The 41,022-nt window shown below is 70.0% G+C and carries 34 protein-coding genes, 1 tRNA gene and 2 pseudogenes (1 of these 37 cut by a window edge); 16 read left to right on the top strand and 21 right to left on the bottom strand.

Annotated features, from left to right (window positions below):
- A pseudogene (locus tag N790_RS16320) lies at positions 1 to 238 on the top strand (hypothetical protein); the annotation flags it as partial.
- Between the two features lie 45 nt (positions 239 to 283).
- Here the strand turns inward: N790_RS16320 and N790_RS05625 are convergent.
- Positions 284 to 934, bottom strand: a complete 651-nt coding sequence (locus N790_RS05625) for a response regulator (protein WP_043801809.1) — start codon at positions 932 to 934, stop codon at positions 284 to 286.
- A 320-nt stretch (positions 935 to 1,254) separates the two neighbouring features.
- On the opposite strand from N790_RS05625, the gene N790_RS05620 reads away from it, so the two are divergent.
- Positions 1,255 to 2,163 (top strand): CPBP family intramembrane glutamic endopeptidase, encoded by a 909-nt coding sequence (locus N790_RS05620; protein WP_043801806.1) that lies wholly within the window; start codon positions 1,255 to 1,257, stop codon positions 2,161 to 2,163.
- A 9-nt stretch (positions 2,164 to 2,172) separates the two neighbouring features.
- Here the strand turns inward: N790_RS05620 and N790_RS05615 are convergent, their stop codons facing one another.
- From N790_RS05615 to serS, 5 genes are all read right to left on the bottom strand, one after another.
- Positions 2,173 to 2,907, bottom strand: coding sequence for a sulfite exporter TauE/SafE family protein (locus N790_RS05615; RefSeq protein WP_043801805.1), 735 nt, complete (start codon positions 2,905 to 2,907; stop codon positions 2,173 to 2,175).
- Positions 2,908 to 2,912: 5 nt separating this feature from the next.
- Complete coding sequence (locus N790_RS05610) at positions 2,913 to 3,878, bottom strand: phytanoyl-CoA dioxygenase family protein (RefSeq protein ID WP_169742142.1); 966 nt, start codon at positions 3,876 to 3,878, stop codon at positions 2,913 to 2,915.
- A gap of 117 nt (positions 3,879 to 3,995) precedes the next feature.
- A tRNA-Ser gene (locus tag N790_RS05605) sits at positions 3,996 to 4,085 on the bottom strand.
- 19 nt (positions 4,086 to 4,104) lie between these two features.
- Positions 4,105 to 5,067: a LysR family transcriptional regulator gene (locus tag N790_RS05600; protein WP_052385715.1), complete on the bottom strand. Its 963-nt coding sequence runs from the start codon at positions 5,065 to 5,067 to the stop codon at positions 4,105 to 4,107.
- Entirely contained in the window at positions 5,064 to 6,344 is a 1,281-nt protein-coding gene (gene serS, locus N790_RS05595; protein WP_043801800.1) for a serine--tRNA ligase, read from the bottom strand. The genes N790_RS05600 and serS overlap by 4 nt, the downstream gene beginning before the upstream one ends.
- Before the next feature lie 156 nt (positions 6,345 to 6,500).
- Here serS and N790_RS05590 point away from each other — a divergent pair, with 156 nt between their 5' ends.
- Positions 6,501 to 7,223 carry an rRNA pseudouridine synthase gene (locus N790_RS05590; protein WP_043801797.1) on the top strand — a complete coding sequence of 241 codons (723 nt, stop codon included), beginning with the start codon at positions 6,501 to 6,503 and terminating at the stop codon, positions 7,221 to 7,223.
- Positions 7,224 to 7,230: 7 nt separating this feature from the next.
- Here the strand turns inward: N790_RS05590 and N790_RS05585 are convergent, their stop codons facing one another.
- A complete protein-coding gene (locus tag N790_RS05585; RefSeq protein WP_043801796.1) occupies positions 7,231 to 7,620 on the bottom strand; it encodes a CrcB family protein in 390 nt (129 codons plus the stop codon).
- Between the two features lie 119 nt (positions 7,621 to 7,739).
- On the opposite strand from N790_RS05585, the gene N790_RS05580 reads away from it, so the two are divergent.
- The gene (locus N790_RS05580; protein ID WP_043801793.1) at positions 7,740 to 9,494 is read left to right on the top strand and encodes a M14 family metallopeptidase; all 1,755 of its coding nucleotides are present in this window, start codon (positions 7,740 to 7,742) and stop codon (positions 9,492 to 9,494) included.
- Between the two features lies 1 nt (position 9,495).
- Here N790_RS05580 and N790_RS05575 read toward each other — a convergent pair whose 3' ends face one another.
- From N790_RS05575 to N790_RS05565, 3 genes are all read right to left on the bottom strand, one after another.
- Positions 9,496 to 10,764, bottom strand: coding sequence for a replication-associated recombination protein A (locus tag N790_RS05575; RefSeq protein WP_156969952.1), 1,269 nt, complete (start codon positions 10,762 to 10,764; stop codon positions 9,496 to 9,498).
- Between the two features lie 94 nt (positions 10,765 to 10,858).
- Positions 10,859 to 11,506 (bottom strand): outer membrane lipoprotein periplasmic chaperone LolA, encoded by a 648-nt coding sequence (gene lolA / locus N790_RS05570; RefSeq protein ID WP_052385714.1) that lies wholly within the window; start codon positions 11,504 to 11,506, stop codon positions 10,859 to 10,861.
- A 68-nt stretch (positions 11,507 to 11,574) separates the two neighbouring features.
- Positions 11,575 to 13,860, bottom strand: a complete 2,286-nt coding sequence (locus tag N790_RS05565) for a DNA translocase FtsK (RefSeq protein ID WP_084062682.1) — start codon at positions 13,858 to 13,860, stop codon at positions 11,575 to 11,577.
- A 223-nt stretch (positions 13,861 to 14,083) separates the two neighbouring features.
- On the opposite strand from N790_RS05565, the gene trxB reads away from it, so the two are divergent.
- From trxB to N790_RS05540, 5 genes are all read left to right on the top strand, one after another.
- The gene (trxB, locus tag N790_RS05560; RefSeq protein WP_043801789.1) at positions 14,084 to 15,034 is read left to right on the top strand and encodes a thioredoxin-disulfide reductase; all 951 of its coding nucleotides are present in this window, start codon (positions 14,084 to 14,086) and stop codon (positions 15,032 to 15,034) included.
- A gap of 13 nt (positions 15,035 to 15,047) precedes the next feature.
- On the top strand, positions 15,048 to 16,190 hold the full coding sequence (locus N790_RS05555) for a GNAT family N-acetyltransferase (RefSeq protein ID WP_043801787.1): 1,143 nt from the start codon (positions 15,048 to 15,050) through the stop codon (positions 16,188 to 16,190).
- Complete coding sequence (aat, locus tag N790_RS05550) at positions 16,159 to 16,905, top strand: leucyl/phenylalanyl-tRNA--protein transferase (protein ID WP_043801785.1); 747 nt, start codon at positions 16,159 to 16,161, stop codon at positions 16,903 to 16,905. Before N790_RS05555 ends, aat begins: the two co-directional genes overlap by 32 nt.
- 80 nt (positions 16,906 to 16,985) lie before the next feature.
- Positions 16,986 to 17,204, top strand: coding sequence for a translation initiation factor IF-1 (infA, locus tag N790_RS05545; RefSeq protein WP_034211033.1), 219 nt, complete (start codon positions 16,986 to 16,988; stop codon positions 17,202 to 17,204).
- A 133-nt stretch (positions 17,205 to 17,337) separates the two neighbouring features.
- A complete protein-coding gene (locus tag N790_RS05540; RefSeq protein ID WP_156969950.1) occupies positions 17,338 to 18,165 on the top strand; it encodes a hypothetical protein in 828 nt (275 codons plus the stop codon).
- A gap of 52 nt (positions 18,166 to 18,217) precedes the next feature.
- Here N790_RS05540 and clpA read toward each other — a convergent pair whose 3' ends face one another.
- Together clpA and clpS are read right to left on the bottom strand one after the other, a co-directional pair.
- A complete protein-coding gene (gene clpA, locus N790_RS05535; RefSeq protein WP_043801781.1) occupies positions 18,218 to 20,494 on the bottom strand; it encodes an ATP-dependent Clp protease ATP-binding subunit ClpA in 2,277 nt (758 codons plus the stop codon).
- Between the two features lie 38 nt (positions 20,495 to 20,532).
- On the bottom strand, positions 20,533 to 20,859 hold the full coding sequence (clpS, locus tag N790_RS05530) for an ATP-dependent Clp protease adapter ClpS (RefSeq protein WP_043801780.1): 327 nt from the start codon (positions 20,857 to 20,859) through the stop codon (positions 20,533 to 20,535).
- 121 nt (positions 20,860 to 20,980) lie between these two features.
- On the opposite strand from clpS, the gene N790_RS15935 reads away from it, so the two are divergent.
- The 5 genes and pseudogenes from N790_RS15935 to acnA form a co-directional block, all read left to right on the top strand.
- A complete protein-coding gene (locus N790_RS15935; protein WP_052385712.1) occupies positions 20,981 to 21,448 on the top strand; it encodes a hypothetical protein in 468 nt (155 codons plus the stop codon).
- On the top strand, positions 21,445 to 21,909 hold the full coding sequence (locus N790_RS15930) for an NUDIX hydrolase (protein ID WP_043801779.1): 465 nt from the start codon (positions 21,445 to 21,447) through the stop codon (positions 21,907 to 21,909). Before N790_RS15935 ends, N790_RS15930 begins: the two co-directional genes overlap by 4 nt.
- Positions 21,906 to 23,021, top strand: a complete 1,116-nt coding sequence (gene mnmA, locus N790_RS05515; RefSeq protein WP_043801777.1) for a tRNA 2-thiouridine(34) synthase MnmA — start codon at positions 21,906 to 21,908, stop codon at positions 23,019 to 23,021. Before N790_RS15930 ends, mnmA begins: the two co-directional genes overlap by 4 nt.
- Entirely contained in the window at positions 23,021 to 23,632 is a 612-nt protein-coding gene (gene hflD / locus N790_RS05510; protein ID WP_043801776.1) for a high frequency lysogenization protein HflD, read from the top strand. Before mnmA ends, hflD begins: the two co-directional genes overlap by 1 nt.
- Positions 23,633 to 23,753: 121 nt before the next feature.
- Positions 23,754 to 26,429, top strand: a pseudogene (gene acnA, locus N790_RS05505) (aconitate hydratase AcnA); the annotation flags it as partial.
- Positions 26,430 to 26,580: 151 nt separating this feature from the next.
- Here acnA and N790_RS05500 read toward each other — a convergent pair.
- Positions 26,581 to 26,985 carry a nuclear transport factor 2 family protein gene (locus N790_RS05500; protein WP_043801772.1) on the bottom strand — a complete coding sequence of 135 codons (405 nt, stop codon included), beginning with the start codon at positions 26,983 to 26,985 and terminating at the stop codon, positions 26,581 to 26,583.
- A gap of 148 nt (positions 26,986 to 27,133) precedes the next feature.
- On the opposite strand from N790_RS05500, the gene N790_RS05495 reads away from it, so the two are divergent.
- Together N790_RS05495 and N790_RS05490 are read left to right on the top strand one after the other, a co-directional pair.
- Positions 27,134 to 28,813 carry a long-chain fatty acid--CoA ligase gene (locus N790_RS05495; RefSeq protein ID WP_043801771.1) on the top strand — a complete coding sequence of 560 codons (1,680 nt, stop codon included), beginning with the start codon at positions 27,134 to 27,136 and terminating at the stop codon, positions 28,811 to 28,813.
- A 172-nt stretch (positions 28,814 to 28,985) separates the two neighbouring features.
- Positions 28,986 to 29,906 (top strand): crotonase/enoyl-CoA hydratase family protein, encoded by a 921-nt coding sequence (locus tag N790_RS05490; RefSeq protein ID WP_043801832.1) that lies wholly within the window; start codon positions 28,986 to 28,988, stop codon positions 29,904 to 29,906.
- An 18-nt stretch (positions 29,907 to 29,924) separates the two neighbouring features.
- Here the strand turns inward: N790_RS05490 and N790_RS05485 are convergent, their stop codons facing one another.
- The 8 genes from N790_RS05485 to carB form a co-directional block, all read right to left on the bottom strand.
- A complete protein-coding gene (locus N790_RS05485) occupies positions 29,925 to 32,099 on the bottom strand; it encodes an ATP-binding protein (RefSeq protein WP_043801769.1) in 2,175 nt (724 codons plus the stop codon).
- A gap of 22 nt (positions 32,100 to 32,121) precedes the next feature.
- A complete protein-coding gene (locus N790_RS05480) occupies positions 32,122 to 33,171 on the bottom strand; it encodes an HD domain-containing phosphohydrolase (RefSeq protein WP_043801830.1) in 1,050 nt (349 codons plus the stop codon).
- A gap of 121 nt (positions 33,172 to 33,292) precedes the next feature.
- Positions 33,293 to 34,810 (bottom strand): lysine--tRNA ligase, encoded by a 1,518-nt coding sequence (gene lysS / locus N790_RS05475; protein WP_043801767.1) that lies wholly within the window; start codon positions 34,808 to 34,810, stop codon positions 33,293 to 33,295.
- Between the two features lie 35 nt (positions 34,811 to 34,845).
- Positions 34,846 to 35,968 (bottom strand): peptide chain release factor 2 gene (gene prfB / locus N790_RS05470; RefSeq protein ID WP_156969949.1). Its coding sequence is split into 2 segments (ribosomal slippage): positions 34,846 to 35,895 and positions 35,897 to 35,968, totalling 1,122 coding nucleotides; the frame shifts between segments, so codons are not numbered across the junction.
- Between the two features lie 53 nt (positions 35,969 to 36,021).
- Complete coding sequence (gene recJ, locus N790_RS05465; RefSeq protein WP_043801828.1) at positions 36,022 to 37,752, bottom strand: single-stranded-DNA-specific exonuclease RecJ; 1,731 nt, start codon at positions 37,750 to 37,752, stop codon at positions 36,022 to 36,024.
- On the bottom strand, positions 37,749 to 38,660 hold the full coding sequence (locus tag N790_RS05460; RefSeq protein ID WP_043801764.1) for a hypothetical protein: 912 nt from the start codon (positions 38,658 to 38,660) through the stop codon (positions 37,749 to 37,751). The genes recJ and N790_RS05460 overlap by 4 nt, the downstream gene beginning before the upstream one ends.
- A gap of 10 nt (positions 38,661 to 38,670) precedes the next feature.
- Entirely contained in the window at positions 38,671 to 39,147 is a 477-nt protein-coding gene (gene greA / locus N790_RS05455; RefSeq protein WP_043801762.1) for a transcription elongation factor GreA, read from the bottom strand.
- Positions 39,144 to 41,022, bottom strand: partial view of a carbamoyl-phosphate synthase large subunit gene (gene carB, locus N790_RS05450; RefSeq protein WP_043801761.1) — the 3' portion only. The gene runs 1,364 nt beyond the window's last position; only the last 1,879 of its 3,243 coding nucleotides appear in the window; its start codon lies beyond the right edge, outside the window; its stop codon occupies positions 39,144 to 39,146. Before carB ends, greA begins: the two co-directional genes overlap by 4 nt.

Here is a 41,022-nt window from a genome sequence, read left to right as displayed (position 1 = left end):
CACCGTTGCGCCCGTCGCGAGCGCGCCGGTGCAGCAGAGCCTGATCCCGGCCGAGCCGGAACCGCAGGCGCCGGCCGCGCCGGTGAACCCGTTCATCCGCACCCAGCCGGCCGTGTTCGACGCCCCGCCGTCGCAGGCCGAAGTGCGCGCCGCGGAGGCCGCCGAGCCGACGCCGGCCGCCCCGGACTGGACGCTGGCCGAACCCGGCCAGCCGCCCCAGCCCGGCAAGCAGGACTGAGTCGAAAGAAAGGCGCCGAAAGGCGCCTTTCTTTTTGCGCCGCGTTCAGGCGCCCAGTGCGGACGCCGGATCGGAAATGCCGTGCTGCCCGGCCAGGCGCGCCAGCGAAATGGCGTCGCGGATGCCGAGCTTCTCGAACAGCCGGTATTTGTGCGTGGCCACCGTCTTGCCGCTCAGGCTGAGCCGGCGGCCGATCTCTTCCATGCGCAGGCCCTGGCACAGCAGCCGCGCCACCTGCATCTCGCGCGGCGACAGCGTGTCGAAGGGCGAGCCCTTGCCGCCGAAGCCTTCCAGCGCCATGCGCTGCGCCACCTGCGTGGCCAGGTAGCGGCGGCCACGGAACACGTCGCGCACCGCGCGCACCAGTTCCTGCGGATCGCAGCCCTTGCCCAGGTAGGCGAAGGCGCCGGCTTCGATCAGGCGCCGCGGCATCGGCCCGTCTTCCTGGATGGAGACGATGATGACCTTGGTGTCGGGCTCGGAGCGCACCAGGCGCTCGGTCACGTCCAGCCCGCTGATGCCGGGAAGGTGCAGGTCGCACAGCACCACGTCGGGGCGCAGCTTGCGGATGAGCGGCAGGCCTTCTTCGCCGGTGGCGGCTTCGCCGACGATCTCCACCTCGCCACTCTTCTCGAGGATGAGCCGGTAGCCGGTGCGCACGAGCGCGTGGTCGTCAAGGATGAAAACTCTGATCACATGCGGTCCCTCCCCAGGGTTCCGCCCTAACCTAGGCGAAGGAAACGGCCGCATCAATGGCAAGTTGCCGCGCATGCACTAGGTGATTTCCTACGCTGCGGCAGCATGGCAAACGCCGTTATCCGGACCGTACAGAACCGGGCGGCTTCGCCCTGGCCCCTGCCCGCGCGCCGACAATTCCTTACGCCGTCGCGCGACGCCTGCCGCTGGCCGGCCGGCCAGGCGCACAACCAGACTCACCGCCAACGTACCCGGGGACACCCGCCATCCGCCTGCACGCCCGTCTCGGACTGACCGCGCTTTCGCTGCTGCTGCCACTCGTGCTCGCCGTGGTGGTGCTGGCCTGTTTCCATGTGCTCACGGCCTTGGGCGACCATGACCGCGTGCTGCTGTGGGTGGAAGGCACGCCGGCGCAATTGCAATCGCTGCGCGAGCGCGTGTTGCACCACGAGGTCTTCGCCCACGGTGAAACCGTCGCCGGTGGCTACGCCCGCCACCGCCCGGACGACTGCACACCCGGCAGCACCGCCATCAGCTTCTCGCGCCTGCGCAGGTTCGAACTGGCGGCCGCCCGGAGCACGCTCGACGCCCTCGCACGCGAGGCCGGCGCACAGGCCTGCCGCGCCCACGCCCTGGTCTACAACGACCTGCCCAATCCACTCGACGCCGCGCAGTGGGCCGACTCGCTGGTGTCGTTGTTGCTGGTCCTGTTCATCCCCACCGGCAGCGTGCTGGTGGTGTACTGGGCGGCCAGCCAGCAGCATGGCCTGCCCTCCCTGTGGCGCAGCCCGGCTCCAACCGGCCGCGCACTGGCCACCGGCGCAGCAGGCGCAATCGCGGCGTTCGCGGCATTGCAGCTGGTCGCCGCTGCCACGCGTGCGTTTGCGCCGTGGCTGGGGCCCGAGGTGGGCAGCTGGCAACCGGACGCGCTGTCGCTGCCGGTGTTCCTGCTCGCCGGGTTCTACGCGCCCTTCCTCACCGAACTCTCGTTCCGTGCCTGGCTGCTGCCGATCGCGTCGCGGGCCGTTGGCAGCGTGCCGGCCGCGCTCGTTTCCGCGCTGGCGGGCACGGCCCTGCCCTGGTCCGACGGGCCTGGCGATGCGCTGGCCAGCCTGGCCTTCGGCCTGGTGATGGCGGTGGTGTTCCTGCGTACCCGCTCGCTGCCCGCCTGCGTGCTGGCGCACGGCGGCTGCGCGGTGCTATCGCTGCTGGCCGGAAAGGGCGTCTGAGCGCGGCGGTCAGGCGAACAGCAGCTTCCCGCCTGCGATCACCAGCACCACCGCCAGCACGCGCTTGATCGCCCCCTGCGGCAGCCGGTGGCTGCCCAGGTGCGCACCGACGAAACCACCCACCAGCACCGCGCCCACCAGCGGCAGGATGAAACCGGGCAGGTGCTGGGTGGCGCTGACGTTGCCGGCCAGGCCCGCCATCGAATTGACCAGGATGAAGGGCGCCGACACGCCGGCCGCCGTGCCCGAGCGCGCCCAGCCCTTGAGGATCAGCAGCGGCGTCAGGAAGATGCCGCCGCCCGTGCCGGTCAGGCCCGACAGCAGCCCGATGCCCGCGCCGGCCCCCAGCGACACCGGCAGCGACGGCGGCCTGGGCTCGGCCTCGGCCAGCGGCCGGCGCACGAGCTGCACCGCCGAAAACAGCAGCACCAGGCCGATCAGCACCTTGAACACCTGCGCCGGCAGGTTGAGGTAGCCTCCGACGAAAGCCATCGGCACCGCCAGCACGGCGAAAGGCCAGAACAGCGCCCAGGAAAACTTGCCCGCGCGCCAGAACTGCCAGGTGCCGAGGCACGCGACCAGGATGTTGAGCGTGAGCGCGGTGGGCCGGATTTCCGCAGGCGCCATGCCGAACAGCGTCATCAACGCGATGTAGCCGGACGCGCCCGCATGCCCCACCGAGGCATAGAGCAGCGCGACCATCATCACGGCCGCCGCCAGCAGCCACACCGACTCGGTCCCCACCGGGCTCAGTTCCAGTTGTACGGGCCGACGATGCTGCCGGTCTGGTCGGCACCGTCGCGCAGGTAGTGGATGACCATCGAGCGGCGCGTCAGCGCCTTGTCGCGCACCGCGCTGCCGCCGTGCACCAGCATGCCGTGCCACAGCAGCACGTCGCCCTTGCGGGCCAGGAACTGCTTCGTGCCGTGTTCGGCGGCCAGCGCGTTCGTGTACGCGTAGTAGCCGGCGTACTCGTCCAGCGGGCAGGTGCGCAGCGTGTCCTGCGGGTGGTTGGCGAACTTCTCGTACGGCGGCGCGCGGTGCGAGCCGGGCGAAAACACCAGCGGGCCGCTGTCGGCGGAAATGTCCTCGCAGGCGACCCAGGCGCCGATCAGGTAATTGCCCGGGAAGACGTGGAAGACCGTCATGTCCTGGTGCAGCTCCTGCTGGCTGCCGAGGTAGAAATTGATGGTCGAGCGCGGGTAGGCCGGACAGCCGAAGATCAGCGACGCCGCCTCGATGAGGCGTGCATTCTGGTAGACGCGGCGCGCGGGCTCGCAGCGCGTCCACAGCTCGTGGATGCGCCAGGGGCTCAGCCGCGCCCTTGCCTGCCGTTCCGCGGGCGACAGCCGCACAAGGTCCGCGTGCGGGACCGCCGCGCCGCCGGTGGCATCGTCCAGGGTGAAACCGAGCAAGGTGATGTCCGGGTTCGGCACGTCGGTCTGCAGCAGGTCGTCGACGTAGGCGTTGACGCCGTCGATGTCGGCGTGGTCCACCGCGCCGGGCAGCACCACGTAGCCGTCCACGATCCAGGCCCGCAGCAGCGCGGCCTGCTCGCCGGTGAGCTCGCCGCGGTCGACGCGGGACTGCACGACCTCGAGCGCGTCGGGACGGTCGAACCAGGCCTCGTGCCCGGCCAGCGCGGTCCAGTCGATGGCGGCGCCATCGCCGCGCTTCGCGGCCGCGGCCTTCGCAGCCTTGATCCTGGCCGTCACGCGGGCGAAGGAATCGTCCCCGCCCTGCCCCGTTGCCTGCTCGCGGTTGCGGAGCAAACCCACCGCACGTGAAAAGATCCCCATTCCGCCCCCCCTGGGCCATGGCTGGTTCGCAACTGGCGGAAGAGGTGGGATTCGAACCCACGGAAGGTTTGACCCTTCGCCGGTTTTCAAGACCGGTGCCTTAAACCGCTCGGCCACTCTTCCCCTGGAAAAACGCTCCTGCTCAGGGCGACGGCGGGCAGTCCGGGCCGCCCGGCGTGCCGCACTTGAGCTTGCTGTCCTGGATGAGCGCCGGCAGGCGGTCGGCCAGGAAATCGATGAACACGCGCACCGCCGGCAGCAGGCCGCGGCGCGAGGGATAGATGGCGTGGCAGATGCCCTGCGGCAGGTTCCACTGCGGCAGCACCACTTCCAGTTCGCGCTTGCGGATGGCCTCGGCGCAGCTCAGTTCCGGCAGCAGCACCACGCCCAGGCCGTCGCGCGCGGCCGCCAGCAGCAGCGGGAAATCCTGGGCCATCAGCGCCGGCGTCAGGTCCACCTTCTGCACGTGGCCGTCGGGGCCGTGCAGGGTCCAGCGCTGGCGCGAATCGTCTTCGCTCATGCTCAGCGTGGTGTGGCCGGCCAGGTCGGCCGGCGTGGCCGGGCGGCCGACGCGGTCGAGGTATTTCGGGCTGGCCACCAGCAGCTCGCGCAGCTGGCCGAAGCTGCGCGCCACCATCTCGCCGTCGTCGGTGAGCTGGCTGCGCACGCGCAGGGCCACGTCGAAACCTTCCTGGATCACGTCCACCCGGCGGTTGCTGACGTGCAGCTGGATGCGCACCTGCGGGTGCTTCTTCATGAACTCCGGCAGCAGCGGCGCCAGCAGCTCCTGCGCCAGCGCCACCGGGCAGCTGACCTTGATCACGCCGCGCGGGGCGGCGCTGACGCGGTCCACCGCCTCGCGCGCGGCCTGGGCCTCGGCGAGCATGGTCTGGGCATGGCGGTACACGCTCTGGCCGACGTCGGTGACGGCGAACTTGCGGGTGGAGCGCTGCAGCAGGCGCACGCCCAGGTCGGACTCGAGCTGGGCGATGCGCCGACTCAGGCGCGACTTCGGCACGCCCAAGGCGCGCTCGGCCGCGGCGAAGCCGCCGTGTTCGACCACCATGGCGTAGAACTGCAGGTCGTTGAGGTCGGGGTGGTTCATCCGATGCGCTCCTGGTTGCCCATGTAGGGCCGCAGCGCGGCCGGCACGTCGATGCTGCCGTCGGCCTGCTGGTAGTTTTCCATCACCGCGATCAGCGCGCGGCCCACGGCCACGCCCGAACCATTGAGGGTGTGCACCGGCTCGGGCTTGCCGGTGGCCGGGTTGCGCCAGCGCGCCTGCATGCGCCGGGCCTGGAAATCACCGCAGTTCGAGCAGCTGCTGATCTCGCGGTAGGTGCCCTGGCTGGGCAGCCACACCTCGAGGTCGTAGGTCTTGCGGGCCGAGAAGCCCATGTCGCCGGTGCACAGCAGCACCTTGCGGTAAGGCAGGCCGAGTTTCTCCAGCACCACTTCGGCGCAGCGGGTCATGCGCTCGTGCTCGGCGTCGGATTCTTCCGGCCGCGCGATGGAAACCAGCTCCACCTTTTCGAACTGGTGCTGGCGGATCATGCCGCGGGTGTCGCGGCCGTGGCTGCCGGCCTCGGCGCGGAAGCACATCGAATGCGCGCTCAAACGCAGCGGCAGCTGGGCGTCCTCGACGATGCTGTCGCGCACCAGGTTGGTGAGCGGCACTTCGCTGGTGGGGATCAGGTAACGCCGGCTCTCACCCACTTCGGTGGAGAACAGGTCTTCCTCGAACTTCGGCAGCTGGCCGGTGCCCTGCATGCTCTCGGCGTTGACGATCAGCGGCACGTTGGCCTCCAGGTAGCCGTGCTCGCCGGTGTGCAGGTCGAGCATGAACTGGGCCAGGGCGCGGTGAAGGCGCGCCAGCGGGCCGCGCAGCACGGTGAAGCGGGCGCCGCTGAGCTTGGCGCCGCCGTCGCCGTCGAGCCAGCCGTCGCGGGCACCGAGCTCCACGTGGTCCTTCACCGGGAAATCGAAGCTGCGCGGCGTGCCCCAGCGTTGGATTTCCTGGTTCTGGGTTTCGTCGCTGCCGAAGGGCACCGAGGCGTGCGGCAGGTTCGGAACGGTGAGCGTGATGCGCTCGAGTTCGGCGCGGATCTGCTCGAGCCGGACCTCGGAGGTCTTGAGCTCGTCGGCCAGGCCGGCCACCTCGGCCATCAGGGCGGTGGTGTCCTCGCCCTTGGCCTTGGCCATGCCGATGGCCTTGGAACGGGTGTTGCGCAGGTTCTGCAGTTCCTGCGTGCGGGTCTGGATGGCCTTGCGCTCGGCCTCGAGGCGCTCGAGCGAAGCCACGTCGAGGTCGTAGCCTCGGGTCTGCTTCAGGGTCGCGGCGGTCTCGGCGAGCTGGCCGCGGAGCAGGTTCGGGTCGAGCATCGGGTCATTCCAGAAATGAAACGGGGCGGTGCATTATCGCGCCCGGCCGGCCGCCGGTGCAACGAAATTCCCGGGTTCCGGGACCCCGCCGGCGCGGGCTGGCAATCCCCGCCGGGGCGGCGCATGCTCGCCCGCCTCCCTTCCTGCGGAACCCCCATGACCGAAGCCGTCCGGCTGGCCAAGCGCGTCGTCGAACTCACCGGCTGCTCGCGCAGCGAGGCCGAACTGTACGTGCAGGGCGGCTGGGTGACGGTGGACGGCGTGGTGGTCGAGGAGCCGCAGCACAAGGTCACTGACGAAACCGTGGCGCTGCTGCCCGGCGCCCGCCCCGACCCGGCCGAGCCGGCGACGATGCTGCTGCACAAGCCGGCGGGCTTCGATTCGGGCGACGGGCCGAACCCGGCGCTGTCGCTGCTGGTGCCCGAAAACCGCTGGCCCGAGGACGCTTCCGACTGGCGCCTGCTCAAGCGCCACTTCCCGCGCCTGCAGCCGGCCATGCCGCTGGAAACCGAGGCCAGCGGCCTGATGGTGTTCAGCCAGGACGGCCGCGTGCTGCGCCGCCTGCAGGAAGACGCCGCCAAGCTCGAACAGGAATTCATCGTCGACGTCGAGGGCGAACTCGCGCCCTACGGCTGGAACCGCCTCACCGGCGGCACGCAGTTCGACGGCTGGCCGGTGGCGCCCTTCAAGGTGAGCTGGCAGAACGAGCAGCGGCTGCGCTTCGCCATCAAGGGCGTGCGCCCGGGCCTGTTGCAGCACCTGTGCAACGAAGTCGGCCTGCGCGCCACCGCCGTGCGCCGCCTGCGCCTGGGCCGCATCGGCCTGGCCAAGATGCCGGCCGGGCAGTGGCGCTACCTGCCGGTGAGCGAGCGCTTCTGAGCCCGGCTCAGGCAGGGCGGACGAGGTCAGCCATCCGCGCGCCGGCCCACACCAACGCGAAACCACCCGCGAGCGTCAGGCCCAGGTAGCCCGCCAGCGCGCCAAGCTTCGCGCCGCGCGCGTACATCAGGCATTCGAGCATCAGCGCCGAATAGGTGGTCAGGCCACCGAGCACGCCGACGATGAGGAAGGCGCGCAGGTAAAGCGCGCTCGGGCCGCGGCCTTCCAGCCACACCAGCAGGAAGCCCGCCGCGAAGCTGCCGAGCAGGTTCACCGCCAGCGTGCCCCAGGGCATCCCGTTGCCGAGCTGGCGCAGCAGCCAGCCGCCCAACAGGTGGCGCGCGCCGGCGCCCAGGGCGCCACCGGCCATGACCAGCCAGAGCAGGTTCCAGTTCATCGCGATCCCGGTCGTTCTTGCACGCCGACATGCTAACGGCAATGCCGGCCTTGGCGCGCTTCTGCCGCCGGCGCCGCAGCGGTTACCCTGCCTGCCTGTCCCTTGCACGAAGTCCCGCCATGCGCACCCTGCTCTGCCTGCTGCTCGTCGCCGCCGCCCCGGCCCTGGCCGCCCCGCCCCCTCTGGGCACGGTGTCCGAGGCCTCGGGCTTCACCCGCACCGGCCGCTACGACGAGGTCGTGAAGCTCTGCGACGACTTCGCCCGGGCCTACCCGGCCGCAGTGCGATGCCTCGACTTCGGCACCACGCCCCAGGGCCGGCCGATGAAGGCGCTGGTGGCCTCGACCCGCGGCGCGCTCGACCCCGCCGCCGCGCGCGGGCAGGACCTGCCGGTGGTGCTGGTACAGGGCGGCATCCACGCCGGCGAGATCGACGGCAAGGATGCGGGCTTCCTGGCCCTGCGAGAGGTGCTCGAAGGCAAGGTGGCCAAAGGCGCGCTCGACAAGCTGGTGCTGGTGTTCGTGCCGGTCTTCAACGTGGACGGCCACGAGCGTTTCGGCCCCTGGAACCGCCCCAACCAGCGCGGCCCGGTGGAAATGGGTTGGCGCACCACGGCGCAGAACTACAACCTCAACCGCGATTACCTGAAGGCCGATTCGCCCGAAATGCAGGCCATGCTGGGCCTGGTGCAGGCCTGGGACCCGCTGGCGGTGGTGGACCTGCACGCCACCGACGGCGCCCAGTTCGAACACGACATCTCCATCCAGGTGGAACCCGTGCACGCCGGCGACCCGGCCCTGCGCGAGGCCGGCCGCGCCTGGCGCGACGGCGTCATCGCCGACCTGGAAACGCAGGGCTCGCTGCCCCTGCCCTTCTATCCCTCGTTCGTGGTCTCGGACGACCCGAGCTCGGGCTTCGCCGACGGCGTGGCGCCGCCGCGTTTTTCCACCGGCTACTTCTGGCTGCGCAACCGGCTGGCCATGCTGGTGGAAACCCATTCGTGGCGTGAATACCCGCACCGCGTGCGCATCACCCGCAACACGGTGGTGTCGGTGCTCGAGCGCCTCGCCGCGAACGGCCAGGCCTGGCAGCGCCTGGCCCGCGAGGCCGACGCCCGCGCCGGCGAGACCGGTGGCGCCCCGCAGCCGCTGGCCTTCACCGCGGGCCCGGAAGCACGACTGATCGACTTCCGCGGCTACGCCTACACCCGCACGCCCTCGGAAATCTCCGGCGCGCTGATGACCCGCTATGACGAAACCACACCGCAAATCTGGCGCATCCCGCTGCGCGACGACGTGCAGCCGAGCGTCACCGTGGCCGCGCCGGCCGCGGGCTATCTCGTGCCGGCCGAACACGCCGCCTTCGTGGGCGCGAAGCTGCGCCTGCACGGCGTGCAGTTCCGCGAAATCGCCAATGGCGGCAAACGCGAGGTCGAAGTCTTCCGCGCCGACACCGCCCAGCTCTCCGCCGGCTCGGTCGAAGGCCACCAGACCCTGGCCGTCACCGGCGACTGGGCCAGGGAAACCCGCGACGTCCCCGCCGGTTCGCTCTACGTGCCCCTGCGCCAGCCCGGCGCGCGCCTGGTGATGGCGATGCTGGAACCGAAGGCACCGGATTCCCTGCTGGCCTGGGGCGAATTCAACAACGCCTTCGAGCGCAAGGAATACATGGAGGACTACGTGGCCGAGGACGTGGCCCGCAAGATGCTGGCGGAAGACCCCGCGCTCGCGGCGGCCTTCGCCAGGCGCCTGCAGGACGACCCGGCCTTCGCCGCCGACCCGCAGGCGCGGCTGGAGTTCTTCTACCGCCGGCATTCGTCCTGGGACGAGCGCTTCCGGCTCTACCCGGTGATGCGCACCGACGTGGCGCCCTGAGTCAGGGCTTGCGGGCGGCGGCGCGGGCGGCGCGAAGGCGGTCGAGCTTTTCCTTGAGCTTGATCTCGAGGCCGCGCTCGACCGGTTCGTAGTACACGCGCTCGCCCATGGCGTCGGGGAAGCCGGTCTGGCCCAGCGCCACGCCGTCGGGCGCGTCGTGGTCGTACTGATAGCCGGTGCCGTAGCCGAGCTGCTTCATCAGCTTGGTCGGCGCGTTGCGCAGGTGCATCGGCACTTCCAGCGTGCCCGCCTCGCGCACGTCGGCCTGGGCGGCCTTGAAGGCGGTGTAGGCGGCGTTCGACTTGGCGGTGCTGGCCAGGTAAATGACCAGCTGCGCCAGCGCCAGGTCGCCCTCGGGGCTGCCCAGGCGCTCGTAGGCTTCCCAGGCTTCGATGGCCATCTGCAGGGCGCGCGGGTCGGCCAGGCCGACGTCTTCGACCGCCATGCGGGTGAGCCGGCGCGCCAGGTAGACCGGGTCGCAGCCGCCGTCGAGCAGGCGCGTGAACCAGTACAGCGCGGCGTCGGGGTTCGAGCTGCGCATGGATTTGTGCAGGGCCGAGATCTGGTCGTAGAACTGCTCGCCCTGCTTGTCGAAGCGGCGGGTGCGGTCGGCCAGCACCTGCGCCAGAGTGGCCTCGGTGACTTCGTCGCCTTCGTCGGCGGCCAGTTCGGCGGCGATCTCGAGCAGGGTCAGGGCGCGGCGCACGTCGCCGTCGGCGGCGCCGGCGATGTCGCGCAGGCGCTCGTCGGAAGCGCGCACGCCCTGCCCGCCCAGGCCCCGCGTTTCATCGGCCAGGGCGCGGCGCAGCGCTTCGACGATGTCGTCCACCGACACCGCTTCCAGCACGTGCACGCGGCAGCGCGAGAGCAGCGCCGAGTTGAGCTCGAAGCTGGGGTTTTCCGTGGTGGCGCCGACGAACAGGATGCTGCCGCGCTCGATGTGCGGCAGGAAGGCGTCCTGCTGGGTCTTGTTGAAGCGGTGCACCTCGTCCACGAACAGCACCGTGCGCCGGCCCTGCGCGAAACGCTCGCCGGCCGCGGCCAGCACCTGGCGCACCTCGGGCAGGCCGGAGAGCACGGCGGAGATGGCCACGAACTCGGCCTCGGCGTAACGCGCCAGCAGCAGGGCCAGCGTGGTCTTGCCGCAGCCGGGCGGCCCCCAGAGGATCATCGAGTGCACGTTGCCGGCTTCCACCGCGCGCCTCAGGGCGCTGCCCGGCGCCAGCAGCCGGCGCTGGCCCACCATGTCGTCCAGCGTGGCCGGGCGCATGCGCTCGGCCAGGGGCTTGAGGCCCTCGGGCGGCTGGAACAGGGAGTCGCTGGCGGGTTTCTTGCGGGTCACGCCCGCATTCTAATCCGCCGGGTCACTCGGCGAGGGGAATGACCTCGGCACCCTCGCTCACCTCGCCCACCACGTCGGTGCCCGGCGGCGGGGTGAAGGCGAAGGTGCCCGCGGCGAAGGCCGGGTTGCGCTTCCAGCCGGTGAAACGCACTTCGGTGCGCTGGCCCAGGCCGTCGTGCATTTCCATGGTGGCCAGGCCGGCGGCGTCGAAGCCCAGGCGGGCGCGCTCGAAGGGCGCGTCGTCGGGCTTGCGCGGGGTAAGTTCCAGCCATTCCAGGCCCTGGCCGGCGCCGCCGTCGGCCACCTTGAACTGGCGGTCGAGCTCGGCCGGGTCGATCAGCACGGCCAGCGGGCTCACCTGCTCCTCGTAGCTCTGGTTGCGCACGTTGACCTGCTCGAGGTCGGGGTCGTGGATCCAGATGTGGTCGCCGTCGGCCACGATCAGCTGCGGGAAAGGCTGGGTGTATTCCCAGCGGAACTGCCGCGGCGCCTTCAGCGCCACCGAGCCGCTGGAGGACTCCGTCATCCGGCCTTCGGGGTCGTACACGCGCTGCTGGAACTGCGCGGACAGGCCCTGCACGCCGCCGCTGAAGGCGTCGAGCTTTTCGCGGGCGCCGGCGTGGGCCAGCGGGGCGGCGAGCAGGAGGCAGGCAGTCAGGAACAGGCGCATGGGAAGGACCAGGGGTTGGGTTGTGTACAAGTCTTGCCGCAGGCGCCTGAACCGCGCTTGTGCGCGGCTCAGCGCGGCGGCGGCGGGGCGATGACCTGGCGGTCGCCGTTGTGTTCGGGCGGCGTGACGATGCCGGCGGCTTCCATGGCCTCGATCAGGCGGGCGGCGCGGTTGTAGCCGATCTTCAGGCGCCGCTGCACGCCGGAAATGGAGGCGCGGCGGGTTTCGGTGACCACCTTCACCGCCTCGTCGTACAGCGGGTCGGACTCGTCGCCCGCGCCGCCGCCGGATTCCGGCAGCCCGGTGGGGCCGATGACGACGCCGTCGCCCATGGACTGCACTTCCTCCAGCACGCCCTCGATGTAGTCCGGGCCGGAGCTGTTCTGGCGCAGGTGGGCCACCACGCGGTGCACCTCGTCGTCGCTGACGAAGGCGCCATGCACGCGCTCGGGCATGGCCGTGCCAGGCGGCAGGTAGAGCATGTCGCCGTTGCCCAGCAGGGTTTCCGCGCCGGACTGGTCAAGGATGGTGCGCGAGTCGATCTTCGAGCTCACCTGGAAGGCGATGCGGGTCGGGATGTTGGCCTTGATCAGGCCCGTGATCACGTCCACCGACGGGCGCTGGGTGGCCAGGATCAGGTGGATGCCGGCGGCGCGGGCCTTCTGCGCCAGGCGGGCGATGAGCTCCTCCACCTTCTTGCCGACGATCATCATCATGTCGGCGAATTCGTCGATGAACACGACGATGTAGGGCAGCGCCTCGAGCGGGCGCGGCACTTCGCCGAGGTCCGGGTTGGGGCGGAACAGCGGGTCCATCAGCGGCTGGCCGGCGTCCTGGGCGTCCTTCACCTTGCGGTTGAAGCCGGCCAGGTTGCGCACGCCCACGGCGCTCATCAGCTTGTAGCGGCGCTCCATTTCGGCCACGCACCAGCGCAGGCCGTTGGCGGCCTCCTTCATGTCGGTGACCACCGGCGCCAGCAGGTGCGGGATGTTCTGGTAGACCGACAGCTCCAGCATCTTCGGGTCGATCATCAGCATGCGCACGTCCTTGGCGCTGCTCTTGTAGAGCAGGCTCAGGACCATGGCGTTCACGCCCACCGACTTGCCCGAGCCGGTGGTGCCGGCCACCAGCAGGTGCGGCATGCGGGCCAGGTCGACCACCACCGGGCGGCCGGCGATGTCCTTGCCGAGCGCCATGGCCAGCGGCGAGGCCAGCTTGTCGTATTCCTTCGAGCGCAGGATTTCGCTGAGGTAGATGGTTTCGCGGTGCGAATTGGGGATTTCCAGGCCCACCACCGACTTGCCCGGGATGACGTCGACCACGCGCACCGACTTCACGCTCAGGCCGCGGGCGATGTCCTTGTCGAGCGAGCTGATCTGGCTGCCCTTCACGCCCGGCGCCGGCTCCATCTCGAAGCGGGTGATCACCGGGCCCGGGTAGGCGCCGACCACCTGCACTTCCACGCGGAAGTCCTTGAGCTTGAACTCGATCTGGCGCGACAGGGTTTCCAGGGTTTCCTCGGAATAACCCTTGGGCTGTTCCTTCGGGTCGTCGAGCAGCGACAGCGGCGGCAGGCCTTCGCCGCCGGAGGCATTGAACAGCGGGATCTGCTGCTCGCGCTGGGCGCGTTCTGACTTCTCGATGACCGGCTTGGGCGGCGGCTCGATCCGCACCGGCTCGCGCTTGGCGCGCTTGATGGTTTCGACCTTGCGGACTTCCTCGCGCTCCTCGCGCATGGCACGGGCGCGCTGCCATTCGGCGGCCTGGCGGGTGCCCTCGCCCAGGCGGCCGAACAGGGCCAGCACCTTGCCGCCGATCCAGTCCATCAGCGCGAACCAGCTCAGGCCGGTGGCCAGGGTGACCGACATCAGCAGCACGGCCAGCAGGAACAGGTGCCCGCCCATGCCACCGAACACCTTGCGCATGGAGGTGCCGACCAGCTGGCCCAGGATGCCGCCCGATTCCGCCGGCAGGTTCGGCGCCGAGCCGCCCAGCACGTGCAGCAGCCCGCAGGCCGAGACCAGGAAACCGACGATGCCGACCAGCCGCAGCGCCGGGCCGAAATCGACGCGGCCGTCGCCGTCCGAATCCAGCCCGAACAGCGCGATCCAGGCGATGCCGCCCAGCACCAGGGGCACGGTGTAGGCCACGTAGCCGAAGAACCAGAACGCGAGGTCCGCCAGGTAGGCGCCCACCAGGCCGCCGACGTTGTGCAGCGGGCCGGCCACGGTGCCGGTGCGCGACCAGCCCGGGTCGTCGGTGTGGTAACTGAGCAGGCTGGCCAGGAGGTAGAGGAGCAGCGGCGACAACGCGACGAGCGCGAGTTCGCGCCAGAGTTTCTGGCGGCGGTCCATGCCGGCGTTGGTGCTTCGATCGGGAGTGCGCGCCACCGAGAGGAACTGCCTCAGAAGGTCGTGATAGATGCCTGTTTATACAGCAGTTCACACGGCCGCGCCCACTGCCCCCTGGCCCGCCGCCGCAACGCTGGGAAACCCCGGTTCGCCTTGATTTGCCCCGCCGTGGCCTACAAGCTACATGGCCTTCGCGACACCACCCCATGAACCAGAAGAATCATACATGACCGCCCCCAAGCACAGCCGCCTGCTCATCCTCGGTTCCGGCCCCGCCGGCTATTCGGCCGCCGTCTACGCCGCCCGCGCCAACCTCAAGCCGGTGCTGGTGACGGGCCTGCAGCAGGGTGGCCAGCTGATGACCACCACCGAGGTGGACAACTGGCCGGGCGATGCCCACGGCCTGATGGGCCCGGACCTGATGGCGCGCATGCAGGCGCATGCCGAGCGCTTCGAGACCGAGATCGTGTTCGACCACATCCACACCGCCGACCTCTCGCGCCGGCCCTTCCGCCTGGTCGGCGACAGCGGCGAGTACACCTGCGACGCCCTGATCATCGCCACCGGCGCCAGCGCCAAGTACCTGGGCATCGAGTCCGAGCAGAAGTTCATGGGCAAGGGCGTGTCGGCCTGCGCCACCTGCGACGGCTTCTTCTTCCGCGACCAGGACGTGGCGGTGATCGGCGGCGGCAACACGGCCGTCGAAGAGGCGCTGTACCTGTCCAACATCGCCCGCAAGGTCTACCTGGTGCACCGCCGCGACAAGCTGCGCTCGGAAAAGATCCTGCAGGACAAGCTCTTCGCCAAGGCCGCGGCCGGCAAGGTGGAGCTGGTGTGGGACCACACGGTGGACGAGGTGCTGGGCGACGATTCCGGCGTCACCGGCATGCGCATCCGTTCGACCCGGGACGAGTCCACCCGCGAAATCGCCGTGCAGGGTTTCTTCGTGGCCATCGGCCATACCCCGAACACGTCGCTGTTCGAGGGCCAGCTGGCCATGCGCAACGGTTACCTGACCATCAAGTCGGGCCTGGAGGGCAATGCCACCGCCACCTCGGTGCCGGGCGTGTTCGCCGCCGGCGACGTGGCCGACCAGGTGTATCGCCAGGCCATCACTTCGGCCGGCTTCGGCTGCATGGCGGCCCTCGACGCCGAGAAGTTCCTCGACAAGGAATGACCGGCCGCACCGCATGAAGCTGCGGCTGCACGAGAGACTCGACGAGATCCCGGCCCAGGCCTGGGACGCCCTGCACGGCGACGCCAACCCGTTCCTGGCGCACGCCTTCCTGGCCGGGCTGGAGCGGCACGGCTGCCTGCGCCCGGCCTGGGGCTGGACGCCTCGCCACGCCTCGCTCTGGCGCGACGGCGAACTGGTGGCCGCGGCCCCGGCCTACCTGAAGTCCAACTCCCACGGCGAATTCGTCTTCGACCAGGCCTGGGCCCAGGCCCACGCCCGCTTCGGGCGTGAGTACTTCCCGAAGTGGCTGGTGGCGGTGCCCTACTCGCCCGTCACCGGCCCACGCCTGCTGGCGCGCGAGCCGGCCGACCGCGCGGCGCTGCTGGCGGCCATGGTGGCGCAGTGCCGGCGCGACGGCCTGTCGTCGCTGCACGTGAATTTCCACCCCGAAACCGAAGACGCCGCCTTCGGCGAGGACTGGCTGGCACGCGAGGACGTGCAGTTCCACTGGCGCAACCGCGGCTGGGCCGATTTCGGGGCCTTCCTGGCGGCGCTGCAGCCCAGGAAACGCAAGAACCTGCGCCAGGAACGCGACAAGGTCGTGCGCGCCGGCTTCCGCTTCCGCACCGTGCACGGCGACGAGGCCGGCGAGGCCGACCTCGAGGCCATGCATTATTTCTACTGCCGCACCTTCGCCGATTACGGCAACCACCCCGCACTGACACTGGATTTCTTCCGGCACCTCGCCACCGCCATGCCGCGCCGGCTGGTGCTGTTCCTGGCCGAACGCGGCGGCGACACGGTGGCCGGCGCGCTCTGCCTGCGCGGCGGCGACACGCTTTACGGCCGCTACTGGGGCGCGCACGAAGCGGCGCCCGGCCTGCACTTCGAAACCTGCTACCACCAGGGCATCGACTACTGCCTGCGCGAGGGCCTGCAAGTGTTCGAGCCCGGCGCCCAGGGCGAACACAAGGTGGCGCGCGGTTTCCTGCCGGTGCTCACCCGCAGCCACCACCACGTGGCCGACCCGGCCTTCGCCGAAGCGCTGCGCGGCTGGTGCGCGCAGGAACGCGCCGGCGCCCGCCGCTACCGCGACGCCGTGCTGGCGCACAGCCCCTTCCGCGATGACGATCCGGCTGCCGCTGCTGGGGCCTGACCCGGAGGCGCCGTTCCCGCCGGCCTGGCGGGCGCTGCGCGATCCCAACGGCCTGCTGGCCATGGGCGGCGACCTGTCGCCGGCGCGGCTGCTCAATGCCTACCGGCACGGCATCTTCCCCTGGTTCTCCGAGGGCGAGCCGATCCTGTGGTGGTGCCCGGACCCGCGCATGGTGTTCGACACCGCGGGCGTGCGGCTGTCCTCGCGCTTCCGCCGCGAGCTCCGGCGCAGCCGCTGGGAGCTGCGCGCCGACACCGCCTTCGACGCCGTCATCGCCGCCTGTGCGCACAGTCCGCGGCCGGGCCAGGACGGCACCTGGATCACGCCGGCGATGGCGGCGGCCTACCGCGAGCTGCACCGGCTCGGCCATGCGCACAGCGTCGAGGTGTTCGACGGCGGACGCCTGGTCGGCGGCATCTACGGCGTGGCGGTGGGCCGCATGTTCTTCGGCGAGAGCATGTTCAGCGCCGAATCGGGCGGGTCGAAGGTGGCGCTGGCCGGGCTGGCCCGGCTGCTGCACGGCTGGGGCTGGCCCCTGCTCGATGCCCAGGTGCGAAACCCCCACCTCGAGTTCCTCGGCGCGCGCCTGCTGCCGCGGGACGACTTCCTGCAGGCCGTGCGCCGGCTGGCCTCCGAACCCGCGGCCGCGGGCTCCTGGGCCGGGCGGGTGGCGCCGTTCCCGGCAGCCCTGCTGGCGGGGGTCACTGCTGATTAACCAAATTTTTGCAAGCGCGGCAAGGACATGGCAGAATGCGCGGCTTCCAAGGGCGGCTTTTCCGCCCAGCGCAACCAAGAATGTCCAAAGACGATTCCATTGAATTCGAAGGCACGGTGCTCGAGACCCTTCCGAACACCATGTTCCGGGTCAAGCTCGAGAACGGCCACGTGATCACGGCCCACATTTCCGGCCGCATGCGCAAGAACTACATCCGCATCCTGACCGGCGACAAGGTCAAGGTCGAGATGACGCCCTACGACCTGACCAAGGGTCGGATCACCTACCGCATGAAATAAGGGGCCAGTCCCCACGTCCTGCAGAATCGGCGGCCATGGGCCGCCGTTCTTCTTTTTCCGCCCGTGTCCGGATGCGCGATTTGGCTGCGTTGCCCGATGGGAGACCGCCCGGTCAGGCCACGCGAGCAACGCCATGAAGCAGGCAGGCAAGTATCTCCCCGAGCACTCGTTGCTGGCGGCGGCGCTCGTGCTCACCGCCACGGGCTTCTGGGACATCTACTTCGGCGACAGCCCCGCCCCCGGGTCCCGCCAGCATTTCCACCTGGTGGCCAACCTCCTGTGGCTGACCCTGCTCACCTGGCAGCTGCGCCTCGCCGCCACCGGAAACTTCGCGGGCCACAGGGTGGTCGGGACGTGGGTGCTCCTGCTCGCGCCGCTGCTGTTCGCCAGCACGTCGATGCTCTCGGTGCATTCGGCGCGCAAGGGCATGGTCTCGGGGCTAGGCGACGCCCTGATCGTCCAGAACGTGATGGGAACCCTGGAGTTCGGACTGCTTGTCCTGCTCGCGTTCGTCTTCAGGAAACGCCGGCGGCTTCATGGCGCGCTCCTTCTCTCGACCGCCATCCTGTTCATGGGGATCGCGCTGTTCTTCACCCTGATCGGCCTGGTCCCCGCCTTCAGGATCGAGGGCCCGGAAACCTTCCACCGGTTCGCCAGCGCGGCCATGACCGGCCAGGCCGTCTGCCTGGCCGTGGGCCTGGCCTTCGTGGCCAGGGACTGGCGGAACGGATGGCCGTTCCTGCTGGCCGCCTTGTTCTTCCCCCTCAACGAGCTGCTGCGGGTGCTGCTGGCTGAAATCGGACTGATCCAGCCGCTGACGCGGTTCGTGGGTTCCCTCGGCGAAATCCCGGTGCTCGCGGGCAGCTTCGCGCTCATGCTCGGGCTGCTCCTGGCGATGGGCATCGGCCGCAGCCGGCCAGCCATGCAACCGGGCTGGCAGCGGACCGGCGCCCCGGAATAAAGACGATGCCCGCCTGGCGGCGGGCATCGTGCGCCTTCGAACCCCTCGGCCGTCAGACCGTCGCGGGCAGCAGCTTCTCGGGCTCGGCCTGGGCGTCGACCACCAGATCGCCGTCGCGCACGTCCACGGTGACCTTGCCGCCGCCGACCAGCTTGCCGAACAGCAGTTCGTCCGCCAGCGGCCGCTTGATCTTGTCCTGCAGCAGCCGCGCCATCGGCCGCGCGCCCATCTGCGGGTCGAAGCCGTTCTGCGCCAGCCACTGGCGCGCGTCCGGCGTAGCCGAGAGGCTCACGTGCTTCTCGTGCAGCTGCGCCTCGAGTTCGATCAGGAACTTGTCCACCACCCGCAGGATGTGGTCCAGCCCCAGCGAGCCGAACTGGATGATGCCGTCCAGGCGGTTGCGGAACTCCGGCGTGAAGGCCTTGCGGATCACTTCCATGGCGTCGGACGTGTGGTTCTGCTCGACGAAGCCCATGGTGCGGCGCGCCGCCTGGGTGGCGCCGGCGTTCGTGGTCATCACCAGCACCACGTTGCGGAAGTTCGCCTCGCGGCCGTTGGTGTCGGTGAGCACGCCGCGGTCCATGACCTGCAGCAGGATGTTGAACACGTCCGGGTGCGCCTTCTCGATCTCGTCGAGCAGCAGCACGCAGTGCGGGGTCTTGACGATCTTCTCGGTCAGCAGGCCGCCCTGGTCGAAGCCGACGTAACCCGGGGGCGCACCGATCAGGCGGCTCACCGAGTGCGCTTCCATGTACTCGGACATGTCGAAGCGCACCAGCTCGATGCCCAGCTGCATCGCCAGCTGCTTGGTCACTTCGGTCTTGCCCACGCCGGTGGGGCCGGCGAACAGGAAGTTGCCGATCGGCTTGTCCGGGTTGGCCAGGCCCGAGCGGGCCAGCTTGATGGCCGAGACCAGGGTCTCGATGGCCGGGTCCTGGCCGAAGATGACCATCTTGAGGTTGCGCTCGAGGTTCTTGAGCACGTCCTTGTCCGAGGCGCTGACCTGCTTGGTCGGGATGCGGGCCATCTTGGCCACGATCAGCTCGATCTCCTCGACGTCCACCACCTTCTTGCGCTTGCCCTCGTCGAGCAGGCGCTGGCGGGCGCCGGCCTCGTCGATCACGTCGATGGCCTTGTCCGGCAGCAGGCGGTCGTTGATGTGCTTGACCGACAGGTCCACCGCGGCCTGCAGCGCGTCGGCGGCGTATTCCACCTCGTGGTGGGCCTCGAAGCGGGTCTTGAGGCCGTTGAGGATGGCCACGGCCTCGGCCACGGTGGGCTCGACCACGTCGATCTTCTGGAACCGGCGCGCGAGCGCGCGGTCCTTTTCGAACACGCCGCGGTATTCCTGGAAGGTGGTGGAGCCGATGCAGCGCAGCTCGCCGCTCTGCAGGACCGGCTTGATCAGGTTGGAGGCGTCCATGGTGCCACCCGACGCCGAACCGGCGCCGATGATGGTGTGGATCTCGTCCACGAACAGGATGGCGCCCGGCTCCTTGCGGATCTGCTGGATGACCGCCTTCAGGCGCTTCTCGAAGTCGCCGCGGTACTTGGTGCCGGCCACCAGCGCGCCCAGGTCGAGCGAATAGATGACCGCGTCCTTGAGCACCGCCGGGACCTTGCCCTCGACGATGCGCCAGGCCAGGCCCTCGGCCAGCGCGGTCTTGCCCACGCCGGCCTCGCCGACGTAGAGCGGGTTGTTCTTGCGGCGGCGGCAGAGCACCTGGATGGTGCGCTCGACCTCGTCCTCGCGGCCGATCAGCGGGTCGATCTTGCCTTCCTTCGCCAGCTCGTTGAGGTTGGAGGCGAATTCCTGCAGCGGGTTGCCCTTGGCCTCGCCGCCCTCCTCGCCCTCCGGCTTGGCTTCGGGCGCGGGTTTCTCCTCGGCGCCGTCGCCGATCTTGGCGATGCCGTGCGAGAGGTAGTTCACCACGTCGAGGCGGGTGATCTCCTGCTGGTTGAGGAAGTACACCGCGTGCGAGTCCTTCTCGCCGAAGATGGCCACCAGCACGTTGGCGCCGGTGACTTCCTTCTTGCCCGAGCTCTGCACGTGGTAGACAGCGCGCTGGAGCACGCGCTGGAAGCCCAGCGTGGGCTGGGTGTCGCGCGGGTCGTCGGCCGGCAGCACCGGCACCGTGTCGGCGATGATCTGGCGCAGCCCGGTGGCCAGCTTGGGCTGGTCGGCGCCGCAGGCCTTGAGCACGCCGGCCGCCGACGGGTTGTCGAGCAGCGCCAGCAGCAGGTGCTCGACCGTCATGAATTCATGGCGGGCTTCGCGGGCCTGCTTGTAGCACTGGCCGATGGTGTACTCGAGGTCCTTGCTGAACATGGGCTACTCCGGAACGTTTGCTCCGATATGGGGCCAGCCTAGGCTTTTTCCATGGTGCACAACAGGGGGTGCTGGTGCTGCCTGGAAAACTCGTTGACTTGGGTGACCTTCGATTCAGCCACCTCGCGCGTGTACACGCCGCAAACGCCCTTGCCGCGGGTATGGACGTGCAGCATGACCTGGGTGGCCTTTTCCCGGTTCATGGCGAAAAAGGACTGCAGGACCTCGACCACGAAGTCCATCGGGGTGAAGTCGTCGTTGAGCAGGACGACCTGGTACAGGGGGGGCCGCACGACCTCCGGGCGGGCGGATTCCACCGCCAGTCCGTGGTCGTGCTCGCGTTCGGGGCGGGGGTCTTGGGGCATGGCGCCAGTATAAGTCGCGCCGGACCGGCGGTAACGCCCCGCCCTCGTGGACGGACGCGAGGTTTTCCGCCGAGAATGGCCGGGCCGGAGTCCCGCCGGCCACCCAACCAGAGACCACGCCATGCGCCTGCTTACTGCTTGCATTGCCGCTGCCCTGCTGTTCGCCGCCCCGCTTTCCGCCGCCGACCACGATGCCGTCGTGAAGGCCCAGCTCGAGAGCAAGGGCACCCCCTTCACCATCGACGACGACGGCGACTTCCAGATCACCGTGAACGTCGGCGGCGGCCGTACCCAGCTGGTCTGGGTCCGCTCGGTGGTCGAGGCCACCAACCACCAGCGCGTGCGCGAAATCTGGTCGCCCGGCTACCAGGCCGAGGGCGCCGCCTTCCCGGCCGCCATCGCCAACGACCTGCTCGAGCGCAGCAACACGCTCAAGCTCGGCTCCTGGGTGAAGCAGGAGCGCGTGGCCATGCTGGTCATCAAGATCCCGGCCGACGCCAGCGCCGACGCCCTGGACGAGGCCATCGACCTGGCGGCCAGCGCGGCCGACGCGGTCGAGCTGGACCTGACCGGCAAGGACGATCTTTGAACTACCGCAGCGGCCGCTTCTGGCAGCCCGACGTGACCGTCGCCACCGTGGTGGTGCGCGACGGCCGCCTGCTGCTGGTCGAGGAGCAGGTGCAGGGCGAGCGTGTGTTGAACCAGCCCGCCGGCCACCTGGAGCCCGACGAGAGCCTGGTGGAAGCGGCGCTGCGTGAAACCCTCGAGGAAACGGGCTGGGAGGTCTCGCTGACCGCCTTCATTGGCGCTTACCAGTGGACCTCCCCGCGCGACGGCAAGCATTTCCTGCGCATGGCGTTCGCGGCCGAACCGGTGCGCCACCACCCCGACCGGCCGCTGGACGAAGGCATCCTGCAGGCCCTGTGGCTCACGCCCGCCGAACTGGCGGCCGAATCGGCCCGCCACCGCAGCCCGCTGGTCTGGAAGGTCGCCGAGGATTTCCTGTCCGGGCGACGGCTGCCGCTGCAGGCCCTGACGCACTGCGCATGACGCCCGCGCGGGTCATCGTCGGCCTGTCCGGCGGCGTGGATTCCTCGGTCGCGGCCCTGTTGCTGCAGCGCCGGGGCGAATCGCTGGCCGGCCTGTTCATGCAGAACTGGGACGACGACAACGACGGCGGCGGCGAATGCCGCGCGGTCGAGGACCGCCGCGACGCCCTGCGCATCGCCGGCCTGCTCGGCATCCCCTTCCACACCCGCAATTTCGCCGCGGAGTACTGGAAGGACGTGTTCCAGCACTTCCTGGACGAATACCGGGCCGGCCGAACGCCCAACCCCGACGTGCTGTGCAACCGAGAGATCAAGTTCAAGACCTTCCTGGACGAGGCCCGCGCGCTCGGCGCCGAGTGCATCGCCACGGGCCACTACGCCCAGGTGGCGCGGCGCGACGGCCGCTGGCTGCTGCTGCGCGGCGCCGACGCCGGCAAGGACCAGAGCTACTTCCTGCACCAGCTGGGCCAGGAACAGCTGTCGGCCACGCTGTTTCCCATCGGCCACCTGCCCAAGGCCGAAGTCCGTCGCCTGGCCACCGAGGCCGGCCTGCCCACGGCGGCGAAGAAGGACTCGACCGGCATCTGCTTCATCGGCGAGCGCGACTTCCGCGAGTTCCTGGGACGCTACCTGCCCGCCCGCCCCGGCCGGATCCAGGACGTGGAGGGCGTGGTGGTCGGCGAGCATGCCGGCGCCTGGTACTACACCCTGGGCCAGCGCGAGGGCCTGAACATCGGCGGCGTGAAGGGCCGCGCCGCGGCGCCGTGGTACGTGGTGGGCAAGGACGTGCACGCCAACGTGCTCTACGTCGACCAGGGCGCCGACAGCCCCTGGCTGCTTTCGAACACCCTGCGCTCGGAGCCGGCGCACTGGGTCGCCGGCGCGCCGCCGGCCGCCCGCTTCGAGTGCACGGCCAAGACCCGCTACCGCCAGGCCGACCAGCCCTGCACCGTGGAGGTGGACGCGGACGGGTCGCTTTCCGTAGCCTTCGCGTCCCCGCAGCGCGCGGTCACGCCCGGCCAGTCCGTGGTGCTCTACCAGGGCGAACAATGCCTGGGTGGCGCCGTGATCGCCCGCACCGACGCTCCCCTGGAAGCCAAGACCCGCCCGTGATGAAGGAACGCGCCCTCGCCCTCGCCGGCCTGCTCCAGGCCGTTTACCTGGTGCAGCAGATGGCCCAGAACGGCCAGGCCCAGGCCGGGCCGCTGGCCGCCAGCATCGACAGCCTGTTCCGCTTCGACGCCGAATCGCCGGAGGCCGTGTTCGACGGCGCCGGCAACCTGCGCCTGGGCCTGGAGCGACTGGTCAACCAGTTCGAGGGCGGCGCCGGGCGCGACGCCGCGGTCACGCGCATGGCCATGACCGTGCTGCACCTCGAACGCAAGTTCATCCGCCACGGCCGCGCGCCCGGCGCCGTGCACGACGGGCTGAAGGAGATCGCCCGCCAGCGCGAGCACTGGGGCCCCGCGCACCCGACCGTGCTGGCGCGGCTGGGCGAGCTGTATGCACGCGAGGTCAGCCCGATCGGGCCGCGCGTGCTGGTGCAGGGCAACCCGGTGTACCTGGGCCAGCCCGACGTGGTCGGCGAAGTGCGCGCCACCCTGCTCGCCGCGGTGCGCGCGGCGGTGCTTTGGCGGCAGCTCGGTGGCAGCTACTGGGACTTCCTGTTCGGCCGCCGCGCCCTGGTGCAGGCGGCGCGCGACTGGCTCGACGCGACACGCTGAGTTGCGGCCCGCGGCGCCGCGCCCAGCGGACGGCGGGGTATGGTTTGGGGCATAATACCGGGCTGACGCGGCCCCACTGCGCGCCACTCCCAGCCCCCTCGAACCAGCCCGGAGCCTGTCCATGAGCGACTCCTTCGCGACCCGCGACCAATTGGCCGTCAACGGCACGACCTACACCTATTTCAGCCTCGCCAAGCTCGGCCAGCGCTTCAACCTGGCCCGCCTGCCGTATTCGATGAAGATCCTGCTCGAGAACCTCCTGCGCTGCGAAGACGGCGGCATGACGGTGGGCAAGGAGCACATCGAGGCCGTCGCCACCTGGGACGCGAAGAAGGAACCGGACACCGAGATCGCCTTCATGCCGGCCCGCGTGGTCCTGCAGGACTTCACCGGCGTGCCCTGCGTGGTCGACCTGGCCGCGATGCGCGACGCCGTGGTCAAGCTCGGCGGCAACGCCGACCAGATCAACCCGCTCATTCCCTCCGAGCTGGTCATCGACCACTCGGTGCAGGTCGACGTCTTCGGCAAGCCCGAGGCGCTGGACCTCAACGGCAAGATCGAGTTCGAGCGCAACCAGGAGCGCTACAGCTTCCTGCGCTGGGGCCAGAAGGCCTTCGACAACTTCAAGGTCGTGCCGCCCAACACCGGCATCGTGCACCAGGTCAACCTCGAGCACCTGGCGCGCGTGGTGATGGAGCGCACCATCGACGGCGTGAAGTACGCGTTCCCGGACACCGTGTTCGGCACCGACTCGCACACCACCATGATCAACGGCATCGGCGTCCTGGGCTGGGGCGTCGGCGGCATCGAGGCCGAGGCCGCCATGCTGGGCCAGCCGAGCTCGATGCTCATCCCGCAGGTCGTGGGCTTCAAGCTCACCGGTAAGCTGCCCGAGGGCGCCACCGCCACCGACCTGGTGCTCACCGTCACCCAGATGCTGCGCAAGCACGGCGTGGTCGGCAAGTTCGTCGAGTTCTACGGCGACGGCCTCGACCACCTGCCCCTGGCCGACCGCGCCACCATCGCCAACATGGCCCCGGAATACGGCGCCACCTGCGGCATCTTCCCGGTGGACGAGGAATCGCTGAACTACCTGCGCCTGTCCGGCCGCGACGAGTCCCAGGTCGCGCTGGTCAAGGCCTATGCCCAGGCCCAGGGCCTGTGGCGCACCCCGGGCCAGCCGGAGGCCGAGTACAGCTCGACCCTGCAGCTGGACATGGGCGAAGTGAAGCCCTCGCTGGCCGGCCCCAAGCGCCCGCAGGACCGCGTGCTGCTGAGCGACATGAAGGCCAACTTCAACGCCAACCTCGGCGCCCTCGCCGCCAACCGCAAGCCGAAGAACGGCGAGGTGGCGCGCATGGATTCCGAGGGCGGCCACCAGGCGCAGGCCGACCACCTGGCCTCCAAGCCCAAGTCGAAGATCCGCATCAAGGACCAGGACGCGCACCTGACCGACGGCTCCGTCGTCATCGCGGCCATCACCTCCTGCACCAACACCTCGAACCCGGCGGTGATGCTGGGCGCCGGCTTGCTGGCGCGCAACGCCGTGGCCAAGGGCCTCAAGTCCGCGCCGTGGGTGAAGACCTCGCTCGGCCCGGGCTCGCTGGTGGTCACCGACTACCTCAAGAAGGCCGGCGTGCTCGACGACCTCGAGCAGCTCGGCTTCCACGTGGTCGGCTACGGCTGCACCACCTGCATCGGCAACTCGGGCCCGCTGCCCGAGGAAGTCTCCAAGGGCATCGCCGAGAACGACCTGGTGGTGACCTCGGTGCTCTCGGGCAACCGCAACTTCGAAGGCCGCGTGCACGCCGAAGTGAAGATGAACTACCTGGCCTCGCCGCCGCTGGTGGTCGCCTACGCCATCGCCGGCACCACCGACATCGACCTGACCACCGAGCCGCTGGGCACGGGCAGCGACGGCAAGCCGGTGTACCTCAAGGACATCTGGCCCTCGAACAAGGAAATCGGCGACTTCATCGCCAAAACCGTCGGCCCGGAGATGTTCAAGCACAACTACGCCAACGTCTTCGGCGGCGACACCCGCTGGAACCAGATCGCCTCGCCGGACGGCGCCAAGTTCGCCTGGGACGACGCTTCCACCTACATCAAGAACCCGCCCTACTTCGACGGCATGCAGATGGCCGTGGGTTCGATCGCCGACATCAACGGCGCCCGCGTCATGGGCATCTTCGGCGACTCGATCACCACCGACCACATCAGCCCGGCCGGCAACATCAAGGCCAGCTCGCCGGCGGGCAAGTTCCTGCAGGCGCGCGGCGTGCAGCCGGCCGACTTCAACAGCTACGGCTCGCGCCGCGGCAACGACGACGTGATGGTGCGCGGCACCTTCGCCAACATCCGCATCAAGAACCTGATGCTGGGCGGCGAGGAAGGCGGCAACACCATCCACTACCCCACCGGCGAGAAGCTGGCGATCTACGACGCGGCCATGAAGTACAAGGCCGAGGGCGTGCCGCTGGTGGTGTTCGCGGGCAAGGAGTACGGCACCGGTTCGTCGCGCGACTGGGCGGCCAAGGGCACCAACCTGCTGGGCGTGAAGGCGGTCGTGGCCGAGAGCTTCGAGCGCATCCACCGCTCCAACCTGGTCGGCATGGGCGTGCTGCCCTGCCAGTTCCTGGAAGGCCAGAACGCGCAGTCGCTGGGCCTCAAGGGCGACGAGGTGGTCTCGATCACCGGCCTGCAGGACGGCGCCGCCAAGACCGCGACGGTCGTGGCGACCCGCCCGGACGGCACCGAGCTGCGTTTCCAGGTGCAGGTGCTGCTGCTGACGCCGAAGGAAGTCGAGTACTTCCGCCACGGCGGCATCCTGCACTACGTGCTGCGCCAGCTGGCGGCCCGCAAGGCGGCCTGAGGCCGGGCCGGCCACTGCCGGCCGCGCACGTGGCACGAACAAGGGCGGCCTCCGGGCCGCCCTTTTTTTGGCGGTGCTAGAGCGCCGGCTCCCAGCGCGCCGAGATCAGCACCCATTCCCCGTCGTCGAGCCGCCAGCCGGTTTCGACGCGATAGACCTGCGCCCGGTCCGGCAGCAGGCCCTCGCCGCCGCGGGTGGCCGCGGTGAAGCTCGCGGTCGCGCGGTCGCCGATCAGTTCCACCTCCACCGGGCCCAGCGCCACCCCCACCTCCCGGTTGCGAAGCCAGGCCAGCGCGGCGGTGCGCCGCAGGCGGTCGCGGTCCATGCCGTCCGGGCCGGCGAAGTCCTCGGCCAGGCCTTCGGCAAGGGCGTCCGCGTCGCGGGTCTCGATGGCGGCTTCCAGGCCGGCGATCCGAGCGCGCAGCGCCGCTTCGGGCGGCTCGCGTTGGCAGCCCGCGGCCAGCGCGAGCAGGACGCACAAGGTCGTCGTGAAGGGAGCGCGAAGCCCTGCGCGGCGCGCCTTGCCTGACCCCGAGGGGTATGCTCCAATCGAGCGAATACTCCAATTCGCGGCGCGATCGCGCGCAGCGCGGCGGGGAATGCAGGCATCGGGAATCGAGGGGAAGTGCATGGGTTTCGAACGTCCTTGGCTGGCCAATTATCCGAAGGGTATCGCCCCCGAGGTCGACCTGGAGAAATACCCGTCGATCGTAGCGGTGCTCGAGGAGACCTGCCGCGAGTACCGCGACAACCCGGCCTTCGCCAATTTCGGCAAGAAGCTCACCTACGCCGAGATCGACCGGCTCAGCACCCAGTTCGCCAACTACCTGCTGCATGAGCTCAAGCTCAAGAAGGGCGACCGCGTCGCCCTGATGATGCCCAACATCCTGCAGTACCCGATCGCCATCTTCGGCGTGCTTCGCGCCGGGCTCACGGTGGTCAACACCAACCCGATGTACACCGCCCGCGAGCTCAGGCACCAGCTCACCGACTCGGGCGCCAGCGCCATCGTGGTGCTGGAGAACTTCGCCCACGTGGTGGCCGACGTCGTCGCCGACACGGCGCTCAAGCAGGTCATCGTCACCGGCGTGGGCGACATGCTCGGTTTCCCCAAGGGCCCGCTGATCAACTTCGTGCTGCGCCACGTGCGCAAGGAAGTGCCCGAATACGAGCTGCCCGGCCACGTTCGTTTCACCGAAACCCTGGCCCTGGGCGCGCGCCACCAGCTGCCGGCCATCGACATCCGCGGCACCGACATCGCCTTCCTGCAGTACACCGGCGGCACCACCGGCGTCGCCAAGGGCGCCATGCTGACCCACCGCAACCTGGTGGCGAACATGCAGCAATCGTCGGTGTGGATCGGCACCAACGCCACCATGGGCAAGGAGGTGATCATCACCGCCCTGCCCCTGTACCACATCTTCGCGCTGACGGCGAACTGCCTGGTCTTCATGAAGTTCGGCGGCCTGAACTACCTGATCACCAACCCGCGCGACATGAAGGGTTTCGTCGCCGAACTGAAGAAGATCCCGTTCACCGCCATCACCGGCGTGAACACGCTTTTCAACGGCCTGCTCAACACCCCGGGCTTCGACCAGGTCGATTTCTCGCGCCTGCACCTCACGTTGGGCGGTGGCATGGCCGTGCAGCGCGCGGTGGCCGAACGCTGGAAGAAGGTCACCGGCGTCACCCTGGTCGAGGCCTACGGCCTCACCGAAACCTCGCCCGCCGCCTGCATCAACCCGATGGACCTGCCCGAATACAACGGCGCCATCGGCCTGCCGATCCCGTCCACCGACGCCTGCGTCAAGGACGACGAAGGCCGCATGCTGCCCGTCGGCGAAGTGGGCGAGCTGTGCATCAAGGGCCCGCAGGTGATGGCCGGCTACTGGCAACGCCCCGAGGAAACCGCCAAGGTCATCGACGCCGATGGCTGGCTGCATACCGGCGACATGGCCAAGATGGACGCGCAGGGTTTCTTCTACATCGTCGACCGCAAGAAGGACATGATCCTGGTCTCGGGCTTCAACGTGTACCCGAACGAGGTCGAGGACGTGATCGCGCTGATGCCCGGCGTGCTCGAGGTGGCCGCGGTGGGCGTGCCCGACGAGAAGTCCGGCGAGGCGGTGAAGGTGGTCATCGTGCGCAAGGACCCGGCGCTCACCGCCGAACAGGTCAAGGATTTCTGCCGCGAGCAGCTCACCGGCTACAAGCACCCGCGCTACGTCGAGTTCCGCAACGAATTGCCCAAGTCGAACGTGGGCAAGATCCTGCGCCGGGAGCTGCGCGACTCCGCCGCCAAGGCCTGACGCACCGGGCACCCCGGCCGGGCGCCGCCTACACCAAACGGGGGGCGGTTTACAACGGGGGCTGAACAGGGTCTAGAATCGGGCGAAGGAGCCTAACGGTTCCTTAACCGCCGCCCGGTCCCACGTGCCATGCGGGCGGCCTGCCGCCCCCATGAGCCCCGAGGACACGACCATGAGCCCCGTCGTCGAACTGCACAACCCCCGCCCCTTCGCCTACCATACCTTGCGGACCCAGGAAGACCCGGGTACCCGCACCAGCTGGATGTACATGCACGCCGAGCGTGCGAATGACGGCCAGCGCCGCCGTCCCTGTTTCACCCTCGACCTGATGAAGGACATGCGCGACTACCTGGCCGGCGTCGGCCAGCGCAGCCAGCAGACCGCCATCGACGGCCGCGAGCCGGGACTGGACCACCTGGTGGTCACCTCCGACGCCAGCGCCTTCAACCTGGGTGGCGACCTCGAGCTGTTCGCCCGTCTCATCCGCGAGCGCGACCGAAGCTCCCTGCTCGCCTACGCCCGCATGTGCGTCGAGGGCGTCTACCACCTGCACACCCAGCTCGGCGGCCGCGTCGACACCATCGCACTCGTCCAGGGCGATGCGCTGGGCGGCGGCCTCGAACTGGCGCTGTCGTGCCAGACCATCGTCGCCGAAGCCGGCGTCGGCATGGGCTTCCCGGAGGTGCTGTTCGACCTGTTCCCGGGCATGGGCGCCTATTCCTTCCTGTGCCGCCGGGTCAGCCCGGTGCAGGCCGAGAAGCTGATGCTCGACGGCACCGTCTACACCAGCGAGCAGATGTACGAGATGGGCATCGTCGACGTGCTGGTGCCCAAGGGCCAGGGCGTGCAGGCGGTGCAGGACCTGCTGCGCAGCCACCGCCGTTCGCCGCATGCGCGACTGGCCATGCAGCGCGTGCGCGATTACGCCACGCCGGTGCCGCTGGAAGAGCTGATGCGCATCACCGAGATCTGGGTGGACACCGCGCTGCAGCTGGGCGAGAAGTCGCTGCGCACGATGGAGCGCCTGGTGAAGGCGCAGGAGCGTCGTTCCAGCGAAGCGGCCGCGGCCACTTCGCTCGCCGCCGCACTCTGACGCGCCCCGGCCTGGGGCTCAGCCCGAGGCGTCGTCCGAGCGCTGCCCCCCCGACCGGGGGGGCAGCCGGGACAGGGCCTCGCGCGCCAGTTCGAACTGCTCGCGCAGCGCGCGTTCGCGCGCGCGCCAGTCCTTGGCAAGCTGCCAGTTCGGCAGCTGCATGATCTCGTAACCCAGCGTCGCCACCCGCGACATGCCCAGGTTGCCGGCCACGCCCTTGAGCGCGTGGCAGTGGTCCCGGAACCCGTCCCAGTCGGCCGACTGGCCGCACTGCTCCAGCGAACCCAGGCAGCGCAGCGCATCGCGCACGCACTGCTGCACGAAGTTCGCCACGAAATCCTTGCCCAGGTTGAGCTCGGCCAGCTCGCCCAGCACCGTGTCGTCCAGCACCACCAGGTCGACGGCCGCGGTGCCCTTTTCCTCGGCGGCGGGGGCGGCCTCGCGCCCGCCGGTGGCCACGTCGGCCAAGGCCTCCAGCAAGCGGCCGGCGACGATGGGCTTGGGCAGGAAGGCGCGCGCGCCGGCCTGTTCGCAGGCCTGGATGGCCTCGGGCGTGACGTCGGCGGTGAGCACCAGGAAGGGCGTGCGGCGGTTGCCGCCGGCCTCCATCACCCGCACCTCGCGCATCACGTCCAGGCCGCTGACGCCGGGCATGTGCAGGTCCACCAGCACGGCGTCGAAATCGCGCTCGGTCAGCAGCGCCAGCACCTCGTCGCCGGACTCGACTTCCTCGACGTGGTGCCCGGCCTTTTCCAGCAGGCGGCGCAGCACCATGCGGTTGGCGGCGTGGTCGTCGGCGATCAGCGTGTGCAGCGGCTTGACGCGGGCGCGGTGGCGCACGAACGGATCGTCGAAGGCGATGACGTTGGCCGGCGCCGGGGCCAGGTCCTGCGCGCCGGCGTCCACCAGCGAATACGGCAGTTCGACCCAGAAGTGCGAACCGGCGCCCTCCTCGCTCTCGAAGCCCAGCCGGCCGCCCATGGTTTCGGCCAGGCCCTTGGCGATGGTGGTGCCCAGGCCCGTGCCGCCATGGCGGCGGGTCTTGGCCGAGTCCACCTGTTCGAAGGCTTCGAACAGCCGCTTCTGCGCTTCCAGCGGGATGCCGATGCCGGTGTCGCGCACCGAGAAGCGCAGCATGATTTCCGGCGCGTCCGTCTTGCCGGCTTCGGCCAGCTCGCGCTTGCGCGGCGCCGCCAGGCCCACGTCCAGCGTCACCTTGCCCACGTCGGTGAACTTGATGGCGTTGTTGAGCAGGTTCACCAGGATCTGGCGCAGGTGGTCCACGTCGCCGCGCAGGCCGTCGGGGACCCGGTCGGACACGTTCACGGTGAAGGCCAGGCCCTTGGCCGCCGCCGCCGGCTGCAGCATCACCTGCACGCCGCGGGTGAGCTCGCGCAGCTGGAAGTCCTCGACGTTCAGGCGCAGCTTGCCGGCCTCGATGGCCGAGATGTCCAACACGTCCTCCACCAGCGCCAGCAGCGCCCGCGCCGAGGTCTGGATGACTTCGGTGCACTCGCGCTGCTCCTTGCTCAGGCGCGTGGTGCTGAGCAGCTGCGACATGCCGACGATGCCGTTGAGCGGCGTGCGGAACTCGTGGCTCATGTTGGCCAGGAAGCGGCTCTTGGCCTCGTTCGCGCGCTTGGCTTCCTCGGTGGCGCGGGTCAGCGCGCGCAGCAGCGAGGTCAGGTAGGCCGGGATGGCGGTCAGGCCCAGCAGCAGGCCCCAGCCCAGCATCTGGTTCTGCTGCCAGTACGGCGTGCTGAGCAGCACGCCCAGGAAACTGGCGCTGGCGATCAGGATGGCCGCCACCAGGTAGCGTTCGCCGAAGCGCAGGCCGTTGCCGATGGTCACCCACATCAGCACCACGTACACCGGCGAGAGCGATTCGCCGAGCACGTGCATGGCCGCGCCCATCATGCCGTAGTCGAGCAGCATGCCCAGCACGCGCCGGCCGTGCGACACGCCGGGGCGGATGGCGATGGAGGCCAGGATGCCCAGGCCCACCACGAACTCGATGGCGAAGAACAGGAAGACCAGGCGCAGCGGTTCGTTGCCCACCTCGGACGTCGAGGTCACGCCCAGCAGGTAGACCAGGATGACCGCGGTGACGACGACGCGCGTGATCGCCTGGCCATGCTCGCTGTCGGGCCGGTTGCGGAACCGGTCGGCGAGGCGCTGGAGGGAGGCGTTCACGGGAGCCGCCGCGGGGCTGGGGCTAGCCGAGCGAACGCGTCGGCGAGAGGAAGGCGAGGATCTCCTGCACCCGCTCGCGGCGGGCCATCAGCGCGTCCACCACGGCCGGATCGAACAGCACGCCCGACTGCGAGCGCAGGAATTCGAAGGCTTCGGCCAGCGGCAGCGCCTTGCGCCAGGGGCGGTCTGAGGTCATGGCGTCGAGCACGTCGGCCACGGCGACGATGCGCGCCGGCAGCGGGATGTCCTCGCCGGCCAGGCCGGCGGGGTACCCACTGCCGTCCCATCGCTCCTGGTGGCCCAGGGCGATGGTGGCGCCCACCTGCACGAAGCGGCTGCTGCTGTCGCTGAGCAGTTCGTAGCCCAGTTGCGGATGGCGCTTGACCTCCTCGAACTCGGCGGCGTCGAGCCGGCCCGGCTTGCGCAGGATGGCGTCGGAGATGCCGAGCTTGCCGATGTCGTGCAGCGGCGCGGCCAGCTCGATCATGCGCACTTCGTCCTCGCCCAGGCCCATGGCCTCGGCGATGAGGCCGGCATAGCGCCCCAGGCGCTCGAAGCTGGCCACCGAGCTGCCGTCGCGGAAGGCGGTGGCCTTGGCCAGGCGGTGCAGGATCTCGCGCTCGCGCTCGTCGAGCTCGTGCATGCGCGCCAGCAACTGGCGCTCGAGTTCGTGGGCGCGGCTCTTGAGGTTCTGCTGCTGCTGGCGAAGCGCCAGCAGGTTGCGGCAGCGCGAACGCAGTTCGCGCGGGCGCACCGGCTTGACCAGGAAATCGATGACGCCGGCCTCGAGGGCGGCGTTGCGGATGGGCTCGTCGCCGACCACGGTGATCAGGATGATGGGCACGTCCCGGTGCGACAGCGGGCGGCGGAAGCGGCGCGCGAACTCCAGGCCGTCGAGCTTGGGCATGCGGTAATCGAGCAGCAGCAGGTCGGGCGAGCTGCGCTGGGACCACAGCAGGGCCTCGACCGGGTCGCCGAAGTCGGTGACCTTCACTTCGGGGCTGATGTCCTCCAGCAGGTGGCGGAACATCGTCCGCTGCGAGGGCTGGTCATCGACGATCAGGACGTTCACATCGGGCTCCGGGCGCGGGGCGCCACGCCGCGGGGGCGGCAACGACCCCAGCTTACTCCCGGAATTCTTTCGGCGGCAAGGCGTTAGCCCCGCTACTTTGCGCAGTGCAACAGGACCCGGGTCAGGCCTCGGGGCGCATGTAGGGGAACAGCAGCACGTCGCGGATCGAGGCCGAATCGGTGATCAGCATCACCAGCCGGTCGATGCCGATGCCCAGGCCGCCGGTGGGGGCCATGCCGTACTCGAGCGCCCGGATGTAGTCGGCGTCGAAGTGCATGGCCTCGTCGTCGCCACCCTCCTTGGCCTCCACCTGGGCCAGGAAGCGCGCCTTCTGGTCTTCCGGGTCGTTGAGCTCGGAGAAGCCGTTGGCGATCTCGCGGCCGCCGATGAACAGTTCGAAGCGGTCGGTCAGCTGCGGGTCGCGGTCGGAGGCGCGGGCCAGCGGGCTGACCTCCACCGGGTGGTCGGTGATGAAGGTCGGCTGCACCAGGGTGTGCTCGACGGTCTTCTCGAACACCTCCAGCAGCAGCTTGCCCCAGCCGTAGCTTTCCTTGACCTTGATGCCCAGGCGCGCGCAATGGGCGCGCATGGCCTGCACATCACGCAGTTCCTCGCGGGCGATCTCCGGGTTCAGTTCGAGCACCGCCTCGGTCATGGACCAGCGGCGGAAGGCCGGGCCCAGGTCGATGGCCATGTCCTCCCACTGCAGGTGGGTGGTGTCGCGCACGCGCAGCGCCGTCTCGCGGATCAGGCCCTCGGTGAGGTCCATCACCTCGTGGTAGGTGGCGTAGGCCTCGTAGAGCTCGAGCATGGTGAACTCGGGGTTGTGCCGGGTGGACACGCCCTCGTTGCGGAAGTTGCGGTTGATCTCGTACACGCGCTCCATGCCGCCCACGACCAGGCGCTTGAGGTAGAGCTCGGGCGCCACGCGCAGGTACAGGTCCAGGCCCAGCGCGTTGTGGTGGGTGGTGAAGGGCTTGGCCGTGGCGCCGCCGGGGATGTAGTGCATCATCGGCGTTTCCACTTCCAGGAAGCGGCGGGCGTCGAGCCAGGCGCGCATGGCCGAAACGATGCGCGAGCGCTGCACGAACACCTCGCGCGCCTCCGGGTTCATCACCAGGTCGACGTAGCGCATGCGGTAGCGCTGCTCGACGTCGGCCAGGCCGTGGAACTTGTCCGGCAGCGGGCGCAGCGACTTGGTGAGCAGGCGCAGCGACGTGGCCTTGACCGACAGCTCGCCCGTGCGGGTGCGGGTCAGGCCGCCCTGCACCGCCACGATGTCGCCCACGTCCCAGCCCTTGAAGGCCTCGTAGGCCTCGCCCAGGTCGCCGCCCTGCAGGTAGAGCTGGATGCGGCCGCTCATGTCCTGGATCTGGGCGAAGCTGGCCTTGCCCATCACGCGCTTGGCCATCAGGCGGCCGGCCAGGGCCACGCGGCGGTCCAGGCCCTCGAGCGTCTCGGCGGTCCAGGCGTCCTTGTCGGCGAACTCGGCCTGCAGGTCGCCGGCGTAGTCGGCGCGCACGAAGTCGTTCGGGAAGGCGATGCCCTGCCCGCGCAGGGCCGAGAGTTTCGCGCGGCGCTCGGCGATCAGGCTGTTCTCGTCGGCGGCGGGCGGGGTCTGGCTCGGCTGGTCGGTCATGGCGGTGTCGTTCGTGGGAAGTGGGGCGCGGGGGCTCAGGCGTCGGTGCGTTTCGCGCCGACTTCCAGGCCGGCCTTGAGGCTGGCTTCGATGAATTCGTCCAGGTCGCCGTCGAGCACCTTCTGGGTGTCGGAGCGTTCGATGCCGGTGCGCAGGTCCTTGATGCGGCTCTGGTCGAGCACGTAGTTGCGGATCTGGCTGCCCCAGCCGATGTCGGACTTGGTGGCTTCCACCGCGTCCTTCTCGGCGTTGCGCTTCTGGATCTCGAGCTCGTAGAGCTTGGCGGCGAGCATCTTCATCGCGGTGTCGCGGTTCGAATGCTGGCTGCGGCCGGTCTGGCAGGCCACCACGATGCCGGTGGGCACGTGCGTGATGCGCACCGCCGACTCGGTCTTGTTCACGTGCTGGCCGCCGGCGCCGGACGAGCGGTAGACGTCGGTCTTGAGGTCGGCCGGGTTGATGGTGATGTCGATGTTGTCGTCGACTTCCGGCGACACGAACACCGAGGTGAAGCTGGTGTGCCGGCGGTTGTCGGAATCGAACGGCGACTTGCGCACCAGGCGGTGCACGCCGGTCTCGGTCTTGAGCCAGCCGTAGGCGAAGTCGCCCTCGACGCGGAAGGTGGCGGACTTGATGCCGGCCACTTCGCCGCCGCTGACTTCCATCAGCTCGGTCTTCCAGCCGCGCGATTCGCACCAGCGCAGGTACATGCGCAGCAGCATCTCGGCCCAGTCCTGGGCCTCGGTGCCGCCGGCGCCGGCCTGGATGTCGACGAAGGCGTTGGCCGAGTCCATCTTGCCGGAGAACATCCGCTGGAACTCGAGCTTGTCGACCTCGCGGCCGTACTTCTCGACGTCGTCGACGACCGCGGACGCGGTGTCCTCGTCGTTTTCCATTTCCGCCAGCTCAAGCAGCTCGCTGGCGCCGGCGAGGCCGTCGGTGAGGCCGCGGATGCCGTTGACCACCTTCTCGAGCGCGGAGCGCTCGCGGCCCAGGCCCTGGGCGCGTTCGGGGTCGTTCCAGACGTCGGGGCTTTCCAGCTCCCGGTTTACTTCCTCGAGACGTTCGACCTTGAGGTCGAAGTCAAAGATACCCCCTGAGCGAATCCAGCCGGCCCCGGAGGTCGGCGATGCGCTGGCGGACGGGATTGAGTTCCATGGTCTTCCGCGGTTGGTCGTGGGAAAGGCCGCGAATGATACCACCCGCGCATTTCAGGCGGGCGCCGGCGCGAGGTGGCGGACCAGCAGCTGCACGCCGCGGCGGCCGTTCCAGTCGTCGGGTTCGAGCTGGTAGGCCACGTGCACGCGGCCCGCAGGCGCCAGCCCGGTCCAGCCGCCGAAGTGGATGGCGGACAGTTCGCCGCCGCCGGCCTCGGGCTGCAGCGCCAGTTTCAGGTGGCGCTCCCCGACCCGGCGCCAGGACGCCACCCGGAACACGCCGTCGAACACCGGCTCCGGGAACCCCTGTCCCCAGGGCCCGGCCAGGCGCAGCTGGTCGGCCAGTTCGCGGCTGTGTTCCGACGGCGCCAGCTCGCCGTCGCTGGCCAGCTCCGAGCGCAGCAGTTCGGGGCTCAGGTGGCGGGCCACTTCGGCTTCGAGCGCGGCGCGGAACTGCGCCAGGCCCGCGGCTTCCAGGCTCAGGCCGGCTGCCATGGCGTGGCCGCCGAAGCGTTCGATCAGGCCGGGATGGCGGGCATCGACCGCGGCCAGCGCGTCGCGCAGGTGCAGGCCCGGGATCGAGCGCGCCGAGCCCTTGAGCAGCGTGCTGCCGGGTTCCGACGGCGCCAGCGCCAGCACCGGGCGGTGCAGGCGGTCCTTCAGGCGCGAGGCCACCAGGCCGACCACGCCGGGATGCCAGCCGTCGTCGTGCAGGCACAGCACCGGCGGCAGCGCGCCCTCGCCCAGCGGCAGCCCGGCGACCAGCGCCTCGGCGGCGTCCACCATCTGCTGCTGCAGGTCCTTGCGCTCGGCGTTGATGCGGTCGAGCACGCTGGCCAGTTCACGGGCGCGCGCCGGGTCGTCGCAGAGCAGGCACTCGATGCCCAGCGCCATGTCCTCGAGCCGGCCGGCGGCGTTGAGGCGCGGGCCGATGGCGAAGCCGATGTCCGAGGCCGTGAGCGTGGACGCGTCGCGGCCGGCGAGTTCGATCAGCGCGCGCAGGCCGGGCTGGCCCAGGCCCTGGCGCAGGCGGCGCAAGCCGGCCGACACCAGCAGGCGGTTGTTGAAATCCAGAGGCACCAGGTCGGCGACGGTGCCCACGGCGACGAGGTCGAGCAAGGCCGAAAGGTCCGGCTCGGGCCCGTCGAACGCGCCGGCCTCGCGCAGGTGCCGGCGCAGCGCCAGCAGCAGGTAGAACACCACGCCCACGCCGGCCAGCGCCTTGCTGGGGAAGGCGTCGTCGCCGAGGTTCGGGTCGACGATGACGTCCGCCGGCGGCAGCGTTTCGCCTGGAAGATGGTGGTCGGTGACCAGCACCTGCCAGCCGCTGGCCTTGGCCGCGGCGATGCCGGCGTGGCAGGCGATGCCGCTGTCCACGGTGAGCACCAGGTCGGGCGACAGTGCGCGCAGGTGTTCGACCAGGCCCGGCGTGAGCCCGTAGCCGTGCGTGACGCGGTGCGGCACCTGGTAACTGACCCGCTTCGCGCCCAGCAGGCGCAGGCCGCGCACGGCCACGGCGGTGCCGGTGGCGCCGTCGCAGTCGAAGTCGCCGACCACGACGATATGCGCATCGCGGGCGATGGCGTCGGCCAGCAGCGCCGCCGCCTGCGCCACCCGGCCCAGCGATTCGGGCGGCAGCAGGCGCGCCAGCTTCAGTTCGCCCTGCGAAGGATCGAGCACGCCGCGCGCGGCGTACACGCGCTGCAGCACCGGCGGCACCGCGTCCGGCCAGGGGCCGTGCGGCGGCACCGCGCGGCGCACGATGCGCAGCGGTGCGGGCGTCATGCCAGGGCCACCAGCGGCCGGCGCCACAGGCGCCAGCGCTGCCCGGCGCGCAGCGTCCAGCCCGCGCCGTCCGCGAAGTCGAGCTGCACCGTGCCGCCGCCGGCGGACGCCAGTGATTCGAGCAGGCATGTCTCCACCGGCAACCACTCGCGCGCCGCGCGCAGGTCCAGCAAGGTGCCCTCGCCCGCCGTTTCCGTGGCCAGCGCCGCCAGCGACGCCAGCGTGGCGTCGTCGCTGGCGACCTTCGCCACCCGGCCGCGCACGCGGTCAGGCAGGCGCCCCGCGCCCCAGAAGCACAGGCTGTTGGCCGGCACGCGGCCCGCCGCGATGCGGGCGGCATTGACGGGATGGTGGTGCAGCAGCACCTGCGCCTCGTTGAGCAGGGCGCGCCAGCGACGGCCTTCGGGGCCCTCCGGCAGGTGCAGGAAGAGGTCGTCGCCCAGCGCCGCTTCCGGCGGTGAAAACGCCGGCAGCGCGGCGCCGGCGGGCAGCGCCAGGTACCAGCGCGCGGGATCCGGCGCACTGAGCGAGAAGCCGGCGTCGCCGAACAGCGGCCGCAGTCCAGCCAGCAGCGCGTCGGCTTCCTCGCGCGAAAGGCCGAGGTCGCCAATGGCCATCACGCGCGCACCGGTCATGTCCGGGCGCACGAAGGCCGGGTCGGCGCGCAGCCAGGCCTGGCCGGCGGCGTCGCCGGCGTCGCGCTGCCGGGTGATGGCCGCCAATGGCCAGCCGCGCGGCAGCAGGTCGAACCAGCGCTGCAGTTGCGCCGTTTCGCCGGCGTCGGCATCGGGCGCCCGGTCGCCGCGGGCGAGCGCGCGCGCCACGGTGGGCGACAGGGGCTGGCCGGCGAAACGCCGGCGTTCGGGCAAGAGCAGGACGACGGCGGGCGCGGCCTCGATGGCGGGCATCGGGCGGGCCTCAGCCCTCGTAGCGCACGCCGACGATGTCGTAGTCGCGGGCGCCGGCCGGCGCCTGGATGGTGACGGTGTCGCCCTCGTGCTTGCCGATCAGCGCGCGCGCCAGCGGCGAGGAAATCGAGATCAGGCCCTGCTTGATGTCGGCTTCCAGGTCACCCACGATCTGGTAGGTCACCTCGTCGCCGGTGTCGCAATCGGCCAGTTCGACGGTGGCGCCGAACACCACGCGGCTGCCGGCGTTGAGGCTGGCCACGTCGATCAGCTGGGCGTGCGAAAGCACGTACTCCAGCTCCTGGATGCGGCCCTCGATGAAGCCCTGCTGCTCGCGGGCGGCGTGGTACTCGGCGTTTTCCTTCAGGTCGCCGTGGGCCCGCGCCTCGGCGATGGCGTTGATCACCGCCGGCCGCTTGACCGACTTGAGGTGCTCGAGCTCTTCCCTGAGGCGCGTGGCGCCCTTGGTGGTCAAGGGGGCTCTCATCCGTGAAGCTCCTTGTGCAGTTCCTGCAGCGACCAGACCCGGGGGTTGTCACGGGTGTCGGTGCCGCGGATCAGGGCGCGCGCGCCCGGGATGGTGGTGGAATACGTGACGCGGTGCTGCAGCGCCTCGCGCCGGATCGAAAACGAGTCGGCGATGGCCTGCTTGCCCTCGGTCGTGTTCACAATGTAGCTGATCTCGCCGTTCTTGATCAGGTCGACGATGTGCGGGCGGCCTTCGATGACCTTGTTGATGCGCTCGCAGGCGATGCCCTGCTCGCCCAGGAACTTCGCGGTGCCCTCGGTGGCCACCAGCGTGTAGCCGCGCTCGACCAGGTCGGTGGCCACCGGCAGCAGGCGCTTCTTGTCCGGGTCGCGCACCGACAGGAAGGCCTTGCCCGGCACTGGTGCCTTGATGTTGGCGGCTTCCTCGGCGCGGCCGAAGGCCTCGGCGAAGGTGCGGCCCACGCCCATCACCTCGCCCGTGGAGCGCATCTCGGGGCCGAGGATCGGGTCGACGTTCTGGAACTTGGCGAAGGGGAAGATCGCTTCCTTGACCGAGTAGTAGTCCGGCACGATCTCCTTCGTGGCGCCCTGCTGGGCCAGGGTCTTGCCGGCCATGCAGCGCGCGGCGATCTTCGCCAGCGGCACGCCGATGGCCTTGGACACGAAGGGCACCGTGCGCGAGGCGCGCGGGTTCACTTCCAGCAGGTAGATGGTGTCGCCGCCGTGTTCGTCCATGTGGATGGCGAACTGGGTGTTCATCAGGCCCACCACCTTCAGCGCGCGGGCGAGCTGGGCCACCTGCACGCGCAGCTTGTCCTGCACGTTGGCCGGCAGCGAATACGGCGGCAGCGAGCAGGAGGAGTCGCCCGAGTGCACGCCGGCTTCCTCGATGTGCTCCATGATGCCGCCCACCAGCACGTTGCCCTCGGCGTCGGCGATGATGTCCACGTCCACCTCGACCGCGTTGTCGAGGAAGCGGTCGAGCAGCACCGGCGAATCGTTCGACACCTGCACCGCCTCGCGGATGTAGCGCGAGAGGTCGGCGTCGGAATAGACGATCTCCATGGCGCGGCCGCCCAGCACGTAGCTCGGGCGCACCACCAGCGGGTAGCCGATCTCGTTGGCCAGGGCGATGGCCTGCTCGGCGTTGCGGGCGGTGCGGTTCGGCGGCTGCAGCAGGCCCAGTTCCTCGACCAGCTTCTGGAAGCGCTCGCGGTCCTCGGCCAGGTCGATGCTGTCCGGGCTGGTGCCGATGATGGGCACGCCGGCGGCCTCGAGCGCGCGCGAGAGCTTGAGCGGGGTCTGGCCGCCGTACTGCACGATCACGCCCTTGGGCTTCTCGACCTCGACGATCTCCAGCACGTCCTCGAGCGTCACCGGTTCGAAGTACAGGCGGTCGGAGGTGTCGTAGTCGGTGGACACGGTCTCCGGGTTGCAGTTGACCATGATGGTTTCGTAGCCGTCCTCGCGCAGGGCGAGCGCGGCGTGCACGCAGCAGTAGTCGAACTCGATGCCCTGGCCGATGCGGTTGGGGCCGCCGCCGAGCACCATGATCTTGTCGCGGCCGCTGGGCTCGGCCTCGCACTCGTCCTCGTAGGTCGAATACAGGTAGGCGGTGGAGGTGGCGAACTCGGCGCCGCAGCTGTCCACGCGCTTGTACACCGGGCGCACGCCGAAGGCGCGGCGCAGGGCGCGCACGGCGCTTTCGTCGGTGCCGGCCAGCTGGGCCAGGCGCGCGTCGGAGAAGCCCATGCGCTTGAGCTCGCGCAGGCGCGACGCGTCCAGGCCGGCCAGGCCGCCGGCGGCCACGGCCTTCTCGGCGGCGATGATTTCCTCGATCTGGTCCAGGAACCAGGGGTCGATGAAGCTCAGG

The organism is Arenimonas malthae CC-JY-1 (assembly GCF_000747075.1).
Taxonomy (GTDB): Bacteria; Pseudomonadota; Gammaproteobacteria; order Xanthomonadales; family Xanthomonadaceae; genus Arenimonas; species Arenimonas malthae.
Note: the sequence above shows the minus strand (reverse complement) of the source record. Positions and strands in the feature narration are given on the sequence as shown.

What these genes read in the sequence shown, in the direction of transcription:
- serS (WP_043801800.1), bottom strand. Translation starts at nt 6,344, where the DNA reads ATGCTCGACCCGAACCTGCTCCGCGGCCAGCTCGCCGAGACCGCCGCG.
- N790_RS05580 (WP_043801793.1), top strand. Translation starts at nt 7,740, where the DNA reads ATGCGCACCCTGCTCTGCCTGCTGCTCGTCGCCGCCGCCCCGGCCCTG.
- clpS (WP_043801780.1), bottom strand. Translation starts at nt 20,859, where the DNA reads ATGCCCCAAGACCCCCGCCCCGAACGCGAGCACGACCACGGACTGGCG.
- mnmA (WP_043801777.1), top strand. Translation starts at nt 21,906, where the DNA reads ATGACGCCCGCGCGGGTCATCGTCGGCCTGTCCGGCGGCGTGGATTCC.
- lolA (WP_052385714.1), bottom strand. Translation starts at nt 11,506, where the DNA reads ATGCGCCTGTTCCTGACTGCCTGCCTCCTGCTCGCCGCCCCGCTGGCC.
- hflD (WP_043801776.1), top strand. Translation starts at nt 23,021, where the DNA reads ATGAAGGAACGCGCCCTCGCCCTCGCCGGCCTGCTCCAGGCCGTTTAC.
- N790_RS05600 (WP_052385715.1), bottom strand. Translation starts at nt 5,067, where the DNA reads ATGAACCACCCCGACCTCAACGACCTGCAGTTCTACGCCATGGTGGTC.
- N790_RS05460 (WP_043801764.1), bottom strand. Translation starts at nt 38,660, where the DNA reads ATGCCCGCCATCGAGGCCGCGCCCGCCGTCGTCCTGCTCTTGCCCGAA.
- N790_RS05585 (WP_043801796.1), bottom strand. Translation starts at nt 7,620, where the DNA reads ATGAACTGGAACCTGCTCTGGCTGGTCATGGCCGGTGGCGCCCTGGGC.
- N790_RS05490 (WP_043801832.1), top strand. Translation starts at nt 28,986, where the DNA reads ATGAGCCCCGTCGTCGAACTGCACAACCCCCGCCCCTTCGCCTACCAT.
- aat (WP_043801785.1), top strand. Translation starts at nt 16,159, where the DNA reads ATGACGATCCGGCTGCCGCTGCTGGGGCCTGACCCGGAGGCGCCGTTC.
- N790_RS05575 (WP_156969952.1), bottom strand. Translation starts at nt 10,764, where the DNA reads ATGCGCCCGGCCACGCTGGACGACATGGTGGGCCAGCGCCGGCTGCTG.
- clpA (WP_043801781.1), bottom strand. Translation starts at nt 20,494, where the DNA reads ATGTTCAGCAAGGACCTCGAGTACACCATCGGCCAGTGCTACAAGCAG.
- N790_RS05590 (WP_043801797.1), top strand. Translation starts at nt 6,501, where the DNA reads ATGACCGAAGCCGTCCGGCTGGCCAAGCGCGTCGTCGAACTCACCGGC.
- N790_RS05555 (WP_043801787.1), top strand. Translation starts at nt 15,048, where the DNA reads ATGAAGCTGCGGCTGCACGAGAGACTCGACGAGATCCCGGCCCAGGCC.
- N790_RS15935 (WP_052385712.1), top strand. Translation starts at nt 20,981, where the DNA reads ATGCGCCTGCTTACTGCTTGCATTGCCGCTGCCCTGCTGTTCGCCGCC.
- recJ (WP_043801828.1), bottom strand. Translation starts at nt 37,752, where the DNA reads ATGACGCCCGCACCGCTGCGCATCGTGCGCCGCGCGGTGCCGCCGCAC.
- greA (WP_043801762.1), bottom strand. Translation starts at nt 39,147, where the DNA reads ATGAGAGCCCCCTTGACCACCAAGGGCGCCACGCGCCTCAGGGAAGAG.
- N790_RS05495 (WP_043801771.1), top strand. Translation starts at nt 27,134, where the DNA reads ATGGGTTTCGAACGTCCTTGGCTGGCCAATTATCCGAAGGGTATCGCC.
- infA (WP_034211033.1), top strand. Translation starts at nt 16,986, where the DNA reads ATGTCCAAAGACGATTCCATTGAATTCGAAGGCACGGTGCTCGAGACC.
- lysS (WP_043801767.1), bottom strand. Translation starts at nt 34,810, where the DNA reads ATGACCGACCAGCCGAGCCAGACCCCGCCCGCCGCCGACGAGAACAGC.
- trxB (WP_043801789.1), top strand. Translation starts at nt 14,084, where the DNA reads ATGACCGCCCCCAAGCACAGCCGCCTGCTCATCCTCGGTTCCGGCCCC.
- N790_RS05565 (WP_084062682.1), bottom strand. Translation starts at nt 13,860, where the DNA reads ATGGACCGCCGCCAGAAACTCTGGCGCGAACTCGCGCTCGTCGCGTTG.
- N790_RS05540 (WP_156969950.1), top strand. Translation starts at nt 17,338, where the DNA reads ATGAAGCAGGCAGGCAAGTATCTCCCCGAGCACTCGTTGCTGGCGGCG.